Source organism: Tardiphaga sp. 285_C5_N1_2 (genome assembly GCF_052076065.1).
GTDB classification, from domain to species: domain Bacteria; phylum Pseudomonadota; class Alphaproteobacteria; order Rhizobiales; family Xanthobacteraceae; genus Tardiphaga; species Tardiphaga robiniae.
In genome coordinates, this window is sequence record NZ_CP197241.1 from 5,742,394 (window position 1) to 5,799,552 (window position 57,159).

52 protein-coding genes (2 of these 52 cut by a window edge) are annotated in these 57,159 nt (G+C 63.2%); 24 read left to right on the forward strand and 28 right to left on the reverse strand.

The genetic code is table 11. From position 1 onward, the window contains the following. From AB7951_RS27150 to trmD, 4 genes are all read right to left on the reverse strand, one after another. On the reverse strand, positions 1-614 hold the 5' portion of the coding sequence (locus AB7951_RS27150; protein ID WP_441256095.1) for a DNA glycosylase AlkZ-like family protein. The gene continues 556 nt to the left of window position 1, outside the view; 614 of the gene's 1,170 nt are visible here — the first part of the coding sequence; it begins with the start codon at positions 612-614; its stop codon lies beyond the left edge, outside the window. Between the two features lie 88 nt (positions 615-702). Next, complete coding sequence (leuC, locus tag AB7951_RS27155) at positions 703-2,118, reverse strand: 3-isopropylmalate dehydratase large subunit (protein ID WP_093757912.1); 1,416 nt, start codon at positions 2,116-2,118, stop codon at positions 703-705. Between the two features lie 354 nt (positions 2,119-2,472). After that, on the reverse strand, positions 2,473-2,871 hold the full coding sequence (rplS, locus tag AB7951_RS27160) for a 50S ribosomal protein L19 (protein WP_089266471.1): 399 nt from the start codon (positions 2,869-2,871) through the stop codon (positions 2,473-2,475). Between the two features lie 122 nt (positions 2,872-2,993). Further along, positions 2,994-3,752 carry a tRNA (guanosine(37)-N1)-methyltransferase TrmD gene (gene trmD / locus AB7951_RS27165; RefSeq protein WP_120287764.1) on the reverse strand — a complete coding sequence of 253 codons (759 nt, stop codon included), beginning with the start codon at positions 3,750-3,752 and terminating at the stop codon, positions 2,994-2,996. A 171-nt stretch (positions 3,753-3,923) separates the two neighbouring features. Between trmD and AB7951_RS27170 the strand changes: the two genes are divergently transcribed. Next, positions 3,924-4,181, forward strand: coding sequence for a hypothetical protein (locus AB7951_RS27170; protein WP_120287763.1), 258 nt, complete (start codon positions 3,924-3,926; stop codon positions 4,179-4,181). A 3-nt stretch (positions 4,182-4,184) separates the two neighbouring features. On the opposite strand, the gene rimM is transcribed toward AB7951_RS27170, so the two are convergent. The 4 genes from rimM to AB7951_RS27190 form a co-directional block, all read right to left on the reverse strand. Continuing rightward, positions 4,185-4,709 carry a ribosome maturation factor RimM gene (gene rimM, locus AB7951_RS27175; RefSeq protein ID WP_120287762.1) on the reverse strand — a complete coding sequence of 175 codons (525 nt, stop codon included), beginning with the start codon at positions 4,707-4,709 and terminating at the stop codon, positions 4,185-4,187. 6 nt (positions 4,710-4,715) lie between these two features. Then, positions 4,716-5,048, reverse strand: a complete 333-nt coding sequence (rpsP, locus tag AB7951_RS27180; RefSeq protein WP_089266465.1) for a 30S ribosomal protein S16 — start codon at positions 5,046-5,048, stop codon at positions 4,716-4,718. A gap of 49 nt (positions 5,049-5,097) precedes the next feature. Further along, entirely contained in the window at positions 5,098-6,615 is a 1,518-nt protein-coding gene (gene ffh / locus AB7951_RS27185; RefSeq protein ID WP_120287761.1) for a signal recognition particle protein, read from the reverse strand. Positions 6,616-6,813: 198 nt separating this feature from the next. Beyond that, complete coding sequence (locus AB7951_RS27190; protein ID WP_089266461.1) at positions 6,814-7,224, reverse strand: winged helix-turn-helix transcriptional regulator; 411 nt, start codon at positions 7,222-7,224, stop codon at positions 6,814-6,816. A gap of 105 nt (positions 7,225-7,329) precedes the next feature. On the opposite strand from AB7951_RS27190, the gene AB7951_RS27195 reads away from it, so the two are divergent. Together AB7951_RS27195 and AB7951_RS27200 are read left to right on the forward strand one after the other, a co-directional pair. Then, the gene (locus tag AB7951_RS27195; protein ID WP_093757908.1) at positions 7,330-7,938 is read left to right on the forward strand and encodes an NAD(P)-dependent oxidoreductase; all 609 of its coding nucleotides are present in this window, start codon (positions 7,330-7,332) and stop codon (positions 7,936-7,938) included. Positions 7,939-8,047: 109 nt separating this feature from the next. Further along, on the forward strand, positions 8,048-9,112 hold the full coding sequence (locus AB7951_RS27200) for an MBL fold metallo-hydrolase (RefSeq protein WP_199711990.1): 1,065 nt from the start codon (positions 8,048-8,050) through the stop codon (positions 9,110-9,112). Positions 9,113-9,279: 167 nt separating this feature from the next. Here AB7951_RS27200 and AB7951_RS27205 read toward each other — a convergent pair whose 3' ends face one another. Then, positions 9,280-9,993, reverse strand: a complete 714-nt coding sequence (locus AB7951_RS27205) for an SIMPL domain-containing protein (RefSeq protein WP_120287759.1) — start codon at positions 9,991-9,993, stop codon at positions 9,280-9,282. A 70-nt stretch (positions 9,994-10,063) separates the two neighbouring features. After that, the gene (locus AB7951_RS27210; protein ID WP_120287758.1) at positions 10,064-10,804 is read right to left on the reverse strand and encodes a GyrI-like domain-containing protein; all 741 of its coding nucleotides are present in this window, start codon (positions 10,802-10,804) and stop codon (positions 10,064-10,066) included. A 194-nt stretch (positions 10,805-10,998) separates the two neighbouring features. Between AB7951_RS27210 and dapF the strand changes: the two genes are divergently transcribed. Both dapF and AB7951_RS27220 read left to right on the forward strand, forming a co-directional pair. Further along, entirely contained in the window at positions 10,999-11,871 is an 873-nt protein-coding gene (dapF, locus tag AB7951_RS27215; protein WP_439062050.1) for a diaminopimelate epimerase, read from the forward strand. A 151-nt stretch (positions 11,872-12,022) separates the two neighbouring features. Next, positions 12,023-12,715 (forward strand): hypothetical protein, encoded by a 693-nt coding sequence (locus AB7951_RS27220; RefSeq protein WP_120287756.1) that lies wholly within the window; start codon positions 12,023-12,025, stop codon positions 12,713-12,715. Positions 12,716-12,759: 44 nt separating this feature from the next. On the opposite strand, the gene AB7951_RS27225 is transcribed toward AB7951_RS27220, so the two are convergent. Then, positions 12,760-13,395 (reverse strand): RluA family pseudouridine synthase, encoded by a 636-nt coding sequence (locus tag AB7951_RS27225; protein ID WP_439062696.1) that lies wholly within the window; start codon positions 13,393-13,395, stop codon positions 12,760-12,762. Between the two features lie 163 nt (positions 13,396-13,558). On the opposite strand from AB7951_RS27225, the gene ftsY reads away from it, so the two are divergent. After that, on the forward strand, positions 13,559-14,503 hold the full coding sequence (gene ftsY / locus AB7951_RS27230) for a signal recognition particle-docking protein FtsY (protein ID WP_120287755.1): 945 nt from the start codon (positions 13,559-13,561) through the stop codon (positions 14,501-14,503). Positions 14,504-14,516: 13 nt separating this feature from the next. Then, positions 14,517-15,116, forward strand: a complete 600-nt coding sequence (locus AB7951_RS27235; protein ID WP_120288098.1) for a septation protein A — start codon at positions 14,517-14,519, stop codon at positions 15,114-15,116. Between the two features lie 180 nt (positions 15,117-15,296). On the opposite strand, the gene AB7951_RS27240 is transcribed toward AB7951_RS27235, so the two are convergent. The 9 genes from AB7951_RS27240 to rimP all read right to left on the reverse strand — a co-directional run bounded on the left by AB7951_RS27240 (position 15,297) and on the right by rimP (position 26,783). After that, entirely contained in the window at positions 15,297-16,052 is a 756-nt protein-coding gene (locus AB7951_RS27240) for a superoxide dismutase (RefSeq protein WP_120287754.1), read from the reverse strand. A gap of 260 nt (positions 16,053-16,312) precedes the next feature. Then, positions 16,313-18,460 (reverse strand): polyribonucleotide nucleotidyltransferase, encoded by a 2,148-nt coding sequence (pnp, locus tag AB7951_RS27245; RefSeq protein ID WP_089266441.1) that lies wholly within the window; start codon positions 18,458-18,460, stop codon positions 16,313-16,315. Between the two features lie 323 nt (positions 18,461-18,783). Then, positions 18,784-19,053, reverse strand: coding sequence for a 30S ribosomal protein S15 (gene rpsO / locus AB7951_RS27250; RefSeq protein WP_068734145.1), 270 nt, complete (start codon positions 19,051-19,053; stop codon positions 18,784-18,786). Between the two features lie 2 nt (positions 19,054-19,055). Beyond that, the gene (gene truB, locus AB7951_RS27255) at positions 19,056-20,216 is read right to left on the reverse strand and encodes a tRNA pseudouridine(55) synthase TruB (protein WP_093757901.1); all 1,161 of its coding nucleotides are present in this window, start codon (positions 20,214-20,216) and stop codon (positions 19,056-19,058) included. Beyond that, the gene (rbfA, locus tag AB7951_RS27260; RefSeq protein ID WP_068734171.1) at positions 20,213-20,629 is read right to left on the reverse strand and encodes a 30S ribosome-binding factor RbfA; all 417 of its coding nucleotides are present in this window, start codon (positions 20,627-20,629) and stop codon (positions 20,213-20,215) included. Before rbfA ends, truB begins: the two co-directional genes overlap by 4 nt. Positions 20,630-20,797: 168 nt before the next feature. Next, complete coding sequence (gene infB / locus AB7951_RS27265) at positions 20,798-23,581, reverse strand: translation initiation factor IF-2 (RefSeq protein WP_093757900.1); 2,784 nt, start codon at positions 23,579-23,581, stop codon at positions 20,798-20,800. A 9-nt stretch (positions 23,582-23,590) separates the two neighbouring features. After that, complete coding sequence (locus AB7951_RS27270) at positions 23,591-24,379, reverse strand: RNA-binding protein (protein WP_120288097.1); 789 nt, start codon at positions 24,377-24,379, stop codon at positions 23,591-23,593. Between the two features lie 16 nt (positions 24,380-24,395). Further along, positions 24,396-26,000 carry a transcription termination factor NusA gene (gene nusA, locus AB7951_RS27275; RefSeq protein WP_068734140.1) on the reverse strand — a complete coding sequence of 535 codons (1,605 nt, stop codon included), beginning with the start codon at positions 25,998-26,000 and terminating at the stop codon, positions 24,396-24,398. 3 nt (positions 26,001-26,003) lie between these two features. Continuing rightward, complete coding sequence (gene rimP, locus AB7951_RS27280; RefSeq protein WP_120287753.1) at positions 26,004-26,783, reverse strand: ribosome maturation factor RimP; 780 nt, start codon at positions 26,781-26,783, stop codon at positions 26,004-26,006. A 362-nt stretch (positions 26,784-27,145) separates the two neighbouring features. Here rimP and AB7951_RS27285 point away from each other — a divergent pair, with 362 nt between their 5' ends. Continuing rightward, positions 27,146-28,249 carry a DUF2336 domain-containing protein gene (locus AB7951_RS27285; RefSeq protein WP_089266433.1) on the forward strand — a complete coding sequence of 368 codons (1,104 nt, stop codon included), beginning with the start codon at positions 27,146-27,148 and terminating at the stop codon, positions 28,247-28,249. Here the strand turns inward: AB7951_RS27285 and AB7951_RS27290 are convergent. Then, a complete protein-coding gene (locus tag AB7951_RS27290; protein ID WP_120287752.1) occupies positions 28,226-29,179 on the reverse strand; it encodes a LysR family transcriptional regulator in 954 nt (317 codons plus the stop codon). The two genes, AB7951_RS27285 and AB7951_RS27290, sit on opposite strands and share 24 nt — an antisense overlap. Before the next feature lie 118 nt (positions 29,180-29,297). On the opposite strand from AB7951_RS27290, the gene AB7951_RS27295 reads away from it, so the two are divergent. Beyond that, complete coding sequence (locus AB7951_RS27295) at positions 29,298-30,299, forward strand: aldo/keto reductase (protein ID WP_120287751.1); 1,002 nt, start codon at positions 29,298-29,300, stop codon at positions 30,297-30,299. A 58-nt stretch (positions 30,300-30,357) separates the two neighbouring features. On the opposite strand, the gene AB7951_RS27300 is transcribed toward AB7951_RS27295, so the two are convergent. Continuing rightward, entirely contained in the window at positions 30,358-31,158 is an 801-nt protein-coding gene (locus AB7951_RS27300) for a molybdopterin-synthase adenylyltransferase MoeB (RefSeq protein WP_441256096.1), read from the reverse strand. 234 nt (positions 31,159-31,392) lie between these two features. On the opposite strand from AB7951_RS27300, the gene AB7951_RS27305 reads away from it, so the two are divergent. From AB7951_RS27305 to AB7951_RS27315, 3 genes are read left to right on the forward strand one after another with little or no spacing between them, the layout of a single operon-like run. After that, positions 31,393-32,754, forward strand: coding sequence for a serine protease (locus tag AB7951_RS27305; protein ID WP_120287749.1), 1,362 nt, complete (start codon positions 31,393-31,395; stop codon positions 32,752-32,754). Positions 32,755-32,814: 60 nt separating this feature from the next. Then, entirely contained in the window at positions 32,815-33,054 is a 240-nt protein-coding gene (locus AB7951_RS27310) for an AbrB/MazE/SpoVT family DNA-binding domain-containing protein (protein WP_120287748.1), read from the forward strand. 14 nt (positions 33,055-33,068) lie between these two features. Further along, positions 33,069-33,458: a type II toxin-antitoxin system VapC family toxin gene (locus AB7951_RS27315; RefSeq protein WP_120287747.1), complete on the forward strand. Its 390-nt coding sequence runs from the start codon at positions 33,069-33,071 to the stop codon at positions 33,456-33,458. Positions 33,459-33,478: 20 nt separating this feature from the next. Here the strand turns inward: AB7951_RS27315 and AB7951_RS27320 are convergent, their stop codons facing one another. Together AB7951_RS27320 and AB7951_RS27325 are read right to left on the reverse strand one after the other, a co-directional pair. After that, complete coding sequence (locus AB7951_RS27320) at positions 33,479-34,156, reverse strand: PilZ domain-containing protein (RefSeq protein WP_120287746.1); 678 nt, start codon at positions 34,154-34,156, stop codon at positions 33,479-33,481. 165 nt (positions 34,157-34,321) lie between these two features. Then, positions 34,322-35,119 (reverse strand): class I SAM-dependent methyltransferase, encoded by a 798-nt coding sequence (locus AB7951_RS27325; RefSeq protein WP_120287745.1) that lies wholly within the window; start codon positions 35,117-35,119, stop codon positions 34,322-34,324. 181 nt (positions 35,120-35,300) lie between these two features. Between AB7951_RS27325 and rutA the strand changes: the two genes are divergently transcribed. Then, positions 35,301-36,401, forward strand: coding sequence for a pyrimidine utilization protein A (gene rutA, locus AB7951_RS27330; RefSeq protein ID WP_120287744.1), 1,101 nt, complete (start codon positions 35,301-35,303; stop codon positions 36,399-36,401). A gap of 66 nt (positions 36,402-36,467) precedes the next feature. Here the strand turns inward: rutA and mutM are convergent, their stop codons facing one another. Then, on the reverse strand, positions 36,468-37,349 hold the full coding sequence (gene mutM, locus AB7951_RS27335) for a bifunctional DNA-formamidopyrimidine glycosylase/DNA-(apurinic or apyrimidinic site) lyase (protein WP_120287743.1): 882 nt from the start codon (positions 37,347-37,349) through the stop codon (positions 36,468-36,470). 94 nt (positions 37,350-37,443) lie between these two features. Between mutM and ubiE the strand changes: the two genes are divergently transcribed. From ubiE to trxA, 11 genes are all read left to right on the forward strand, one after another. Further along, the gene (gene ubiE, locus AB7951_RS27340; RefSeq protein ID WP_120288096.1) at positions 37,444-38,205 is read left to right on the forward strand and encodes a bifunctional demethylmenaquinone methyltransferase/2-methoxy-6-polyprenyl-1,4-benzoquinol methylase UbiE; all 762 of its coding nucleotides are present in this window, start codon (positions 37,444-37,446) and stop codon (positions 38,203-38,205) included. Further along, entirely contained in the window at positions 38,202-39,770 is a 1,569-nt protein-coding gene (gene ubiB / locus AB7951_RS27345; RefSeq protein ID WP_120287742.1) for a 2-polyprenylphenol 6-hydroxylase, read from the forward strand. Before ubiE ends, ubiB begins: the two co-directional genes overlap by 4 nt. A gap of 61 nt (positions 39,771-39,831) precedes the next feature. After that, entirely contained in the window at positions 39,832-41,277 is a 1,446-nt protein-coding gene (coaBC, locus tag AB7951_RS27350) for a bifunctional phosphopantothenoylcysteine decarboxylase/phosphopantothenate--cysteine ligase CoaBC (RefSeq protein ID WP_120287741.1), read from the forward strand. Continuing rightward, on the forward strand, positions 41,274-41,738 hold the full coding sequence (gene dut, locus AB7951_RS27355) for a dUTP diphosphatase (protein ID WP_120287740.1): 465 nt from the start codon (positions 41,274-41,276) through the stop codon (positions 41,736-41,738). The genes coaBC and dut overlap by 4 nt, the downstream gene beginning before the upstream one ends. Positions 41,739-41,910: 172 nt before the next feature. Next, on the forward strand, positions 41,911-44,433 hold the full coding sequence (locus tag AB7951_RS27360; RefSeq protein WP_120288095.1) for a PAS domain-containing sensor histidine kinase: 2,523 nt from the start codon (positions 41,911-41,913) through the stop codon (positions 44,431-44,433). Between the two features lie 11 nt (positions 44,434-44,444). Continuing rightward, positions 44,445-45,968 (forward strand): tRNA (adenosine(37)-N6)-threonylcarbamoyltransferase complex ATPase subunit type 1 TsaE, encoded by a 1,524-nt coding sequence (tsaE, locus tag AB7951_RS27365; RefSeq protein WP_120288094.1) that lies wholly within the window; start codon positions 44,445-44,447, stop codon positions 45,966-45,968. 92 nt (positions 45,969-46,060) lie between these two features. Further along, complete coding sequence (locus tag AB7951_RS27370; protein WP_068734110.1) at positions 46,061-46,378, forward strand: PilZ domain-containing protein; 318 nt, start codon at positions 46,061-46,063, stop codon at positions 46,376-46,378. A gap of 159 nt (positions 46,379-46,537) precedes the next feature. Continuing rightward, on the forward strand, positions 46,538-47,260 hold the full coding sequence (locus tag AB7951_RS27375; RefSeq protein WP_120288093.1) for a nucleotidyltransferase family protein: 723 nt from the start codon (positions 46,538-46,540) through the stop codon (positions 47,258-47,260). 68 nt (positions 47,261-47,328) lie between these two features. After that, a complete protein-coding gene (addB, locus tag AB7951_RS27380; RefSeq protein WP_120287739.1) occupies positions 47,329-50,520 on the forward strand; it encodes a double-strand break repair protein AddB in 3,192 nt (1,063 codons plus the stop codon). After that, positions 50,517-54,011: a double-strand break repair helicase AddA gene (gene addA / locus AB7951_RS27385; RefSeq protein WP_120287738.1), complete on the forward strand. Its 3,495-nt coding sequence runs from the start codon at positions 50,517-50,519 to the stop codon at positions 54,009-54,011. The genes addB and addA overlap by 4 nt, the downstream gene beginning before the upstream one ends. Positions 54,012-54,112: 101 nt before the next feature. Beyond that, on the forward strand, positions 54,113-54,433 hold the full coding sequence (gene trxA / locus AB7951_RS27390; RefSeq protein WP_068734104.1) for a thioredoxin: 321 nt from the start codon (positions 54,113-54,115) through the stop codon (positions 54,431-54,433). Between the two features lie 234 nt (positions 54,434-54,667). Here the strand turns inward: trxA and AB7951_RS27395 are convergent, their stop codons facing one another. The 3 genes in view from AB7951_RS27395 to accD are tightly spaced (at most 34 nt apart) and all read right to left on the reverse strand, a layout consistent with a single transcriptional unit that may run on beyond the window. After that, on the reverse strand, positions 54,668-55,408 hold the full coding sequence (locus tag AB7951_RS27395) for a metallophosphoesterase family protein (RefSeq protein WP_120287737.1): 741 nt from the start codon (positions 55,406-55,408) through the stop codon (positions 54,668-54,670). Positions 55,409-55,442: 34 nt separating this feature from the next. Further along, on the reverse strand, positions 55,443-56,774 hold the full coding sequence (locus AB7951_RS27400; RefSeq protein WP_120287736.1) for a bifunctional folylpolyglutamate synthase/dihydrofolate synthase: 1,332 nt from the start codon (positions 56,772-56,774) through the stop codon (positions 55,443-55,445). Continuing rightward, positions 56,771-57,159 carry the 3' portion of an acetyl-CoA carboxylase, carboxyltransferase subunit beta gene (accD, locus tag AB7951_RS27405; RefSeq protein WP_093757882.1) on the reverse strand. 541 nt of this gene lie beyond the right edge of the window, so 389 of the gene's 930 nt are visible here — the last part of the coding sequence; the start codon falls outside the window, past its right edge; it ends in the stop codon at positions 56,771-56,773. The genes AB7951_RS27400 and accD overlap by 4 nt, the downstream gene beginning before the upstream one ends.

The following is a 57,159-nucleotide window of genomic DNA, read 5'->3' on the forward strand; positions in this document are numbered from 1 at the left end:
GCCGCTTTTGGCAGCGTCTCCCAACCGAAATGCCGCAGCAGAAGATCATAGGTCTTCAGCATGCCCCGCCGTTCGGAGATCGTGAGATGCCCCTCATAAAACGCGAGCTGCAGCGCCCGCTTTGACGGCTTGCGGCTGGCCCATTCGTGATCCTTCTCGCGCAGCACATCGTCATCGATATCGCGAATCGACAACGGGCCGGCCTTGGCCAACCGCATGACCTTGCGCTTGTCCGCCGGTGTCACCGAAGCGAACCAGCTATGGCCCTCACGGCGATAATATTTCATGTCCGGCACGAAGAAGCCGATGTCGTCGGTCGGCACATAGGCCAGCGCATGGGTCCAGTATTCGAACACGCTCTTGTCGTGCGTCTGCGCCTGCCTGAGGTCGGCTCGCTTGTAGTTGGGGATCCGCGAGAACAGGATGTGATGATGGCTGCGCTCGATCACATTGATGGTGTCGATCTGCACATAGCCGAGATGCTGGACCGCGGCCTTCACGGCCTCTGCGCCATCACCGAACGGCGCCCGCGTATCGAGCCGCTGCGCGCGCAACCAGATGCGGCGGGCCGTCGTATTGGTCAGTGCGATCGGTTTGACGGGTGCGCGAGGCATGCGTGACAAATTGCGAAGCTCATAGAAAGACGACCTGCATCAGCAGGCCGTCGATCTTACCGAGGATGCGTCGCCCCGTGCAGCTAAATTAGTGCCACTCGCGGATATCGACGAAGTGCCCCGCGATCGCAGCCGCAGCCGCCATCGCCGGCGACACCAGATGGGTGCGGCCCTTGTGGCCCTGACGGCCCTCGAAGTTGCGGTTCGAGGTGGCAGCGCAGCGTTCTTCCGGCGCCAGCTTGTCGGGATTCATCGCCAGGCACATGGAGCAACCCGGCTCACGCCATTCGAAACCGGCCTTCAGGAAGATCTTGTCGAGGCCTTCAGCTTCCGCCTGCTCCTTCACCAGACCCGAGCCCGGCACGATCATCGCCGAGACATGGCCGTTGACGGTCTTGCCGTCGACAACCTTGGCCGCGGCGCGCAGATCCTCGATACGACCATTGGTGCAGGAACCGATGAAGACGCGGTCGAGCTTGATATCAGTGATCTTGGTACCCGCGGTCAAACCCATATAGGCCAGCGCACGCTCCTTGGAGAGGCGCTTGGCCTCATCGGCGATGTCAGCGGGATTCGGCACCTTGCCGGAGATCGAGATAACGTCTTCGGGCGACGTGCCCCAGGTGACGATCGGCGGCAGCTTCGCCGCATCGAGACGGATCTCGTGATCGAAATGCGCGCCTTCGTCGGAGCGCAGCGTTTCCCAGTAGCGCACGGCCTGTTCCCACATCTCGCCTTTCGGCGACATCGGGCGACCTTTCAGGAATTCATAGGCCTTCTCGTCAGGTGCGATCAGGCCGGCACGGGCGCCGCCTTCGATCGACATGTTGCAGACCGTCATGCGGCCTTCCATCGACAGCGCACGGATCGCCTCGCCGGCATATTCCAGCACATAGCCGGTGCCGCCGGCGGTGCCGATCTCGCCGATGATGGCCAGGATGATGTCCTTGCCGGTGACGCCGTCGGGCAGTTTGCCGTCGACGGTAGCGCGCATGTTCTTCGCCTTCTTCTGGATCAGCGTCTGCGTCGCCAGCACGTGCTCGACTTCCGACGTGCCAATGCCATGCGCCAGCGCGCCGAATGCGCCGTGCGTCGAGGTGTGGCTGTCGCCGCAAACGATCGTCGTGCCCGGCAGCGTAAAACCCTGCTCGGGACCGATGACGTGGACGATGCCCTGGCGCTTGTCGAACTCGTTGTAATATTCGATGCCGAATTCGCGCACGTTCTCGGCCAAAGTCGCGATCTGCTCGGTGCTTTCCGGATCGGGATTGGGCTTGGTGCGATCGGTGGTCGGCACGTTGTGATCGACGACCGCGAGCGTCTTCTCCGGCGCATGCACACGGCGGCCGGCAGCACGCAGGCCTTCGAAGGCCTGCGGGCTCGTCACTTCGTGCACCAGATGGCGATCGATATAGAGCAGGCAGGTGCCGTCGGCGGCTTCCTCGACCAGATGGTCGTTCCAGATCTTGTCGTACAGGGTGGTCGGCTTTGCAGAGTCAGTCATGAGATCAGGCCTCGAAAGAAAACGTGGGCCAGTTGCGTGCTGCTAAATGATTCGCCGCATCGGCGGCGCAAAGCGCACAACTGAGAAACGGGAAAAGAAACGCGTGAGATTGCTCACGCGCTTCTAAGCGCGCCCACGATCGACGTGGTGAAGCGACCGAAGAAGCGACCGGGCAGCCGACTATGATCGTCGATGACGATGCGCAAAGCGTGCTGGTGCAGGTCTAGAAACATTCCACTCATATAGCACTCGGCGATCACGACGCCAATGCGACGGAGGTATGCAGTCTTCACGTAACAAAAAAGCGCGGCTTGCGCCGCGCTTTTCGTCTCGCACATTCGATGATGCGGAAAATTACTTGGCTGCAGCCACAGCCGCGACCTTGGCCGGACGCTCGGTCTTCTTCTCGACGATGCGGGCCGACTTGCCGCGCAGATCGCGCAGGTAATACAGCTTGGCGCGACGCACCTTGCCGCGACGCACAACCTTGATCGAGTCGATCATCGGGGAGAGCAGCGGGAACACGCGCTCGACACCTTCGCCGTACGAAATCTTGCGAACAGTGAAGCTCTCATTGATGCCGCCGCCATTGCGGCCGATGCAGACGCCTTCATAGGCCTGCACGCGGGAGCGCTCGCCTTCGACAACCTTCACGTTGACGATGAGGGTGTCGCCGGGACCGAATTCCGGGATCGACTTGGTGGCGGAAAGGCGGTCGAACTGCTCTTTTTCAAGCGTCTGAATCAGGTTCATCGAAAATCTCCATCGGCGGCGCGCCCAGACGTTGCGCGGGCTGCGCACGAAACTCTTACCCTGCCAGTGCACGGATTTGGCGCTGCTATACGGGAAAGCGAAGCCGTTGTCACCCGTCTCTGTCACTCGCCCGTCGTGATTTTTGGCGGTTTTCGCTTTCTGCCCGATTCCGGGGCTTTCGGGCGAGCCGCCCATAAATCGGGCCGCCGCGCCGCGGTAAGCGCCTCCGCCTCGGCCAGTCGCCATTTGGCAACTTTGGCGTGGTCGCCCGAAATCAGGACATCCGGGATGGGGCTGCCCTCGAAAACCTGCGGGCGGGTATATTGCGGGTATTCCAGTAGCCCGTCGGAGAAACTCTCGTCGGTCCCCGAAGCCAGTTTGCCCATGACCCCCGGCAAAAGCCGTACACAGGCATCAATCAGCGTCATGGCGGCAATTTCGCCGCCGGACAGCACATAGTCGCCGATAGAGACTTCCTCGAGCCCTCGGGCGTCGATGACGCGCTGATCGATGCCTTCAAAGCGGCCACAGACGATCAGCGGCCCCGGCCCGGCCGCCAGCTCCGCCACCCGCGCCTGGGTCAATGGCCGACCGCGCGGGCTCATCACCAGCCTGGGGCGATCCTGCGCATCCGCCGCATCAATCGCCGCCCCCAGCACGTCAGCCCGCAGCACCATGCCCGGTCCGCCGCCGGCAGGCGTGTCATCGACGCTGCGATGCTTGTCGGTGGCCGAGGCGCGGATGTCCCGTGCCTCCAGCGCCCACAGGCCGGAAGCCAGCGCCTTGCCGGCAAGGCTGATGCCGAGCGGGCCCGGAAACATCTCGGGAAACAGCGTCAGCACCGTCGCGCGCCATGGCGCGGATGAAGGATCGGAAGTCATGGCCTTCCATCGCGCGTCCGGCGCGAGGCGTCAAACCCCGCGATCGCCGCGTCAGGCCGCCGACATCTGCTCGCTGGTGTCACCGGCATCGAAGGCGGCGCGAGCGGCCTTGATCTCCGCGAAGCTGCGCTCAGCCCAGTCGATCAGGCCGGCCAGCGGCCCGAGGGCCGATTGTCCCAGCGGCGACAGCCGATATTCGACCGAAAGCAGAGCGACAAAACAGTCCCATACGTTCGTCTGCCGGAAGCCGAATTCAAGGCCATCATGCTCAATGCGGGCCTTCCGGAAGAACTCGCGGATCTGATCGCGACGTCAAACACGGCGGCAGCCGACGGCGCGCTGTTCGATGACAGCCATACGCTGAGCAGGCTGATCGGGCGGAGGACGACGCCGTTCGCAACAACGATAGCGGAGGCGTTGAAAGCGTAAACCCTACGCCGCGGCGGGATCGTCGCCGATGATCTCACCGGGCAATTCGATCACGACCTTGCCGGCCTTGATATCGACCGTTGGCACCACCGCATTGGTGAACGGCAACAGCAGGGTCGCGCCTTCCAGCGGCGCGATCTCGATGATATCGCCGGCGCCGAAATTATGGATACCGACGACACGGCCGATCGCATCGCCCGCGGCATTGACCGCAGCGAGGCCGATCAGGTCGGCGTGGTAATATTCATCGTCTTCGGTGTCGGGCAGCGCGTCGCGCGCCACATAGAGCTCGACGCCATTGAGACGCTCGGCGTCTTCGCGGGTGGCGACGCCTTTCAGCGTCGCGACCAGATGACCCTTGGCCTCGCGCACATCATCGACCTCGAAACTCCGCTTGCCGTCCTTGGTGGCAAGCGGACCGTAGTCGCACACGGCGAATGGATCTTCGGTGAAGGTCCACAGCCGGACCTGACCGCGCACACCATGCGGCGCGCCGATGCGCGCGACGCAGATGTGCGCGGTTGGCATTCCGCCTTACTTCTTAGCGGCGGCTTCAGCGTTGGCCTTGCGCTCCTTGCGCGGCACGGCCTTCTCGGGATTGTTGCGCGCTTCGCGCTTCTGAACGCCAGCGGCGTCGAGGAAGCGAGCCACGCGATCCGACGGCTGTGCGCCCTTGGCGATCCAGGCCTTGGTCTTGTCGAGGTCGAGCTTCAGGCGCAGCTCATTGTCCTTGGCGAGCAGCGGATTGAAGTAGCCAAGACGCTCGATGAAGCGGCCATCGCGCGGAAAACGCGAGTCGGCGACGACGACGTGATAGACGGGGCGCTTCTTGGTGCCTGCACGAGCGAGGCGGATGACGACGGACATGGGATTCTCCTAAGTATGTTCGATTTGAATGTGAGTTGAATGGGTCGCGTTATTTCTTTTTCCCGAGACCGGGAAAGCCGCCGAGTCCCGGCAGCGTCGGTTTGCCCAGGCCCGACAGGCCCGGGAAATCTTTCGGCAATGACGGCATGCCCTGCGGCAGACCGCCCGGCATCTTCTCGGCCATCGCCTTCATCTGTTCGGGTGACGGCATGCCGCCGCCACCGAAGCCCATGGCTTGCGCGATGCCGGCCATCGGGCCGCGCTTGCCGGAGCCCATGGCCTTCATCATGTCGGCCATGTTCCGGTGCATCTTCAGCACCTTGTTGACTTCCTCAACCTTGAGACCGGCGCCGGCAGCGATGCGCTTTTTACGGCTGGCCTTGAGGAGGTCGGGATTCTTGCGCTCCTGACGCGTCATTGAATCAATAACCGCGATCTGGCGCTTCACCACGCGGTCATCGAGACCGGCGGAGGCGATCTGGTTCTTCATCTTGGCGATGCCAGGCATCATGCCCATCAGGCCGGAGAGACCGCCCATATTGGTCATCTGGATCAGCTGCTCACGCATGTCGGTGAGATCGAACTGACCCTTGCGCATGCGCTCGGCGGTGCGCGCAGCTTTCTCGGCGTCGATATTCGCAGCGGCGCGCTCGACCAGCGAGACGACGTCGCCCATGCCGAGAATGCGGCCGGCGATGCGGCTCGGATGGAAGTCTTCCAGTGCATCGGTCTTTTCACCGGTGCCGATCAGTTTGATCGGCTTGCCGGTGACGGCACGCATCGAGAGTGCAGCACCGCCGCGGCCATCGCCGTCCACACGGGTCAGCGCGATACCGGTGAGGCCGACGCGTTCGTTGAAGGAGCGTGCAAGATTGACGGCGTCCTGACCGGTCAGCGCGTCCGCGACCAGCAGCACTTCGTGCGGGTTAGCAATCGCTTTGATCTCGATCGCTTCCGACATCATTTCTTCGTCGAGCGTCGTGCGGCCGGCGGTGTCGAGCAGAACCACGTCGTAGCCGCCGAGCTTCGCAGCGGACAGCGCGCGCTTGGCGATCTCAGCGGGCTTCTGGCCTTCGACGATCGGCAGCGTCTGGATGTCGAGATCGTGGCCGAGCACCGCGAGCTGTTCCATGGCGGCCGGACGATAGACGTCGAGCGAGGCCATCAGCACCTTGCGCTTGTCGCGCTGGGTGAGACGGCGGGCGAGCTTTGCAGTGGTGGTGGTTTTACCGGAACCCTGCAGACCGACCATCATGATGGCGACGGGTGGCACGGCTTGCAGATCGATGCCGCCTTCACCGTCGGCGCCGAGCGTGGCGACCAGCTCGTCATGGACGATCTTGACGACCATCTGGCCGGGGGTGACCGACTTGACGACGGTGGCGCCGATGGCCTGTTCACGGACACGATCAATGAAGCTGCGGACCACGTCGAGCGAGACGTCGGCCTCGAGCAGCGCCCGGCGGACTTCGCGCATGGCGGCATCGACATCAGCCTCCGACAGCGCACCGCGCCCGGTGAGCCGATCGAGAATTCCGCCAAGCCGTTCCGACAGACTGTCGAACATCGATTGTCGCTTCCGCTCGTGCCATCCCCATGATGGCAAATAACCAAACACTTTTGCGCCCGAGGGCGCATCGCGCTGTCGGGCGTTGACCTCCGGTCTCCAGGACCGGTCGGCGGGTCGAAAAGAGAACTTTTCGAGAAGTGGCGGGATTTACAGTGCTGGAGCCCGATAAGTCAAGGTTGCAGGGCGATCGCCTGGTCAGGCGGCCGCGCTCCGGGTTCCGCCGGCATCATAGTGCTGCTGTGCCTCAAGCACCTGGCCCATATGGTTTTCAGCCCAGACCCGCAGCGCATCGACGGTATCCGACAGGGTTCGTCCGAGCGGAGTGATCGCATATTCGACCGTGACCGGCACGGTGGGGATCGCCTTGCGGCTCACCAGGCCATCGCGCTCCAGACTTTTCAGGGTCTGCGACAGCATTTTCTGCGAGATTCCCTCGATCTGCCGCCGCAGCTGGTTGAAGCGAACGGGGCCGTCCGTGAGCAGGCCCAGCACCAGAACCGCCCATTTATCGGCGATCCGGTCCAGAACCAGCCGAGTTGGGCAGCTGCTCGCATAGACGTTGCCGGCTTTCCAGCGCTGGGCGGCGCTTTCGATATCGGTCTGCATGGCGGCGGTCTCCTCGGAGTAACCAGCTAACGTAAAAGTGCCTTCTTCACAGCTACTGCTGAAATGAATAGCAAGTTTCTATTGGTTACCACATGGAGATATCAAATGAAAATCGCCCTGATCGGCGCCACCGGCCGCGCCGGCTCGCAAATTGTCGCTGAACTGTCCCGCCGCGGTCATACCGTCACCGCCATCGCCCGCAACCCGGAGAAAGCCCCTGTTCTGGCCGGGGTGACGCCACTGAAGGCCGACGCCAACGATGTTGCCGGTCTCACTGCCGCCCTGAAGGGCCACGACGTCGCCGTCAGCGCGATCCACTTCCTCGTCAGCGACCCGCACAAGCTGATCGCGGCCGTGAAGGCGGCGGGCGTTCCGCGCTATTTGGTGGTCGGCGGCGCCGGCAGCCTCGAAGTCGCTCCCGGCCTGAAGCTGATCGAGACCCCGGGATTTCCGGCGGAATACCGGGCCGAGGCCGCGGTGGGCGGCCTGTTCCTCGACATCCTGCGCCACGACAAGGAGCTCAACTGGACCTTCCTGTCGCCCTCGGCCCTGTTCATCCCGGGCGAGCGCACCGGGACATTCCGGCTTGGCGGCGATCAACTGCTCGCCAACGACAAGGGCAGCAGCATTTCCTTTGAGGATTATGCCATCGCCATGGCCGACGAGATCGAGACGCCTGCGCATACGCGCAAGCGGTTCACCGTCGGCTACTGAGCGAACAAAGGATCGGCGCGGGTTGCGGAATCCACTGACAAATTCCATCTGATGCGGGCTGCGCCTCGTTGGGCGCAGCCCGTCGTCCCACCGGATTTGATCCAGCTCCATGATTCTCACCCGCCGCCGCCTTCTGACGTCGCTGGGCGGTCTCGCCGCAGCCGCTGGGCTGTCGGCCTTCTGGGCTTCCCGCATGACCAATTATGACGGCCCCGTCTCCGATCACTTCGACGGCAAGATCTTCTTTGATCCCGACGGCGTGCCGCCCAAGTCACTCGGCGAAGTACTGCGGTGGCAGTTCGGTGGCGGCCGTACCCGCGAGGTCTGGCCGGACTGGGTCGAGAATGAATTTGCCGATACGCCGCCGGCCAAGATCGAGGGCACGGGCGTTCGTTTTAGTTACGTGGGTCACGCGAGCTGGCTGATCCAGACCGCGGGAATCAACATCCTGTTCGATCCGGTGTGGTCCGACCGTGTCTCGCCATTCTCGTTCGCCGGCCCGAAGCGCCACAGCGCACCCGGCATCGCGTTCGACAAGCTCCCCAAGATCGATGTCGTGCTGGTGTCGCACGGTCACTACGACCATCTCGATCTTCCGACCCTGTCGAAGCTATCAGCGAAATTTGCGCCGCGCGTGATTACGCCGCTTGGCAATGACGTCACGATGAAGAGCGCCGATAGCACTATCAAGGCCGAGGCCTATGACTGGACAGATCGCGTCGAGCTTGGCAACGGCCTCGCCGTGACGCTGGTGCCGACGCGGCACTGGACCGCGCGCGGTCTGTTCGATCGCAACAAGTCGCTGTGGGCGAGCTTCGTGCTGGAGACGCCGGCGGGCAAGATCTACATCGTCGGTGATTCCGGTTATGGCGACGGCCTGCACTTCCGCCGCGTGCGCGAAGCCCATGGTGCTATCAGGCTCGCGATCCTGCCGATCGGCGCCTATGAGCCACGCTGGTTCATGAAGGACCAGCACATGAACCCGGAAGACGCCGTGAAAGCCTTTGGCGACTGCGGCGCGCAGCAGGCGCTGGCCAGCCATCACAGCACATTCCAGCTCACCGATGAGGCGATTGACGGACCGGTGAAAGGATTGGCTGCCGCATGCAGCGCGGCGGAATTGCCCAGTGAGAAGTTTATGGCGCTTAAGCCGGGACAGGTGGTGGAGATTTAAGGAGAGCACGAACTCTCAGTCGTCATGCCCGACCAGCGCGAAGCGAGCTTCGCTAGATGTGCCGGGCATCCAGGTCTTTAGCGAAGACTGAAGACTAAGGCATGGATGGCCGGGACATCTGGCGAAGCCGCGCTTCGCGCTTTGCCCGGCCATGACCGAGTTTGTAGTTACTGCGCCGGCTTGATTTCCCAGCTCACGCTGACATTCACGCGCAGCACTTCCTCGCCTTGCGCCACCGGAGCCGATGCCACATCGGCGCCCATCTTGCGCAACATCATTGGCGCTGGCGCGCTGCCGGAGTCCTCGGAAATGCTGATCGGCGCGCCGAGCTTGACGCCGGCAGCCTTGGCGTAAATTTCCGCCTTGCGCCGCGCATCCGCGATCGCGTCGCTGCGCGCATCGTCGAGCAATTGCGACGCCTTGGTCACCATGAAATTGATGCCGCCGACCTCATTGGCACCCGACGACACCAGCGCGTCGATCGTGCCGGCCACCTTGGTCACGTCGCGCACCCGGATGGTGACGCGGTTGCTGGCGCGATAGCCCGAGATGACATTGGGGCCAGGATTGGGATTGGGACGGGTCTGCTGCGCATACTGCGGAAACAGCGACAGCCGCGATGTCTGCATGTCCTTCTCGGCAATGCCGGCGCTCTTCAGGGCCGCAAGCACCTTGGCCATCGCGGCATTGTTGGCCTCTGCCGCCTCGCGTGCGGTCTTGGCATCAGTCGTGACACCGCCATCGACGACAGCGAGATCTGGCGGCACCGACACGGTGCCTTCGCCGGAGACGGAAATCGTCGGCGGGGGATTGACCTGCGCGAGCGCAGGAGTGGCGATGAGCGCAATGCCGACAACGGCCAGAGTCAGATGATTTTTCATGCCCAATCTCTCGCGACCGTCCAAGGCTTTCTTGTGACCAGAGATTCGTTATCGCCGGCCGTCGCTTCTACTACTTCAGCGGCACATAGACATTAATGACCAGCTTGTCTTCCGCCGTCTTCAAGGGATCGGTCATGTATTCCTCGATGAAGGTGTCTTTCGCCTCTAGCTTCTTGTCATCGAGGTGATTGGTGATCGCCTCATAGGTGTTGTCCATATTGTCGTAGGAGCCGCGATGGACGAACTTCAGCGCCTTGCCATCCGGCGACAGGCCCATCTTCATCGCCTTCGGCAGATTTTTCACCTCCTGATCGACCGGGATTTCCGCGAGGAAGGTGAAGCCGGTGTCGTCGGTGGTTGTATAGACGATCATCGGATTGCCGGATGATTTGACGCCCTGTTTGTCGAGCACGGTCGTGATCTGCTTGAACGCATCCATCAGCGTATCGAAGGCTGAGTCCCAATTCGCCTTGCCGACGAACGTCACCATCTGCTTCGGCGACAGCGTGATTTCCTCACCGAACGGATCGGCAACCTGGACCTGAGGCGCGGGGGGCGTTGCGGGGGCCTGCGCTGCAGCAGGCGGCGTTGCCGGCGCGGCAGGGGCCGGCGTCTCCGGTGTGGCGGGAGTGGGAGTGGGAGGAGCCGTTGCCGCCGGAGCTGGTGTCGCCGGCGCGGGCGGGGTGGCCGGAGTGCTTACCGCTGGCGGCGTGGCAGGCGGAGATTGCGCCCAGGCCGCGGCGTTCAGCGTCAGCGCGGCTGCCGGGATCAGCGCCGCAGTGGCGAGGCGGGACAGGCGAGAACGGGTCATTCGAAGGGTCTCCAGTGACATCCTGCGCGCAGCGTCCGGCAACATGCGCGATACGGCATCATGGTAACACGCAGCCGCGGCTTTCGTCCCCTCCCCAAATTGCGCAGGGCCATTCAAAACAGCCGACACAGAATCGCCGCACTGGCCAATCTGCCCGGCCTCGCCATATAAGGCTGACATCAACGGGACCGAGCATGAGCGCACTGGCCAACCATTCCTTCGCCAAGATGAACGGCATCGGCAACGAGATCGTCGTGATCGACCTGCGCGATACGGCATCCGGTATCACGCCTGCCGACGCCCGGGCCGTGGCCACCCCCGAAGGGGTGCCCTATGACCAGTTGATGGTGCTGCAGAAGCCCCGGCTGGCCGGCACTGACGCGTTCGTCTCGATCTACAACAATGACGGCTCCGAGGCGGGTGCTTGCGGCAACGGCATGCGTTGCGTGGCGCGGCAGGCCTTTGCCGGCGGTGATAAGACGGCACTCACATTCGAGACCAAGGCCGGCCTGATCAATTGCTGGCAAGGCCCGACGCCGGATCTCTACACGGTGGACATGGGCACGCCGAAGTTCGGCTGGCAGGACATTCCGCTGGCCGAGGAATTCCGTGACACCCGCGGCATCGAGTTGCAGATCGGCCCGATCGACGCGCCCATCCTGCACACCCCGTCAGTGGTCTCGATGGGCAACCCGCATGCGATCTTCTGGGTCGACGACATCCAGGCCTATGATCTCGAAAAGTTCGGACCGCTGCTGGAAAACCACCCGATCTTCCCGGACCGCGCCAATATCACGCTGGCCCATATCGTCGATCGCGATCACATCGTGATGCGCACCTGGGAGCGCGGCGCCGGCCTCACCAAGGCTTGTGGCTCCGCGGCTTGCGCAACCGCTGTTGCCGCCGCTCGCCTGCGTCGGACCAATCGCACTGTGCATATGACGCTGCCCGGCGGCGAACTCACCATCGAATGGCGCGAGAGCGACGACCACGTGCTGATGACGGGGCCGGCCGCGTTTGAATATGAGGGCACGTTCGATCCGAAGCTGTTCGCTTCGGTCGCCTGAAACAAGCTTCGCGTCCCAGGGCAATCGATCTGTTCGTGAGCTACGCATCCATCGCCCACATTGTTTTAGACAGACGCCCCTTTCATTCAACCCATGGTTGCGATATATTGATCCTACGCGCCATCGCAACGGTGCGCGATGGAGGTGGGGCATGCCGTCAGTCGTCCGCATCAATTTCGCAGACCACAGAAATGGCGAGCCCGGTGCGACGGCTGCATCGGCCATTGCGGGTGGCCTGCCGGTTTACGAACTGAAATTTTTCAATAACAGCGCTTCAACACAGACATTCGTCTGCTTTCAATCCAGCCAGAACCCACCTTCCGGGCTTGTCCCTGCCTGGTTCGTCATGCGGGTCGGCCCGAGGACGGAGCTGATCTTTTCCTGGCAGCCGAGCTATGATTTCGTCTGGATGGAGAGCGGCAAGCTCGCGCCGGGTATTACATTCGCCGCGGTAGAGGTCCTGCCGGCGACACTGCCAGCCAGCAGCCTCGTCACATTGACCTATGGCAGCGAGGCCTTTGGCTTCATCGACCAGCGGCAGGGGCAAAACGACTCCCTGATGATCACATGCGACGGAACGATCCCGATGGACACGGCAAACGTCGGCATTGGCATGGCCGGATCAGCGACCGAGGTGATGCAGGCCGCGCCGAACATGACATTTACGTTCACGTCGACGGCGAGATACTGGATGACGCTCGCTGATGTCGTGCAGGGCGAAATCTTCGATCCGTCCAAACTGGCGGTCGTCGTGCCATTGGTTTTCGAACCGAACATGTGTGCACTCACCGTCACGTTAAACCCCGATGGCACGGTGACAGTTCAGAACGGCGCTGCCGCGTGAGCGTGGCCTGTTATAGCGCGGGTGCTGCGCGCTATCCCGACGCGTTACTCCCCGTTCCAGCCGCACGCCCTGAGCCGCTCATGGAGATGCGGCGGGGCCGGTGCGACGACACGAATCGGGTCCTTGTTGCGCGAAATCGGGATCACGATCTCCCGCGCATGCAGATGCAGCGTTGGCTCGCCAAACCTTGGCCCATTGCCGTAGATATTGTCGCCGACGATCGGGAAGCCTGATGACGCCGAGTGCACGCGGAGCTGATGCGTGCGACCCGTCACCGGCTCGAGCGCCAGCCAGCTCATGCCGCCGCCGCGGCCGAGCACGGTGAAATTCGAGACGGCCTTGAGCCCCTCGGGATCCGGCTTCATCCACCAGCCCCGATCGGCATTGAGCCGCCCGAGCGGCATGTCGATCACGCCCGACTCCTCGGCGGGCCCGCCCTCGACCACCGCCCAATAGGTCTTGCGGATGCGGCTGTGCTTGAACAGCAGGCCCAGCGACGCTGTCGCCTTGCGGTGCCGGCCGAGCACCAGGCAGCCCGACGTATCCCTGTCCAGCCGATGCGCCAGAACCGGCGCACGCGGCAGGCCATAGCGCAGGAATTCGAACGAAGTTTCCAGATTGGCGCCGCCCTTGGGGCCGCGATGCACCGGCAGGCCGGCGGGTTTGTCGATTACCAGCATCAGGCCGTCACGGTGCAGCACCCGCGCCAGAATCTCGGTCTCGGTCAGCTCCACCGCATCGGTGCGGGGTTCCAGCCGGGGCTCGGCCTCCAAGCTTACGTCTTCGTCACTTTCACTGGTCATACTTTGAATCATGGCGCGAAACGGCTAACACACCCCCGACATGAGCGACACTCCCGAAACGCCAAAACTGAGCTGGTGGCGACGGCTCTCCGGCGGGTTGAAGCGCACCTCGAGCGCCCTTGGCACCGCGGTCGCCGACCTCGTGACCAAGCGCAAGCTCGACCGCGCCATGCTCGAGGACATCGAGGACGTGCTGCTGCGCGCCGATCTGGGTACCGAAGTGGCGGCGCGGATTTCCGCCGCCGTCGGCCATGGCCGCTATGACAAGGCGATCTCCGCCGACGAGGTCAAAACCGTTGTGGCCACCGAAGTCGAAAAAGTGCTCTCGGCGGTCGCCAAGCCATTGGTGATCGATACTTCGCACAAGCCGTTCGTGATCCTCGTGGTCGGCGTCAACGGTTCCGGCAAGACCACCACCATCGGCAAACTGGCGTCCGCCTTCTCCGCCGAAGGCCGCAAGGTGATGCTCGCCGCCGGCGATACGTTTCGCGCGGCAGCCATCGAGCAGCTCAAGGTCTGGGGCGAGCGCAACAAGGTGCCGGTCATCGCCGGTGCGCAGGGTTCGGATTCCGCGAGCCTCGCCTTCACCGCCGTCACCGCGGCCCGCGACGACAATCGCGACGTGCTGCTAATCGACACCGCCGGTCGGCTGCAGAACAAGACCGAACTGATGGTCGAGCTTGAGAAGGTCGTACGCGTGATCAAGAAGGTCGATGCCACAGCGCCGCATGCGGTACTGCTGGTCCTCGACGCCACAGTGGGACAAAACGCGCTGTCGCAAGTCGAGGCGTTTCATCGTACGGCTGGCGTCACCGGCCTTGTGATGACCAAGCTCGACGGCACCGCGCGCGGCGGCATCCTCGTGGCACTGTCGGAAAAGTACAAACTGCCGGTGCATTTCATCGGCGTTGGCGAAGGCATCGACGATCTCGCGCCATTCACCGCCAGGGATTTCGCGCAGGCGATTGCAGGAATTGAAAGCTGATATGACTGACGTGATCGACAAGAAGCAGCCGCACCCGCTATTCAAGCTCGCCACCGAGCTCGGTCCGCTGATCGTGTTCTTCGTCGCCAATGCCAAGTTCAACCTGTTCGTCGCCACCGGCGCCTTCATGGTGGCCATCGTTGCGGCGATGATCGCGTCCTATGTCGTGGTCAGGCATGTGCCGATCATGGCGCTTGTCACCGCCGTCATCGTGCTGGTGTTCGGCACGCTGACGCTGGTGCTGCATGACGAGACCTTCATCAAGGTCAAGCCGACCATCATCTATGGCCTGTTCGCAGCGATCCTCGGCGGCGGCCTGTTGTTCGGCCGATCCTTCATCGCCATCATGTTCGACCAGATGTTCAATCTCACACACGAAGGCTGGCGCGCGCTGACGAAGCGCTGGGCGCTGTTCTTCTTCGCCATGGCGCTTCTGAACGAAGCGATCTGGCGCACCCAGAGCACGGATTTCTGGGTGGCCTTCAAGGCGTTCGGCGTCATCCCGCTGACCATGGTCTTCGCGGTGGCGCAGATGCCGCTGATCAAGCGCTACGGCATCGAGCCGGCTACGCTCGCGGAGAGCGCGGCGGACGAAGGCGATCTGAGGAAGTGACAGCGTAGCTGTCATCCCGGGGCGAACGCGCCTTCGCGCGAGCGAACCTCAGCCACTCCACTTGGAGTGGCGGGGGATCTCGATGTGTTTCAGCTATGTCTAGATTCCGGGCTCGCGTGTGCGAAGTGCGCCCGCGCCCTCAGGCAAACCAATTGGTTTGCCGGGGAATGACGGAATCTCTTACACCGCCAGCGTGCCGGCCTTTGCCGCCGCATAGCGCTCGCCGACCTTGGTCCAGTTGACCGTATTCCACCACGCCTTGAGATAATCAGCGCGACGGTTCTGGTAGGTCAGATAATAAGCGTGCTCCCAGACGTCGTTGCCCATCAGCGCGCGCTTGCCGTCCATGATCGGATTGTCCTGATTCGGACGCGTCTCGATCGACAGCTTGCCGTCCTTGTCGACGATCACGAACACCCAGCCAGAACCGAACTGACGGCCGCCGGCGGCGTTGAAATCGGTCTGGAATTTCTCGAGGCCGCCGAGGTCGCGATCGATCGCCGCGAGCACATCGCCTTCCGGCTTGCCGCCATTCGGGCCCATGATCTGCCAGAACATGGTGTGGTTGGCATGGCCGCCGAGATTGTTGCGCACGCCGGTGCGGATCGCGTCAGGCACGCTGTTGAGATTGCCGAGCACCTCGACCAGCGGCTTCTCGCCGATCACCGGGGTGTCCTTGGCGAAATTGTTCATGTTGGCGACATAGGTGGCGTGATGCCTGTCGTGATGGATCTCCATCGTCTTGGCATCGATATGCGGTTCAAAGGCCGTGACCGGATAGGTCAGCGGCGGCAGGATGAATGGCGCATTGCCGGCAGCAGGGGTGGCCGGCGCAGCCGCCTGGGCGAAAGCCAGACGGGGCGCGACGGCCGCGGCAGCGATGCCGGTCGCAGCGAGCATGAGATGGCGTCGGGACATCGATGCAGAGGTCGTCATGGGGCTTCTCCCTGAGAAATTTGCGGGGTCGTCGGACAGATACGCAACGCATCACTGCCAGTTTCATATGCGGGCATTGTGACGCAGCGGGACATAGCACATCACGTGTCGGAGAGACGTGTTCCTCTTTTCCCTCCCCCAAGCGTAACAAAGCCATGCGCCGTGGGGAGCATATTTCGGGGTCCTCGCGAAACATCGCCACAAACAAAAAGGGCGGCCCTTCGGCCGCCCTTTCGCAACTCATCTCGCGTGAGCGAAAATTACTCCGCTGCAGTCGCGCCTTCGGCGGCCTTCTGCTTGGCTTCGAGATCTTCGCCGGTCTCCTGATCGACAGCCTTCATCGACAAACGCGTCTTGCCGCGATCGTCGAAGCCGAGCAGCTTGACCTTGACCTTGTCGCCTTCCTTGACGACGTCGGAGGTCTTCTGCACGCGACCGCCGGCGAGCTGGCTGATGTGAACCAGACCATCCTTGGCGCCGAAGAAGTTCACGAACGCACCGAACTCCATGACCTTGACCACGGTGCCTTCATAGATCGCGTTGAGCTCCGGATCGGACGCGATCGACTTGATCCACTTGATCGCAGCCTTGATCGACTCACCATCGGATGAGGCCACCTTCACGGTGCCGTCGTCTTCGATGTTGACCTTGGCGCCGGTCTTTTCGACGATCTCGCGGATCACCTTGCCGCCGGTGCCGATCACTTCACGGATCTTGTCGGTAGCGATCTTGAAGGTCTCGATGCGCGGTGCGTATTCGCCGAGCTCGGCACGGGCGTTGTTGAGCGCCTTCGACATCTCACCGAGAATGTGAATGCGGCCTTCCTTGGCCTGGCCCAGAGCGACCTTCATGATCTCTTCGGTAATACCGGCGATCTTGATGTCCATCTGCAGCGAGGTGATGCCGGTATCGGTACCAGCCACCTTGAAGTCCATGTCGCCGAGGTGATCTTCATCACCCAGGATGTCCGACAGAACCGCGTAGCGCGCGCCTTCGAGGATCAGGCCCATGGCGATACCCGCCGTCGGGCGCTTCATCGGAACGCCCGCATCCATCAGCGCCAGCGAAGCACCGCAGACCGATGCCATCGACGACGAACCGTTGGACTCGGTGATTTCCGACACCACGCGCACGGTGTACGGGAATTCGTGGTGACCCGGCAGAACCGGATGGATCGCGCGCCAGGCGAGCTTGCCGTGACCGATTTCGCGACGCTTGGTGCCGCCCATACGACCGGTCTCGCCAACCGAGTAGGGAGGGAAGTTGTAGTGCAGCAGGAACGTCTCTTTGTACGTTCCTGACAGCGAGTCGATGTACTGCTCGTCTTCACCGGTGCCGAGCGTGGTCACGACCAGCGCCTGGGTTTCACCGCGGGTGAACAGCGCCGAACCGTGGGCGCGCGGCAGCACGCCGACTTCGGCGACGATCGGACGAACCGTGGTCAGGTCGCGGCCATCGATACGCTTCTTGGTGTCGAGGATGTTCCAGCGAACGATCTTCGATTCCAGTTCCTTGAACACGCCGGCGATGCGGAGCTTGTCGTATTTCGGCTCCTGACCTTCCGGGAAGTAGTGCGCCATCGCCTTCGCCTTGACGGCGCCGACGGCAGCGTAGCGGTCCTGCTTCACAGGGATCGCGTAAGCAGCGCGCAGCTCGGTTTCGACGAGACCGAGCATTTCCTTCTCGATTTCGCTGTCATCGATGGTCTTGACCTCGCGCGGCTCCTTTGCGGCCTTCTCGGCGAGCTCGATGATCGCCTTGATGACCGGCTGGAAGTGGCGGTGACCGAACATCACGGCGCCGAGCATCACGTCTTCGTTGAGCTCCTTGGCTTCCGATTCCACCATCAGCACGGCATCGCCGGTGCCGGCGACGACGAGGTCGAGATTGGTGTCGGCCATTTCGTCGAGGGTCGGGTTGAGCACGTATTCATCATTGATGAAGCCGACGCGGGCCGCACCGATCGGGCCCTGGAACGGGGCGCCGGAAATCGTCAGCGCAGCCGAGGTGGCGACCAGCGCGAGAATGTCCGGATCGTTCTCCATGTCGTGCGACAGCACGGTGACGACGATCTGGGTTTCATTGCGCCAGCCATCGACGAACAGCGGGCGGATCGGGCGATCGATCAGGCGGGAGACCAGCGTCTCCTTCTCGGTCGGACGACCTTCGCGCTTGAAGTAGCCGCCGGGAATGCGGCCGGCTGCATAGGTCTTCTCGATGTAGTCGACGGTCAGCGGCAGGAAGTCGATGCCATCCTTGGCAGTCTTCGCGGCGACGACGGTGGCGATAACGACGGTCTCGCCATAGGTGGCGATGACGGCGCCGTCAGCCTGACGGGCAACCTTGCCGGTTTCCAGCTTGAGCGGACGACCGCCCCAATCGATCTCGACGGAGTGAACATTAAACATCTTAGGTTTCTTTCATGGGTTCACGGAGGACGTGACGGCCAAAAACACTGAAGTCCAAAACACAAAAGCCATGCGCAAGACGGCAAGAAGCTGTTCGCGATGTCGCGAAATCAGCGTCCGGCGATCCTGCCATGGCTCTGGTATTCTGAATGGCGTCCATCCTTCCGATGGTCGCGGGGATCTTTGGAGGATCGCGCCGCGCGACGGGCACCTTGCCCGTCATCGTCCAGTTGCCGGATTGCTTCTGAACGTTATCGCGAAAGCCGCACATGGCTTCCGCTACAAAAAACGCGCGCAAAGGGTTTTTGCGCGCGTGATTTCGCTTAGCGGCGAATGTTGTGCTTCTCGAGCAGCGCCTTGTAGCGCGCCTCGTCCTTGCGCTTGATGTAGTCAAGCAGCGAACGACGCGTGGAGACGAGCTTCAAAAGACCACGGCGGGAATGGTTGTCCTTGGTGTGGGTCTTGAAGTGTCCGGTCAGGTTGGCAATGCGCTCGGAGAGGATCGCAACCTGGACTTCCGGCGAACCAGTGTCGCCGGTCTTGTTGGCATTGGTCTTGATGACTTCCGCTTTGCGTTCTGCGGTAATCGACATCGTCAGTTACTTTCTTTGCGGGCCGAACTGGCGGTCAGTCCGGTCAGGTTAAACACGCGCTTGGGGATGAGTTCGCCGTTGCCAACTTCAGCGAGGGCCAATAATCGCCCTGCCACCGTGACATAAACTGTGCCGCTACAATCGGGCGCATCCCGTCCGCGCAACAAAACGGCCTGGCCCCGATGGAGCCTTGCCGCATCCGCCCGTGTGACGGCCAGTGCCGGGATGTCGTCCAGCGCGGTCTCAACGGGCAGTAGCGCGTCGGCGAGGCTACCCTCGCCAGACGCGGCTCTATCGCACAAAGCCTCCAACTGTTCCAGCGGAATCATGTCGGCTTCGGCGAAAGGTCCGACCAGGGTACGCCGGAGCGCACTGATATGGCCGTAGCAGCCGAGTAAACGGCCGATATCGCGGGCCAGCGCACGCACGTAAGTGCCCTTGCCGCACTCGGCTTCGAACACGGCATGATCGCTATCTGGCTGTTCTGTCAGGACTAATTCGTGAATCACAACCGGTCGGGGAACCAGCGGCACCACCTCGCCGTCGCGGGCGAGATCATAGGCGCGCTCGCCCTGAATCTTGATCGCCGAGTATTGCGGCGGGGTCTGTTCGATATTGCCGGTAAATTGCGGCAGCAGCGCCCTGATCTGGTCGGCCGTTGGCCTATTCGGGCTGGTGAAGGTCGCACGGCCCTCGGTGTCGTCGGTATCGCGTTCCTCACCCCAGGCGACCGTGAAGCGATAGCGCTTGCGGCCGTCCATCACGAACGGAACCGTCTTGGTGGCTTCGCCGAGCGCGATCGGCAGACCGCCGGACGCCAACGGATCGAGGGTACCGGCATGGCCGGCGCGCTTGGCCTGGAACAGGCGCTTGGCGATCGCGACCGCCTGGGTCGAGGTCATGCCGATCGGCTTGTCGAGGATCACCCAGCCATGGACGTCGCGCTTGTCGCGCCGGACCTGGCCCTGCTGACGCTGCTTGCCGCCCTGATGGCGGGGATCGTTATTGCCGCGATGGCCCTGATGCTGACGCTGGTCATTGCCGCCGCGGTCACCTTGCTGACCGTGGTCGCCGTGCTGCACGGCCGGAGAGAGGGTGGGCTCGCCATTGCCCGCTTCATCGAGGCGTGAATCGAGGGCGGCGGCTGGGGTCGTCACAGTCATTCGTTTTCGTCCGAGTCTGGTTTGAGGTCGCGCGCAACGGCAGGCGTGCGCAAAAGTTTGTCGATGCGTTCGGCTTCGTCGAAGCGCTCATCGATGCGGAAGCGGAGATCGGGGGCGTATTTGAGGTTCACGCGATACGCGACCTCGGTTCGCAGGAAGCTCTTGTTCGCCGCAAGCGCCTTCAGCACCGGTTCGGTGTTCTGGCCGCCGAGCGGCATCACATAGACGGTGGCGAGCTTGAGATCGGGCGACATCTTCACCTCGGGCACGGTGATGATGGTGGTCTGCAGAACGGGATCGTGGACCCCACCTTGGGACAGGATATCGGCAATCGCGTGGCGCATCAGCTCGCCAACGCGCAATTGACGCTGCGAGCCGCCCGGCGCGGCAGATTTTTGGTGATGCTTGGGCATCGGTTTCCCTACGAAAACAAAATTCGTCATGGCCCGGTTTGTCCCGGCCATCCACGACTGCTCTTTTGAAATTCAAAAACGTGGATGCCCGGCCATCTAGCGAAGCTAGCTTCGCGCAGGCCGGGCATGACGTCTCGTTTAAATCCGGTCTCTCTGTAAGATTTGGACTTACAGGGAGCGCTGGATGGTCTCTACGCGGTAACACTCGATCACGTCGCCGGCGCGCATGTCGCCGTAGTTCTCGAACGCCATGCCGCATTCCTGGCCTGACGCCACTTCCTTCACTTCGTCCTTGAAGCGCTTCAGTGTCGACAGCTTGCCTTCGTGCACCACGACGTTGTCGCGGATCAGGCGCACATTCGCGCCGCGCTCCACGGTTCCGTCGGTGACGCGGCAACCCGCAACCTTGCCGACCTTCGAGATGTTGAACACTTCGAGGATCTGCGCATTGCCCAGCATGGTTTCGCGCAGTGTGGGCGCGAGCAGACCGGACATGGCTTTCTTCACGTCATCCACGAGGTCGTAGATGATGTTGTAGTAGCGGATTTCGATGCCGTTGCGCTTGGCAGCAGCGGCGGCTTCCTTGTTGGCACGAACCGAGAAGCCGATGATGGCGGCGTTGAAGCCTTCCGCCAGCGTGACGTCCGATTCTGAAATGCCGCCGACGCCCGCATGCAGGATGCGCGCAGCGACTTCATCGGTACCGAGCTTCTCAAGCGAGCCGAGAATCGCTTCAAGCGAACCCTGCACGTCGGCCTTGATGATCAGCGGGAAGTCCTTGCGACCCGAGGTCTTCAGCTGGCTCATCATCTGCTCGAGCGAGCCGCGCATGCCATTGGTGGAGGCCGCGGACTTCTCACGCTTCTGATGCGCACGGTAGCCGGTGATTTCACGGGCTCGGGCTTCGTTCTCGACCACGGCCATACGATCGCCAGCTTCCGGCGGACCGTTGAAACCGAGCACTTCGACCGGCACCGACGGACCTGCCGCGGTCAGTGTCTCGCCCTGATCGGAGATCAGCGCGCGGACACGGCCCATTTCGGCACCGGCCACGATGATGTCGCCGACCTTCAGGGTGCCGCGCTGAACCAGCACGGTCGCCACCGGACCACGACCACGATCGAGCTTGGCTTCGATCACGGTACCTTCCGCCGGACGCTCCGAATTGGTCTTCAGGTCGAGAATATCGGCCTGCAGTGCGATCATTTCCAGGAGCTTGTCGAGGTTGGTCTTGTTCTTCGCCGACACTTCGACGTCGACCACATCGCCGCCGAAGGATTCGACCTGCACGTCATGCTGCAGCAGTTCGGTGCGCACGCGCTCCGCCTTGGCGTCGGGCTTGTCGATCTTGTTGATCGCCACGATCATCGGCACGCCGGCTGCCTTGGCGTGGTTGATGGCTTCGATGGTCTGCGGCATGACGCCGTCATCGGCCGCCACCACAAGGATGACGATATCCGTGACCTTGGCGCCGCGGGCACGCATCGCGGTGAACGCAGCGTGGCCTGGCGTATCGATGAAGGTGATCTTCTTGCCGCTCTCGGGCGACGTGACCTGATAAGCGCCGATATGCTGCGTGATGCCGCCGGCTTCGCCGGACACCACATTGGCATGACGCAACGCATCGAGCAGCGAGGTCTTGCCGTGGTCGACGTGGCCCATGACGGTCACGACCGGCGAACGCGGCTCGGTATCGGTGGAATCGTCGACCTTGTCGAACAGACCTTCTTCAACGTCCGATTCGGCAACGCGCTTGACGGTGTGGCCCATTTCCTCGGCCACCAGCTGCGCGGTGTCGGCGTCGATGACGTCGTTGATCTTGTGGATCGCGCCCTGCTTCATGAGCAGACGGATAACGTCCACGGCGCGCTCGGCCATACGGTTGGCGAGTTCCTGAATCGTGATCGCTTCCGGGATCGTGACTTCACGAACCAGCTTTTCCTTCGGCTCGTTCGACTGATGACCCTTCAGACGCTGGGTGCGGCGACGGAACGAGGCGATCGAACGCTCGCGCACGTCGCCGGCCGACAGCGCGGTGACGACGGTGAGACGGCCGCGCTCCTTCTGCGGACCGGGCTTGGCAGTGGGCTTCGGCGCGATCACGGGGCGCGCGGCGCCGCCGGGACCACGGCGAATGACGCGTGGACCTTCATCCTCGTCGGTGCCGTCGGCAGCAACGCCGGGCGCACGCGCAGGCGTAGTTGAGGGGGCGCCAGGACGGGCCGTCGTCGTGGCCGGCTTGGCAGCCTTCGCATCGGCTTCAGCCTGACGGCGCTTGGCCTCGACTTCGGCGCGGCGCTTGGTTTCTTCTTCCTGGCGGTGACGCTCTTCCTCGGCCTTGCGACGGGCTTCGGCAGCTTCACGCTCTTCCTGTTCCTTGAATTCCTTGGTGTTGCGGCGAGCTGCCTCGATCTCGGCGAGGCGACGCTCTTCCTGCTCGCGCACGCGGGCATCGGCCAGCGCGCTGGCGCGGGCATTGCGCTCTTCTTCGGTCAGGGTGCGGAGCACAACGCCCGAACCCGAACGGGCCGGAGGCTGCGGGCGCTGCGGCGCGCGCGACGGCGGCGCTGCGGGAGGCGGAGCAGAGCTGCGTCCTGCCGGAGAAGGGGCAGCGGTGCGGGAAGCCGGTGCGGCCGGTGCAGGCGCAGCGGCGCGCGCAACCGGCGCCGCGGGCGCAGCAGTTGCAGCGGGAGCAGCCGGCGCAGCAGCAACGGGAGCTGGTGCAGCAGTCTCGACAGGTGCGGGAGCAGCAGTTGCTGGCGCGGCGACAGGCGCAGCCGCGGGCGCATCGCCGGGCATGCGGCGCTTGCCGCGCTTCTCGACCACCACCTGCTTGGTGCGGCCATGGCTGAAGCTCTGGCGCACAGTGCCCTGCTCGACGCGCGGCTTGAGCGTCAAGGTCTTGCTGGGAACGCTCAGAGTCTTGTCACCAGGCGTTTTCGTATCAACCATTCAGCAGTCCTAATCTTGTTGCGTTGTGCGCGGTCGCACAGTCGTCGAAGTTTCGATCAGCGAGATCGTTGGCGTCAGCGGCTCCGTCTCCGGCGCAGCAGTTGTCAGCGAAGCTTTGGCGCTTGCGTTGATGTCGTCGTCAGCCAGCCGGTATTGGACCAGAGTCTGGCTGCGCGACAGGAACGTTTTGCCCGCCGGGCCCGTAAGCACGGCAGCATGTATCACATTTGACCGCCCCAATGCCAAATCCAATTCATCGGAGCTTAAAACCGTAATGATCGGCAGTTTCGGCGCGTCGTCGCCGGATTCCGCGTCAAATTCCACGCGTTGCCGGGCAACGCTGTCCAGTTTACGGATTCCGTCGGGGGCGCCGTTGGAGGCGTGGAGAAGAACACCGACCGTTCCGCGGCGCAGGGCGTCTTCGACCTTGGTGAAGCCGGAAACCACCTGACCGGCCTTGGCAGTTATGGCCAGCGCCTCGATGACGCCACGCACCATGAGCTTGTCGGTGTCGTCGGCCAGGGTCGGCGACGCCTTGACCGCTTTCTTGAAGCCCTTGGCAAAAAGATTGCGCTTCGCCGCCTCGGTCACCGCCTTGCGGGAGGCCGTGACCCAGAGGCCGCGGCCGGGAAGCTTGCGCTTCAGATCCGGGATCGCCTCGCCCGTGGGCGCGACGACGAACCGGATCAGTTCATCGATCGGGCGCACGCTCCGCGTAACCACGCACATCCGCATCGTCCCGGGCTTGGTGCTCCGGGGGCCGTTGTCCAGATCTGCTTGGTCAGCAATGGCGAGCATGCGCGTGGCATTGTCCTTACGCTTCTTCGGTGGCGTCGAGCGGCGCACCCTTGTCGAGATCGGCCTGGGTGATCCAGCCGGCCACGACGCGGGCCTGCATGATCAGATGCTCGGCGTCTTCGCGCGAAATTTCGCTGGCATCGAGAATGCCCGGGTGCTTGGTCGGCTCGGAGCCTTCCTTGCGTTCGGTCCAGCCCACCAGATCGTCAGTGGCGCAGCCGGCAAGATCCTCGACGGTCTTGATGTCGTTTTCGCCGAACTTGACCATCATCTTGAGGGTCACGCCCGGAACGTCCTTCAAAGCGTCTTCCACACCCAGTTCCTTACGTTTGCCTTCGAGTTCAGCTTCGAGCTGCTCAAGGTATTCACGTGCACGGCTCTGCAATTCGGCCGCTGTTTCGTCGTCGAAGCCCTCGATGCCCGACAGTTCCTTGGCATCGACCATCGAAAGTTCTTCCACCGAGGTGAAACCTTCCGACGCGAGCAGCTGACCGACGACTTCGTCGACGTTCAGCGCTTCCATGAAGACGCGCGTGGAATTTTCGAAATCGGCCTGGCGACGTTCGGATTCTTCCTGCTCGGTCAGGATGTCGATATCCCAGCCGGTCAGCTGCGAAGCCAGGCGCACATTCTGGCCGCGACGACCGATCGCAAGGGATAGCTGGTTATTCGTGTCGGGAACGACAACCTCGATGCGCTCACGATCTTCATCGATCACGACTTTCGAGACTTCCGCCGGCGCCAGCGCGTTCACCACGAAAGTGGCGATATCCGGCGACCATGGAATGATGTCGATCTTCTCGCCCTGCAGCTCGTTGACCACGGCCTGCACGCGGGAACCACGCATACCGACGCAAGCGCCGACCGGATCCACCGACGAGTCGCGCGAGATCACGCCGATCTTTGCACGCGAACCGGGATCGCGGGCCACGGCCTTGATCTCGACGATACCGTCATAGATTTCAGGCACTTCCTGCGCGAACAGCTTGGCCATGAACTGCGGATGGGTGCGCGACAGGAAGATCTGCGGACCGCGTGTTTCGCGGCGCACATCAAACACATAGGCGCGAACGCGGTCGCCGTTGCGGAACACTTCGCGCGGCAGCATCTCGTCGCGGCGCACGATGGCTTCGCTGCGGCCGAGATCGACGATCACCGAACCGTATTCGACGCGCTTGACGATGCCGTTGACGATCTCGCCGATGCGATCCTTGAATTCCTGGTACTGCCGGTCACGCTCGGCTTCGCGCACCTTCTGCACGATGACCTGCTTGGCGGACTGCGCGGCGATACGGCCGTATTCCAGCGGCGGCAGCGTGTCGGCGATGGTGTCGCCGATCTGCGCACCCGGATTGGCGCGCTGCGCGTCAAACAGCGAGGTCTGGAAAGACGAATTCTCGACGTCCTCGACCACCAGCATGTGGCGGGTCAGAGAGAGCTGGCCGGTCTTGGGATGAATCTCGGCATGCACATCGGTCTCGGAACCGTAACGCGCGCGGGCCGCTTTCGCGATCGCCTCTTCCATCGCCTGGATGACGATGTTGCGGTCGATCGATTTTTCGCGCGCGACGGCGTCGGCGATCTGCAGCAGTTCGAGTTTATTGGCGCTGACAGCGGCCATAGCTCATTCTCCTTCGATGGGATCGATTTCGCCTCGGCGCGCACGGTCGGCGGCCAGACGATGTTCTTTGGTATTCTTCGGCAAAGGCTTCTTGGCAGCTTTCGCGACCTTGAGTTTCGGCTTCGGCGCAAAGCTCTTTTTCGGATCGCTGCGCTTGGCATGCGGTGCCGGCGGCGGCGCGAGACCGAGCTCCCGCTTGAGATCAAGCTCGGCGTGCTTACCGCGGCGCATGGACTCGGCGATCAGCTCGTCGGTCAGCACCAGACTGGCATTGGAGATATCTTCCAGCGGCAACCGCGTGATGGGGTCCTCGCCGTCGCGGGCGCCTTCCCGATCGATCAGGACCACGTCGCCTTCGATAGCGCCGAGCAGGCCACGGAAGCGTTTGCGGCCGCCGACGGCGACAGCCATCTCGATCTTAACCAGATAGCCATGATAGCGCTCGAAATCGGAGCGTCGGACCAGCGGACGATCGATGCCGGGCGAGGAAATTTCGAGGCGATAGGCGCGCTGGATCGGATCGGCGACGTCCATCACCGGCGACAGCGCGTGTGAGATCGCCTCGCAGTCCTCGACCAGCATGGTGCCATCCGGCCGCTCCGCCATGATCTGCACGGTGCAGCCGAGCTCGCCGGAAATTTTGATCCGCACCAGGCGGTAACCGAGGTTTTCGAGCACGGGCGTGGCGACTGCCGATACCCGCGCCGCAGCACCCGGCTCGATCACCAAGCGCGGCTCGGAAAGCAGCTCGGTATCAACGGTTTCTGGGTTTTGGTCGGTCATGTCCAGGATCGAAGTATTCCGGTTGGAGGACGTCTGAATGCGCGTGCAGCCTGCAGAAGTGTATCGCGTCGGGCTTTCGGCCCTTTTGGACCCGGGCGAGCCCCGCCGGATTATCGGCCAAGGTCCGTTCAGGTAATAAAAAAGAGCGGGTCCCGAGGGGCCCACTCTCAAACGCGATCGTATGAGAACCTAATAAGTTGTGGGCGATATAGCCCTTTTCCGGAGCCCCGGCAAGGCCGCAGTGGCTGCCCCGCAATATTTCTGCAACCCGCGGTAGCCCAATCCTGCGGACTAACCGTTCCTTCATCAACCCCATCTAGGGTGCCCCAGCCTTTCCGTATGGTGGTGTTGAGTATTTTTTGATGGCTGAGGCGAAATCGCTCATTCCCGGGCTGGAGAACATCGTCAGAGATGGCGATCCTAAGCGGCGCGGCGAAGCGGTGCGTAAGATTTCCGAGCTTTTCCTAAGGGGCGCATCCCGTTTTCAACCGGCACATGTCGATCTGTTCGACGGCGTTCTGACGAGTCTGGTTCCACAAACCGAGGTCGAAGCACGCACAGAGCTGGCCGAACGGCTGTCCGATCTCGTCAACGCACCGCCGCAACTGGTGGCCTTGCTCGTCCGCGATGACGAGATCCTGATCGCCGGGCCGCTGTTGCGCCGCTCACCCTTGATCGACGAACCGACACTGGTCGACATCGCCAAGGCCCAGGGCCAGTCGCATCTGCTGGCGATCTCCGATCGCTCGACGCTGACCCCGCGCATTACCGACGTGATCGTCCGCCGCGGCGACCGCGACGTGATCCGCCGCGTGGCCGGCAACGCCGGTGCGGCTTTCTCGCAGCTCGGCTATACCGGCCTCATTCGCCGCGCCAGCGATGATGGCGCCCTCGCCGTCACGGTCGGGCAGCGCGACGATCTCGCGCCGGAACAACTCAAACACCTGTTGGCACAGTCGGTCGAGGTGGTTCGCCGTCGGCTGTTCGACGCCGCCGCCCCCCAACTGCGCAACGCGATCAACCGCGCGATGCAGGACATCACCGGTACGCCGACGCATCTGGCCGTCACCCGCGACTTCGCCACCGCGCAGCGTGCCATTCGCAAGCTCCACCAGGCCGACGAGCTGGACGAAGGCGCTTTGTTGCGCTTTGCCCGCGCCCATCAATATGAGGAAACCGCCGCCGCCCTCGCCGCTCTGTCGGGCGTGCGGATCGGGACCATCGACCAGCTCCTCAAAGGCGACCGCGACGATCCGATGCTGATACTCGGCAAATCGATCGGGATTTCCTGGGCCACTGTCCGCGCCCTGATGACGCTGCGTCTCGGCCCCGGCCGTTCGCCTGCCGCCGCCGATGTCGAGGAAGCCCGACAGAATTTCGAGCGCCTGGTGCCCGCCACGGCACAGCGTGTGCTGACCTTCTGGCAGACCCGCGAGACCGCCTCAGCGATTCCCCTGCCGCTCTGATCCACTGGGGTTCTCCGGGGCCGCAGCCCGCCGCTCCCGTTTGCGCCACTCCGCCACAAAACTCACGAACGCCGCCAAAGCCGGCGGCGGCTGCCGACGGCTTGGATAATACAGGAACGGCCCCGGGAATGGCGGCAGCCAGTCCTCCAGCACGCTGACCAGCCTCCCGGTCGCGAGGTCGTCCCGCACATAGCCCTCAAACACCGCGTAAAAGCCAAGTCCGTCCCGGGCCGCTTCCAGCCCGAGCCGGGAATAACTCGCCAGCAGCGGCCCCCGCGGCGGGATCCTGACCACCTGGCCGTCCTTTTCGAACTCCCATTCCGGGATAGAACCGTTGTCGAAACGCGTTCTGATGCAGCAATGCTGCAGCAATTGCTGCGGTGCAATAGGTCGTCCATGCTGCGCAATATATTGCGAAGAAGCCACCATCACGAAGCGTTGCGGTGGCCCCAGCGAGACCGCGATCATGTCCTGCGCCAGATCCTCGCCATAGCGAATGCCGGCGTCGAAACCCTTGGCGACGATGTCGATCAATGACGTCTCGGCAACGATCTCAAGCTCAATCTGCGGATATTGCTGCAGAAATGGCGTGACCATCGGCGCCACCACGATATCGATGGCTGGTGCTGGACCGTTGATCCTGAGGCGGCCAGAGGGCACATCACCGAAATCGCGAACTTGCTGCAGCGCAGCATGGACATCGCCCATAGCCGGAGCGATTTTGCGTTGCAGCAATTCTCCAGCCTCGGTAAGCGCAACACTGCGCGTTGTGCGATGCAGCAAACGAACGCCAAGCCGCTCTTCCATGTCGCGCAACCGCTGGCTCAGGCTGGACACCGACACATGGGTCTCCACCGCCGCCCGCCGGAAATTCCGGGTCCGTGCAACTGCCAGAAAGGCCGCCAGATCGCGCAGATCGAGATCGCTCATTGTTCGACAGAGTGAACAAGCCTTTCGGGATTGTCCAGCTTATCGGATCAATGGAGCGGGCTCATATCGGGGCGGCAGCGGCAAAGGATCGGTCCGGCCGCATTCTGGGAGAACCACAGTGAAACACCTTCAACTCGGAAAGACTGGCCCCACAGTGGGCGCGCTCGGCCTCGGCTGCATGGGCATGTCGGATGTCTACGGCCCGGCCGACCGAGGTGAAAGCATCGCCACCATCCACGCCGCGCTGGAGGCCGGCGTTACCCTGATCGACACCGGCGACTTCTACGCTATGGGCCATAACGAGCTGCTGATTGCCGAGGCCCTGCGTGGCCGCAACCACGATAACCTGCAGCTTTCGGTCAAATTCGGCGGTATGCGCGATCCCGCCGGTGCCTTCATGGGCTTCGACAACCGCCCGATAGCGATCAAGAATTTCGTGGCCTATTCGCTGGTGCGGCTCGGCGTCGAGGTCATCGACATCTACCGCCCCGCGCGGCTCGACCCCAATGTGCCCATCGAGGACACCGTTGGCGCCATCGCCGACCTGATCAAGGCCGGCTATGTCAAACATATCGGCCTCTCCGAAGTCGGCTCCGAGACCATCCGCCGTGCCCACAAGGTGCATCCCATCACCGACCTGCAGATCGAATATTCGCTGATCTCGCGGGGCATAGAGGACGACATCCTGCCGACGTGCCGGGAGCTCGGCATCGGCATCACGGCCTACGGCGTGCTGTCGCGCGGCCTGATCGGTGGCCACTTCACCAAGAACGGGATGAACGCGAGGGACTATCGCAGCCACAGCCCACGCTTCAGCGCTGCGAATATCGATCGGAATCTGGCGCTGGTCGACAAAATCCGCGCTGTCGCCGACGACATCGGCGCTTCGGTCGCACAGGTCGCCATCGCCTGGGTCGCCGCACAGGGCCAGGACATCCTGCCCGTGGTCGGCGCCCGGCGACGGGATCGGCTCACTGAAGCGCTGGGATCGCTGGAGGTGAAACTCACGCCCGCGCATCTCAGGGCTTTGGCAGAGGCGATCCCGGCCGATGCGGCAGCCGGCGGCCGTTATCCAGACGAGCATCTCGCGCATATGGACAGTGAAAAGAAGCGGGCGTGAGACGACACAGGCCAATGGCATCCCTCCCCCCTTTGCGGGGAGGGATTAAGAAAGCGCCTCACAAATATGCGCTCAAATCCCTGATGCTCGGCGCATCCCCGTTGAGCGGATTCGCCGGATCGCGCCCGTAACGCAGCGTCTCGAAGCGCATGTTGCGGGCGTCGATCATCAGCAGACGCCCGACCAGCCCTTCACCAAAGCCCACGATCTCGCGGATCGCTTCCAGCGCCATCATCGAGCCAACCATACCGGCCAGCGCACCCATGACGCCGGCTTCCTGGCAGCTCGGCACCGTGCCCGGCGGCGGCGCTTCGGGAAACAGACAGCGATAGGTCGGGTTCAATACACCCGAGGCGTTGGCCTCATGGGCACGGATCGTGGTCAGCGACGCATCGAAAGTGCCGAGCGCAGCGGAGATCAGAGGTTTCTTCGCGAGATAGCAGGCATCCGACAGCAGATAGCGCGTGGTGAAATTGTCGGAACCATCGAGCACGATGTCGTAGCCCGACAACAGCGCCATCGCATTCGCTGCATTGAGCCTGACGGCATGGCCGATAAATCTGACATGCGGATTGAGCGCATGGATCTTTGCAGCGGCGCTGTCGGTCTTCAACGCGCCGATATCCGGCGTTGCGTGAATGACCTGCCGCTGCAGGTTTGACAGCGACACAGTGTCGTCATCGACCACACCGAGCGTGCCGATGCCCGCGGCCGCCAGATACATCAGCGCCGGTGCGCCAAGCCCGCCGGCGCCGATCACAAGCACTTTCGCGCCCTGCAGCGCGGTCTGGCCGGGACCGCCGACCTCGCGCAACACGATGTGACGCGCATAGCGCTCGAGTTCATCGGCATTCAGCATCGCAATAGTCGCTCCAAACTCCGACCCTCATGGTGAGGAGCGCGCTTCTTGCGCGCGTCTCGAACCATGAGATGAACAGCTCATCCTTCGAGACGGCGCTGAAGAAGCGCCTCCTCAGGATGAGGCCACAGATCAGGTCCCGCATTGTCGTGAACCCTTCCCGCGCTGTCACCGACCCACGAGATGTGCTTAATTCCACCGAAATCAATCACCAGCTTCAAGACCGGACATGTCATGAGATCGATGCTTTCAGCAACATTGATGATCGTGGCAGCCTCTGCGGCTCACGCACAGGTGCAGGCGACGCCTCCCGCGGTGCAGGGCATCAAGCCGAAGCCGGTCACCACCACACCGATCCGTCCGGCGCTGCAGACCCCTGCCGACACCGCCAATGCCATGGCGCAGGCCGAGCGGCTCGGCATTCAATCGGATCTGGCATGGACCGGGCAGTATAACGGCGCCATCACCGGCGAGGTCTCGGATCGCATGGTCAATGCGATCAAGACGTTCCAGAAGGACAACGGCGCCAAACAAACCGGCGTGCTGAACCCGCAGGAGCGCGATCTGCTGCGCGCGGCAGCGAGGAAACTTCAGGACAATGTCGGCTGGAAAATGGTCACCGACATGGTGACCGGCGCACGGCTTGGCATTCCCGGCAAGCTGGTGCCGCAGCAGGCCTCCGACGCGAACGGCAGCAAATGGTCGTCCTCCACCGGCACGGTCCAGATCACGCTGGCGCGCCGCAAGGAGGACACGCCCTCCACCGCGAAACTCGCCGAGGCCGAGCGCAAGGAGCCCGGTCGCAAGATCGACTATCAGGTCGTCAAGCCGGATTTCTTCGTGCTGTCCGGGTTGCAGAACCAAAAGAAGTTCTACATCCGCGGCCAGTTCAAGGACTCCGAGGTCCGCATCCTCTCGATCTTCTACGATCAGGCCACCGAAGGCACCATGGAGCCGGTGGTGATCGCGATGTCGTCTGCCTTCAACGCATTCCCCGCAGGGGCGCAGGCGATGGGTCCGCCGCCGCGCAAGAAGGTCGAATATGCCAGCGGAATCGTCGTGAGCGATGACGGCGCCATCGTCACCGATCGCCAGGCAGTCGATGGCTGCATGTCCATCGTCGTGGCCGGTTACGGCAATGCCGACAAAGTCGCCGAAGATAAAGTGCGCGATCTCGCATTGCTGCGCATCTATGGCGCGCGCGAGCTGAAGCCGCTGTCGCTTGGCGCTGGCGCAGCGAAGCCCAATCTCGATCTCGTAGGGATCGCCGATCCGCAAAACCAGGGCGGCGGCGCAGCCGTCACCAGCGTGAAGGCAACCACCACACCGATCGGCACCGGAAGCGAACTGGCGCTGTCACCCGCACCGGGGCTCGGCTTTTCCGGCGCGGCCGCCATCGACAGCGACGGCAAATTCGCGGGCCTCGCGCAATTGAAGCCGCTGCTCGTAGCCGGCCCGCCGAATGCAGCGCCACAGGCGGCTCTGGTGCCCGCGGAACTCGTGCTGAATTTCGTGAAAGCGAATGGCGTGAGCGCGAACAGCAGCTCGACCGATGCCAAGGCCGCGATGGTGCGCGTGATCTGCGTGCGGAAGTAGTTTTCGCTGGAAATTAGCTCTCTTTTGGCCTATGCTTAAGCATATGCCACGGAGGTGCCGATGACCGACTCCCGTCACGTCAGGCTGTTTCGTAACGGTCGCAATCAGGCGGTCCGCATTCCCGTTGAATTCGAGTTACCGGGCGACGAAGCTGTCATGCACCGCGACGGCGACAGGCTCGTAATCGAGCCCGTACGCAAGCGCGGCCTGCTGGCATTGCTTGATACGATGGTGCCATTCACAGAAGAATTTCCGGACGTCGATGCAGGCCTGCGCCCGCTACGGGACATCAAGCTGTGAGCACACCACGCTACATGCTTGATACAAACGTCGTCTCGGATCTGATCCGAAATCCGGCGGGTCGTGTAGCCAAGAGAATTCGTAAACTCGGCGCCGAGGGATTTTGCGTCAGCATCATTACGTCCGCCGAATTGCGGTTCGGATGCGCCAAACGTAATTCACCGCGGCTCACGCAACTCGTAGAGCAGGTGCTGAATGAGCTCGATATCCTGCCGCTGGAAAGTCCGGCCGACACCGAATACGCCCGCATTCGCCACGACCTCGAAAAGAAGGGCGTCCCCATCGGCCCGAATGACCTGCTGATCGCGGCTCACGCTTGCGCCGTCGATGCCACGCTGGTGACTGCGAATGCGAAAGAATTCAAACGGGTGAGCGGTCTGAAAGTCGAGAACTGGCTGTCATAGGCAACCGCCTGTCCGATGCTCTAATCCACTTCCTCGTACATCGCATCCATCTGCGCCGCGAACGGCGTTGCGCGCGGCGGCGGCGCGGCAGGGGCGCGGATGATCCGGCGTTCGAGCTGTTCGCGGTTCTGCTGCTCGACGAATTTCACTGCGAAACCGCCCTGGAGATGGCGCACCACGCGGCCGACGCAGGCGCCGACGGCGAGCGGCGTTCCGACCTCTGGCTGCACGTCGGCCGAGATCGCGGCGCCGGACACGGACATGTCGATGACGAAGCAGTTCTTCATACTGCCGTCGGCGAAGGTCAGCATGGAATGCGGGCTCGCAGGAATGAGGCGCGCCTGCTTGCGCTCTTCCCGCACCGTGGGGTCTTTCTGGAATTTCTCCAGCCAGGTCAACTTGTCTGACAGCTTCTGCCGCATCGGCGGCGTCATGTTGAGTTCGAGCAGGAAGCTGCCGGAGATGGTGTCGCTGATGCGGCCTTCGAGCTGACCGAAGTCGCCGAAATAAGGCGTGATGCGATCGCCGATACGACCCACCACCGGCACATCGACAATCATCCGGAACGGCGAGACGCGGCTGGTCCGGCAGGCAAAGCTGCGCGGATTGCCTGCGGAATCCAGCCAGTTCGACAGCGTATATTGCCCGCTGACAACGACGTTGACGGCGCGCTGCTTGAGGAATTTTTCGACGGACACAGGTTCATCCTCTACGGTACATTTCCACCACCATAGAAAACCCAACCACGCCAGCATTTGCGCCCGCCTTGGTTATTGCGTTACTTATATACCCCTTCAAGTTGAGGAAATATTACCGGCAGATCCCGGCGATTGGCGCTATCGAGCGGCGGAGGATGCTCTGCCTCAGCCGGGCACCCGCCCCTTGATGGCATTGGCGCGGGCACTGCAGGTGATACGACCGGTTGCATCCTCCGAAAGTCCCGTCCGGACGCGCGATTTGAGCTGCACAATCTCCTCCGGCGTCATCGCCGTCAGAGCTGCCTTCACCGATGGCCCTGCAGACGAGGCCGACCAGAAGTCGTCGAAATCGGTGAAGGCACGGGTGACATCGATCACGCGGGTTTCGACGTCCACTAGGCCGGCGGAGGTCCACAGCGACTGCATCACGTCGAGGCGCGATGCGTCCACGCTCGGCGGAAGCGACGGCATCTGGCCCATCTTCAGCAATTCACCCAGGATCGGCTGCAGCGGAAAGCCGCCGCCATCCATATCCCAGGCATAGGCGGCCACCGTGCCGCCGGGTGACACGACACGCACCATCTCCGCAACGCCCTTCGACGGCTCCGGCACGAAGAAGATCACCAGCGCCATCACGGCGACATCGAAGGACTTGTCGGAAAACGGCAGTGCCATTGCGTCGCCCAGATGAAACGCCGCCATCGCAGCACCCGGCCGCGTCCGCGCATAGGCAAGCTGCGGCTCCGAGGGATCGATACCGTCGATCACCGACGGCGCATGGCGCTCGGCGATCAGCTGCGTGAAGGCGCCGTTGCCGCAGCCGACATCGACCCAGGCAAGACCCGGCTTTGGCGCCACCCAGTCCAGAAAGACCTCGCCGGCGCTGCGGCTCCAGACGCCCATCATCCGCTCATAGGACGCGCCGTCATTGAAGCGGATGGAGGGAGACGATGCGTCGGTCATAGGGAGTCCTCAATACGTGTTGGCAGCAGATCATGGCCGGAAATGCCGGGCGCGCAACCACGTTGCCTTCACGGTGGGATCGGCGCGATGCGCACGCATCGGCACAGTTGTTGCTTGGTTTATCGCAAGCAGAACAGTTCGCGACGTCCCGAGGCGTCACCCTGTTACAGAGGAGAGCGAGATGAAGGTCGGCGTATTCATTCCAATCGGGAACAATGGCTGGTTGCTCTCTGAAAATGCCCCGCAATACATGCCGACTTTCGACCTCAACAAGGAGGTGACGCTAAAAGCCGAACATTACGGACTCGATTTTGTGCTCTCGATGATCAAATTGCGTGGCTTCGGCGGGAAAACCGAATTCTGGGATCACAATCTGGAATCCTTCACCTTGATGGCCGGGTTGGCCGCAGTGACCAAGCGAATAAAACTGTTCGCCACGGCAGCGACGCTCGTGATGCCTCCCGCGATTGCCGCGCGCATGGCTGTGACCATCGATTCGATTTCACATGGCCGCTTCGGCCTCAATCTCATCACCGGCTGGCAACGTCCCGAATATTCGCAGATGGGGCTTTGGCCGGGCGATCAATATTTCGCACGCCGTTACGAATATCTTTCGGAATATGTCGAGATCCTCCGCGAGCTTTGGCAGACCGGTGCCTCGGATCGCAAAGGCGAATTCTTCCAGATGGAAGACTGCCGCGTTAGCCCGCGGCCGCAAGCCGATATGAAGATCATTTGCGCCGGCCAGAGCGGCGCCGGAATGGCCTTCTCCGCAAAATACGCCGACTACAATTTCTGCTTCGGCAAAGGCATCAACACCCCGACCGATTTCGCACCCGCCGCCGAACGGCTGGCCGAGGCTACGCATGACACCGGCCGACACGTGACGACCTATGTGCTGTTCATGGTGATCGCGGCCGAGACCGATGAAGCCGCGTTCGCAAAGTGGGAGCACTACAAAGCCGGCGTGGATCACGAAGCGGTCGCCTGGCTGGGCGTACAGGGTGCCGTCGACACCAAGTCAGGCAAGGACACCAACATCCGCCAGATGGCGGACCCTACATCAGCGGTCAACATCAACATGGGGACCTTCGTCGGCTCTTTCGCCAATGTCGCCCGCATGCTCGACGACGTCGCCACCGTGCCGGGGACCGAGGGCGTATTGCTCACCTTCGACGATTTCGTCCAGGGCGTTGAAGACTTCGGACAACACATTCAGCCGCTGATGACATCGCGTAAGGGAGTTGCGGAGGCGGCGGCAGAGGCATTGAAAGACATGTGACTGTCGATATCAATGTGACTGTCGATATCAAGAAGAGTCGCCGACAAGGTCAGCCCCGACTCGGTGTCACCTCTGACACTTCGGGCACCAGAAGGTCGACCGTCCGTTCTGCACGAAGCGCTTCACGATGCCTGAACAGCCATCGGTTTGGCACGGCTCGCCTTCGCGGTCATAGACCTGAAACGAGTGCTGGAAGTAACCGAGCTCGCCATCGGTCTGGCGGTGGTCGCGCAGCGACGAGCCGCCGGCCTTGATGGCCTGATTCAGCACCTCGTGGATTGCCGTGACCAGTCGTCTGGAATGATCGGTCGGCTCGCCCTTCTTGGTCGCCAGTGTCGCGGCCAGCCGCCGCGGCGACAGATGCGAGCGAAACAGCGCTTCGCAGACATAGATGTTGCCGAGGCCCGCGACGACGCGCTGATCGAGCAGCGCGGCCTTGAGGCTGGTCTTCTTGCCGGCGGTGGCGCCGGCCAGCATGGCTGCATCGAATTCGTTGCCCAGCGGCTCGGGGCCGATGTCCTTCAGGAACGGCTCGTTCTCGATCTCGCTGCGCGCAAAGATCTTCATGAAGCCGAAACGGCGGGGATCGTTGTAGATCACCGACGGGCCCGACGACATGTGAAAGACGACGTGATCGTGTGCCCGCTCGTCGCTGCGCGGATGATGGAAGGCACCCGGCATCACGTTATTTTCATCAGACACAACCCGGAACGAGCCGGACATGCCGAGATGCATCAGCAGTACGTCGCCGGAATCCAGATCCGCCAGCAGATATTTGGCGCGGCGGCCAAGGCTGGCGACGGTCCGGCCCTGCAACCTGTCGGCAAAATCCGGCTGAAACGGAAACCGCAGGTCTTTTCGCCTGAGATCCAGACGGGTGATCTTCGACCCTTCCATGGCCGGCTGCAGGCCCCGGCGGACGGTCTCGACTTCGGGTAATTCAGGCATGATTCACGTCATTCACCTTGAGAGGCTGACGTGATAGCCCCATTGCCGCAGGCGCGCTATGGTCCGCCGCGATGAGGCTTTTGAGATGAAAACGATGGATCAGCCGGGCGAAACCACCCATTTCGGCTTCAGGGACGTCCCCGTAGGCGACAAGCAGACGCTGGTGAACGATGTGTTCCACAGCGTGGCCCGGCGCTACGACCTGATGAACGATCTGATGTCCGGCGGCATGCATCGCGTCTGGAAGGACGTGATGATCAACGCGCTCAACCCGCCGCGCTCGGACGCGCCGTTTGCCCTGCTCGATGTCGCCGGCGGCACCGGCGACATTTCCTTCCGCGCCGCCAAGGCGTCGGGCCTCGGCTTCTCGGCGACGGTCTGCGACATCAACACCGGCATGCTCGATGTCGGCCGCGAGCGCGCCATTACCCACCATCTCGAACATCAGGTCTCCTTCGTCGAGGGCAATGCAGAAGAGTTGCCATTCGCCGACAAGAGCTATGACGCCTATACGATCGCCTTCGGCATCCGCAACGTGCCGCGCATCGACCGCGCGCTCGCTGAGGCCTATCGCGTGCTGAAGCCGGGCAGCCGTTTTCTCTGTCTCGAATTCTCGACCGTCGACGTCCCCGGTCTCGACAAGATCTATGACCTGTTCTCGTTCAAGGTCATCCCGCCGCTCGGCAAGGCGGTCACCGGCGACTCTGAGTCGTATCAGTATCTCGTCGAATCGATCCGCAAGTTTCCGAAGCCGCCAATTTTCGCCGACATGATCCGCGAGGCCGGCTTCTCCCGCGTGAAGTACGAACTCCTCTCGGGCGGCATCGTCGCGCTGCATTCGGGCTGGCGTTTGTGATCTCGGCACTCAATCATATGGCGCGGCTGGCCCGCGCCGGTTTCGTGTTTGCGCGCGAAGGCGTGTTCGGCGTCGTCGATCCCTCGCTGGTGCCGCCGCCGGGACAGCTCGCGCTACGCATGGCGCGGCTCATTGAGCGGCCCGGCGCGAAATCGGGCGCGCGGCTGTCGCGCGCGCTGACCCGGCTGGGACCTGCCTATCTGAAGCTCGGCCAGTTTCTCGCGACGCGGCCCGACGTGGTCGGCGTCGCCATGGCGCGCGATCTCGAAAGCCTGCAGGACCGGCTGCCGCCGTTCTCCCTGACCGAAGCCGAAGGTGTCGTCGCCGCTTCGCTGGAACGCCCTGTGGCGCAGCTCTATGCGAGCTTCAGTCCGCCGGTCGCCGCGGCCTCGATCGCACAGGTGCATCGCGCCGAGATAGACAAGGATGGTGTCCGCAAGACCTACGCCGTGAAAGTGCTGCGCCCGAATGTCGCCGCGCAATTCCGCCGCGACCTCGGCGATTTCGCTTACGTCGCCCACAAGGCCGAAGAGCATTTTTCCGAAGCGCGGCGCCTTCGCCTGATCGAGATCATCACCACCATGTCGCGCTCGGTGGCGATGGAGATGGATCTTCGGCTCGAAGCCGCAGCACTCTCCGAGATGGCGGAGAACACCCGCAACGATTCGGATTTCCGCGTGCCGGAAGTGGACTGGGATCGTACCTCGCACAATGTGCTGACGATGGAGTGGATCGACGGTATCGCACTGAACGATCACAAGGGCCTGGAAGAATCCGACGTCGATCTGCCGGACCTTGGCCGCAAGGTGATCCAGAGCTTCCTGCGCCACGCGCTGCGTGACGGCTTCTTTCATGCCGACATGCACCCCGGCAATCTGTTCCTCGATCCTGACGGCCGCCTCGTCGCCGTCGACTTCGGCATCATGGGCCGGCTCGGTCTGAAGGAGCGCCGCTTCCTCGCGGAGATTCTGCTGGGCTTCATCACCCGCAACTATCGCCGCGTCGCCGAAGTCCACTTCGAGGCCGGCTATGTGCCCGGTCACCATTCAGTAGAAAATTTCGCGCAGGCGATCCGTGCCATCGGCGAGCCGATTCACAATCGCACGGCCGAAGAAATCTCGATGGCCAAGCTGCTGACGCTGCTGCTCGAGGTCACCGGCCTCTTTGATATGCGCACGCGGCCGGAATTGATCCTGCTGCAGAAGACCATGGTCGTGGTCGAAGGCGTCGCGCGAAGCTTCGATCCCAAGCTCGACATCTGGAAGGTCGCCGATCCCGTTGTCCGCGAATGGATCGAGCGCAATCTCGGCCCATTGGGCAAGATTCAGGGTGCGCTCGCCGGCGCCGGCGAACTCGGCAAGGTCGCCGGCAGTCTGCCGGCCCTGGCAACACGGGCGCTGACGGTGCTGGAACAGTTGGAGACCATGACCCGCGACGGCGTCAGGCTCGATGACGCGACCATTGCCGCCATCGCGCGGGCACGGGCCAAGCAGCTCCGCTGGCGCACGGTTGGCGTCTGGGTGATCGCCCTGTCGTTTCTGGGACTGCTGCTCTCGATTCGCTAAGACTGATTGCAGTGCTGGCATTTTATGCTAGCATTGCCATCAAAATAGCGCGAGACGCCTCATGGCCAGCCTGACGATCCGCAAGCTCGACGACGCCATTCGCGACGAATTGCGACTGCGTGCTGCCCGCAACGGACGGTCGGTCGAGGACGAGGTGCGGGTCATTTTGCGTGAGGCCTCGCAAGACGGCCTCACGACTGACGCAAGATTTCCGCAAGACGCGCCAAACCCGGAAAACCCACCCAAGCCCTTGAAAAACATCGGCGATCAGCTCCGCGTCACGCTGATCATCGGCGGCGGAATCGCAGCCTATAAAGCGCTCGATCTGATCCGCCGCTTGAAGGAACGCGGCATCCATGTCCGCGTGGTGCTGACCCGGGCCGCGCAGCAATTCGTCACCCCGCTGGCCGCCAGCGCGCTGTCCAACGAGCGCGCCTACACGGACCTGTTCGATCCGCAGAGCGAATTCGATGCCGGGCATATTCGCCTTGCGCGTGAATGCGATCTCATTGTTGTGGCGCCTGCGACGGCGGACCTGATGGCGAAGATGGCCAACGGCCACGCTGATGATCTGGCGTCCGCTGTTCTGCTCGCATCCGACAAACCGATCCTGATTGCGCCGGCGATGAATCCACTGATGTGGAATAACGCCGCGACGCGCCGCAACGTCGCGCAATTGCAGCGTGACGGCATCAGGATGATCGGGCCGAATGCCGGCGAGATGGCCGAACGCAACGAAGCCGGCGTCGGTCGCATGGCCGAGCCGACCGAGATTGCGATTGCGGCTCACACCTTCCTGCGGCCGCCGCGCGCGCAACCGCTGGCGGGCAAGCGCGTGCTGATCACTGCAGGCCCGACGCATGAGCCGATCGATCCGGTGCGTTACATCGCCAATCGCTCGTCCGGCAAGCAGGGCTATGCGATCGCCGCGGCGGCACGGGACGCGGGCGCCGAGGTCATTCTCGTCTCGGGCCCGGTCGATCTCGACGAGGTGCCGGGCGTGTCGATGACGCATGTCGAATCCGCGCGTGAGATGCTCGCCGCGGTTCAGGCAGCACTGCCCGTGGACATCGCGATCTTCGCGGCGGCCGTGGCCGACTGGCGCGTCATCAATGAAGGCGCCCAGAAGCTGAAGAAGACCGCCGGTGCTGCGATGGCGCCGCTGCAGCTCACGGAAAATCCCGACATCCTCGCGACGATCTCGAAACTCCCCGAACATCGTCCACCCCTCGTGATCGGTTTCGCCGCCGAGACCGAACACCTGATCGACAACGCCAAAGCCAAGATCGCGCGCAAAGGCTGCGACTGGATCGTCGCCAATGACGTCTCGCCCGCGACCGGCATCATGGGCGGCGACGATAATACCGTGCATCTGCTGACGCGCAGCACGGACAGCGCGGATATCGCCGTTGATTCGTGGGCGCCGATGAGCAAGGAACAGGTCGCGACGACCTTGGTCGCACGAATCGCCGACACCGTGACGCAATCCACGAAAGACCAATCATGAGCGCTGCCATCCCCGTTCAGGTCGACGTCCAGCAGCTCCCGCATGGCGCTGGCCTGGCGCTACCGGCCTATCAGACCGCGCATGCTGCCGGCCTCGATCTGCTCGCCGCGGTCCCCGAAGACCAACCGATGATTCTCGCCCGCGGCAAATATGCGCTGGTGCCGACCGCGCTGACCATCGCGCTGCCGCCGGGCTATGAGGCGCAGGTGCGCCCGCGCTCCGGCCTTGCCGCCAAGCACGGCATCACCGTGCTGAATTCACCAGGCACCATCGACGCCGATTACCGCGGCGAGATTGGCGTGCTGCTGATCAATCACGGCCCCGCGGATTTCACGATCAAACGCGGCGAGCGAATCGCCCAGATGGTGATCGCGCCGGTCACGCATGCGGAACTCGTGGTGGTCGCGGCGCTCAGCGAAACCGAACGCGGCAGCGGCGGCTTCGGATCCACCGGCCGCTAGCGCGTATTTCGTCACATCGTGCAGCATTTGAATCAAATCCGCCTGCATTTTTTAACCGGGGACTCTGCGTTCACGGTCTGGACTCTTACCCGGCGACTCCCGAAGCGGATATTGTCGAACGATTCGCGATCGGGAGGGGCTGGTCGGGAAGACGTGCGGTTTGGGGCGAATGATGTCAGGCGTGATCGCGGCGATGCGTCGGACCTTGCTGTCGTGCACTTCTATGGTGCGCGACGGGCTTGTCGGCATCAGTGCGTCTGCACTTCTGGCCACCTCCTCGGCGTCGGCCGCTGACGAACCCTTCATTACCCAGACGCTCGCCAATCTGCTCGATCTCGATCGCCAGGAAATCGCCGCGCTGACGACCGCCACAGCGGTGCTCGGCTTCTCCGTCGTTTCCGCCATCCTGTTGATGCACAATCGTATTCGCTCGGCCAAGACCGAGGCGAAGCTGCGCGCGGAGCTGCATACGCTGCAGGTCGAATCCGACCGCTTTCGCGCCTTGCTGTTCACTGAGCCGCAGGTTCTGATCGCCTGGGCCGCAGGCGAAACCCGTCCCGATATCTCCGGCGACACCGCATTGATGATGTCGCAGGACCCGCAGCAGCATCAGCCGCAGCGCATTCTCGCGTTCGGAACATGGCTGCCGCCGGAACCCGCGCTGCGGATGGATCATGCCGTCGACGCACTGCTCGATGCCGGCGAAGGTTTCCTGCTCAATCTGACGACCTCCAGTGGCCGCGCCATCGAGGCGATGGGCCGCGCCATCGGCGGTCAGGCCATTGTCCGGATTCGCGAATTGAGCGGTTTACGCCGCGAGCTCGCCGAAGTCTCGCTGCGTCACAAGGAACTGGCCGAGGAAGCCGAGATTCTCCGCGGCTTCGCCAATGCCGCGCCATGGCCGATCTGGGCCAAGCATGCCGATGGCCGATTGAGCTTCGTCAATGCCGCCTATGCGCGTGCGACTGAAGCGGCTGATACGGGCGATGCGGTCGGTCGCAATCTGGAACTGCTGGACAGCGACGACCGCAGCAGTCTGGCGCGTGCGCTGAACGACAACCAGCCATTTGCCGCGCGCGTGCCGATCGTGATTTCCGGCGAACGCCGCATCTTCGACGTCCACGCCGCCAAGGTCGCCAGCGGCAGTGCCGGCATGGCGATCGACGCCAGCGAAGCTGCCGCGCTATCAGCCGCTTTGGTGCGGATGGCCGAGGCGCATCGCCGCACGCTCGACCAGCTGTCGTCGGGCGTCGCCGTATTCGACGGCCAGCGCCGCCTCGCCTTCTACAACGACTCCTATCGCCGGCTGTGGGATCTCGACCGCACCTTCCTCGATGGCAATCCCGACGATTCCAGTGTGCTCGACCGTCTCCGTGCTGCGCGAAAACTGCCGGAGCAGCCCGACTTCCGCGCCTGGAAGGCCAAGCTGCACGAGGCCTATCGTGCCGTCGAAGCCCATAAAGACGTCTGGTATCTGCCGGATGGTCGCGCGCTCTCGATCGTCACCACGCCGAATCCCGAGGGCGGCGTCACCTATCTGTTCGACGATGTCACCGAGAGCCTCGAACTGGCACGGCGCTTCGATGGCCTGATCCGTGTTCAGCGCGAAACGCTCGACAATCTTGCCGAGGCCGTCGCGGTGTTTGGCAGCAACGGCCGCGCGCAACTGTTCAATCCAGCTTTCGCCAAGATGTGGAAGCTGTCGGACGAAGCGCTGGAGCAGCGTCCGCATATCGAAATGGTCGAAACCTGGTGCCGGCCATTGTTCGACGACACTCCGACATGGCAGGCGATCCGCAGCGCGATTACCGGGATCGACAATCGCAAGTCTGTTCCGCTCAAGCTCGAGCGCAAGGACGGCAGTGTGCTGGCCTGCATGACCATGCCGCTGCCTGATGGCGCGACCATGCTCACCTTCCAGGACATTTCGGACGCCGAGAATGTCGAGCGCGCGCTGCGCGAGCGCAACGAGGCGCTCGAGACCGCCGACCAGATGAAGGTCGATTTCGTCCACCACGTCTCCTACGAGCTGCGCTCGCCGCTGACCACCATCATCGGCTTCGCGCATCTGCTCAGCGATCCCGTGACCGGCCCGCTGATGCCGAAGCAGGCCGAATATCTCGATTACATCACCACCTCGACCGGCGCGCTGCTGGCGATCATCAATAATATTCTGGATCTCGCCACCATCGATGCCGGCGCGATGACGCTGAATCTCGGCCCGATCGATATCCGCAAGACCATCTCGGCGGCGGCCGAAGGCATTCAGGATCGCCTGGTGCGCGACCGCATCGCGCTGCAGATCGACGTCGACCCCGCCATCGGCAGCTTTACCGGCGACGAAAGCCGCGTTGTGCAGGTGCTGTACAATTTGCTCGCCAATGCCGTCGGCTTCTCGCCGCATGATGCTGCAATCACGCTGACCGCGCGACGATCCGAACACACCATCACCTTCACCGTCACCGATCGCGGCCCCGGCATTCCGCCCGAGGTGAAGGACAAGGTGTTCGACTGGTTCGAAAGCCACGCCAATGGCTCGCGTCATCGCGGCGCAGGACTCGGCCTGTCGCTGGTGCGCTCCTTCGTCGAATTGCATGGCGGCAAGGTCCGCGTCGATTCCGCAGTCGGCAAGGGCACCACCGTCAGCTGCGACTTCCCCATCGACCAGACCGCGCATCGCAACGCCGCCGAATGACCGACCCCATCATAAACGAGCCCTGCACATTTTCGCTGGCGCTCGCAAATGAGACCGCCACTGCGCAATTGATGGCCGACCTCGCTCTGCTGATCGGCCCCGGCGATGTCATCACCCTCTCGGGCGATCTCGGCGCCGGCAAGACGGCCGCGGCACGCGCGATGATCCGCTATCTCGCCAGCGATTCTGAACTCGAAGTGCCGAGCCCGACCTTCACGCTGGCGCAGAACTATGACCTGCCGTCGTTTCCTCTCATCCATGCCGATCTCTATCGTATCAACGACGCGAGCGAACTCGAGGAGATCGGCCTATCGCCGTTGCCGGACGACGTGGTCGCGCTGATCGAATGGCCGGAGCGCGCCGATGGTACCCTGCCGCCGGATCGTATCGATATTGCGCTCAGCCACCGTCCGGCACTGGGCTCCGTGGCGCGTGCCGCGGAGATCACCGGTCACGGCAAGGCCGCATCGGTCGTTCTGCGCCTGAAAGCACTGCGTGAATTTCTCGAAGAAGCGCGCTATCTTGACGCCACGCGCCAGCGCATGGCCGGCGATGCGTCGACGCGCTCCTATGCGCGACTGATCCGCGGTGATGACGTCTTCATCCTGATGAATGCGCCGAAGCGGCCGGATGGTGCGCCGGTCTATGACGGCAAGTCCTACAGCGCAGCGGTGCATCTGGCGGAGGACGTCAGACCGTTCGTCGCCATTGCGAACGGTTTGCGCGCGCAGGGGATCTCCGCGCCGGCGATTCATCACGCCGATCTCGATGCGGGTTTCCTGATCACCGAAGATTTCGGCACGGTGCCGGTGACCGAAGGCGAGCCACCTGCGCCGATCGTCGAGCGCTATCAGGCCGCAACCGATATGCTCGCAATGCTGCACGGCAAGACGCTGCCGGAGACGCTGCCGCTGTTGCCGCATGTCGATTACGCCATTCCCGTCTTCGACACGAATGCATTGCTGGTCGAGATCGGCCTGATGCCGGAATGGTATCTGCCGGACCGCGACGCGCCGCTCGCAGATGACGCACGCACTGAATTTGTCACGATGTGGCGCGAGCTGCTGGCGAAACCCGCTGCGGCGCCAAAGACCTGGGTACTGCGCGACTTCCATTCGCCGAATATCATCTGGCTCGGTGATCGCGAGGGCATCAATAAGGTCGGCGTAATCGATTTCCAGGACACGGTGCTCGGCCCCGCCGCCTATGATCTCGTCTCGCTGCTGCAGGACGCGCGTATCGACGTGCCTGAGCAGTTGGAGCTGACCATGCTGACGCGCTACATCAAGGCGCGGCGCGCAGCCGATCCTGCTTTCGATGCCGCGGCCTTTGCCGAGCTCTATGCAATCATGTCGGCACAGCGAAACACGCGACTGCTTGGTACATTTGCACGGCTCAACCGCCGCGACGGCAAGCCGCATTATCTCAAGCACCAGCCACGGATCTGGACCTATCTCAACCGCTCGCTGGCGCATCCGACGCTGACGCCGTTCCAGCAGTGGTATGCGGCGCATGTACCACCGCCGCGGGCCTAACACTTCCTTAACTACTTATTAGTCGCACACACTCTATCCTGCGCTTGAGCCCTGCACGTGCGGGGCTTGGCGTACTGGACAAGGGACGTGCCATGACGGAGCGGCGTGCCGGAGATCGGGTCGTTTTCGAGCGCGGCTTTCCTGCGCACATGATGGGCATCGACGGCACCTGGCGTCGCTCCTGCATCATGGAGGATATTTCCGAGACCGGCGCCAAGCTAACCGTCGATGGTTCTGTCGAAGGATTGAACCTGAAAGAATTCTTCCTCCTGCTCTCGTCAACCGGACTTGCCTATCGCCGCTGCGAACTCGGCTGGGTCAATGGCGACCAGATTGGTGTGAACTTTCTCAAACCCAACGACAAAAAGAAAAAGACGAAACGTTCCGAGACGCAGGAGGCAGAAACGTGACTGTGCAGGCGGGTGTAATTGTCGCATCCGCGTCATCTCGGCCCATTATGGCTCGATAGGTTCATGCATGCGACACGCCGCCGTGCTACCATCATTTCAGCTCAAAACTTCAAGAACGCTTTCATCAAGGCCCATCATTCTACCAAGGCCAATGTCGCTATGTCCGTAAAACCCACCAAAGCAATGGTTCTCGCCGCCGGTCTCGGCCTGCGCATGCGACCGCTCACCGACAACTTGCCGAAGCCGCTGGTCCCTGTCGCAGGACAGCCGCTGCTGGATCACGTGCTCGACAAGCTCGCCGCTGCTGGCGTGACCGAAGCCGTCGTCAATGTGCATTACCTGCCCGACCAGATCATCGATCATGTCGCGACGCGCACCGAACCGAAGATCACCATTTCCGATGAGCGCGATCAGGTGCTCGGCACTGGCGGCGCCGTGGTGAAGGCGCTGCCGCTGCTCGGCTCCGAGCCGTTCTATCATCTCAATGCCGACACGATGTGGATTGACGGCGTGCAGCCGAATCTCGCGCGTCTTGCGGAGGCCTTCGATCCCGCACGTATGGACATCCTGCTGCTGATGGCGCCGACCGCCAACAGCATCGGCTATGCCGGCTGCGGCGACTACGCGATGCTCACCGATGGTGCGCTGCGTCGCCGCAAGGAGAATCAGGTGGTGCCGTTCGTCTATGCCGGTGTCGCGATCCTGTCACCGGCGCTGTTCAAGGATGCGCCATCCGGTGAATTTTCGCTGACCAAACTGTTCGATAAGGCCAACGAGCAGGAGCGCCTGTTCGGACTGCGCATGGAAGGCGTCTGGATGCATGTCGGCACGCCCGACGCCGTGCGCGCCGCGGAAGACGCGTTCCTCGCCAGCGTCGCCTGAGTTTCCTGCGACTCCCGTCGCCTTTCCAGCCATGCCATGATGCACCCTGATCACGAATCAGGGTGTTCATGCGCGTCTTCAACATTCCATCCTCTGCGCCGTTCCTGCGCACGCTGATCACCGCGCTTGTCGACGGTGATCTCGTCGAGGGATTTTCCGCGCGCGGCGCGCCGGAGAAACTGGCTGAAGTCACCCTGTATCTGCCGACACGCCGCGCCGGACGCATGGCGCAGGAGATATTCCTCGACGTCCTCGGCACTCATGCCGTGCTGCTGCCGCGTATCGTTCCGCTCGGAGATGTCGACGAGGAAGAACTGGCCTTCGCGCAGGCAGCATCGCCTGAGGCGCTCGAAAGGCTCGATGCACCTCCCGCGCTCGACGGATTGCAGCGCCGGCTTCTGCTGGCGCAACTGATTGCCGCATGGGCGAAGCAACTTGCACCGGGCGATCCCACGCAGACACCGCTCGTGGTCGGTGGCCCTGCCTCCACGCTCGCTCTGGCCGACGATCTGGCGCGGCTGATGGACGACATGGCGACGCGCAAGGTCGACTGGAGCGCGCTGGACGGGCTGGTGCCTGATGCGCTCGATCAGTATTGGCAACTCACGCTGCAGTTTCTGAGCATCGCCAGGAACGTATGGCCAGACATCCTCGCCGCACACAATGCGATTGAGCCTGCGGTGCGCCGCGATCTGCTGATCGATGCTGAAGCTTCGCGCCTGAAGGCCCACAAAGGCGGCCCCATCATCGCCGCCGGTTCAACCGGCTCGATGCCGACCACGGCAAAATTTCTGCGCGAAGTCGCACAACTGCCTGATGGCGCCGTCGTCCTCCCCGGCCTCGATACCGACCTCGACGACATCGCATGGAATCTCATCGGCGGCACCAGGGATGCATTCGGCCGAACCGAATCCTCGGCATCGAACCATCCGCAATTCGCGCTGCATGCGCTGCTGGAACGGTTCGGCATCACACGCCGTGATGTTCTGACGCTCGGCACGCCGTCGCCGCAGGGCCGCGAATTGCTGGCCTCTGAGGCGATGCGGCCATCCAATGCCACGGCGCAGTGGCATACGCGTCTCGCTCAGCCGGCCGTCGAACAGAAAATTGCGGCCGGCATGCAGAACCTTGCTGTGATCGCCGCCGCGAATCCGGAAATGGAAGCACTGGCCATCGCGATCGCCATGCGCGAAGCCCATGAACTCAAGAAATCCGCCGCACTGGTGACGCCCGACCGCGCACTGGCGCGCCGGGTGATGGCCGCGCTGGGCCGCTGGAATCTCGTCTTCGACGATTCCGGCGGCGATGCGCTGACTGAGACCTCGGCCGGCATCTTCGCGCGCCTCATCGCCGAGGCGGCAGCGGAGCAGCTCGAACCGGCGACATTGCTGGCGCTGCTGAAACATCCGCTGTTTCGTTTGGGCACGGCGCCGAACGCCTGGAAAGACGCGATCGAGACGCTTGAACTCGCGCTGCTGCGCGGCACGCGGCCGACACCCGGCACCGCCGGACTGGCGCAGGACTTCACGCGCTTCCGCGACGAGCTCGGCAAGCTGCGCCGCCGCGAAGCGTCGATGCTGCATGGCGCGGAGCCGCGCGCGAAACTGAACGACGACCGCCTCGACCGCGCCGAGGAACTGATCGCCGGATTGCGCACCGCGCTGGCGCCGCTGGAAGGCATCCACCCCATCAGGCCGATCGATTTCGCTGAAGTTGCCTTGCGGCATCGTGAGGCGATCAAGCTGCTGTCGCGCGACGACAGGGGCAACGATGTCTCGCTTGTGGGGCGCGAAGGAACAGCGCTCACCAAGGCGTTCGGCGATCTCGTCGTCATGGAGACTGTCGCGACCGAGAGCGGCGACGAGGAGCGGCTGCGCCCCAGCGGGCTGATGATGCAGCTCCGCGATTATCCCGATGTGTTTCAGACCGCCTTCGCTGACCGCATCGTGCGCCGGCCCGAAGTCGCCAATGCCAGCTTGCGCATCTACGGCCAGCTCGAAGCGCGGCTGACGCAATCGGACCGCGTGATCCTCGGCGGCCTCGTCGAAGGCATCTGGCCGCCCTCGCCGCGCATCGATCCCTGGCTGAGCCGCCCGATGCGGCATCAGCTCGGGCTCGATCTTCCGGAACGCCGTATCGGCCTCACCGCGCATGACTTCGTGCAGTTGCTCGGCACCGAAGACGTCATCCTGAGTCACGCCGCGAAAGTCGGCGGTGCGCCGGCCGTCGCGTCGCGCTTCCTGCACCGGCTCGAAGCCGTCGCCGGCGAAACCCGCTGGGAGGCCGCGCTGGCTGCGGGCGAGCACTATGTTCGCTATGCCGAAGAGCTCGATAAACCCGACACCGTCACGCCGATCGCCCAGCCGGAGCCGCGGCCGCCGCGCGCGGCGCGCCCGCTCAGGCTCTCGGTTACCGCCATCGAGGACTGGCTGCGCGACCCCTATACGATCTACGCCAAATATATTCTGGGCCTGGCGCCGCTCGATCCCATCGACATGCCGCTCTCGGCAGCCGACCGGGGATCGGCGATTCACGCGTCGCTCGGCGATTTCACGATGGAGTACAGCAAGACACTGCCGGACGATCCCGCGCGCGAGCTGCGCAGAATCGGCGATCGACATTTTGCGCCCCTGATGGCGCGACCTGAGGCGCGCGCATTGTGGTGGCCGCGTTTCCTGCGCATCGCTTCGTGGTTTGGCGCCTGGGAAATCGACCGCCGCATCAATGTCGCCAGCATCGACGCGGAAGTGCGCGGCGAGATCAAGATCCCGCTCGATCACGGCCGCGTCTTCCATCTCTCGGCGCGTGCCGACCGTATCGAACATCGCAGCGACCGCACTTTCGCCCTGCTCGACTACAAGACTGGCCAGCCGCCCACGGGCAAGCAGGTGCGCATGGGCCTGTCACCGCAGCTCACGCTGGAAGCCGCGATCCTGCGCGAGGGCGGATTTGCCGGCATTGCCGCGGGATCGTCCGTCAGCGAACTGGTCTATGTCCGGCTCAGCGGCAACAATCCGCCCGGCGAAGAGCGGCTGCTTGAACTGAAGATCGAGCGCAAGGACGAGCCGCAACTGCCCGACGATGCCGCGATCGAAGCGCGCGCCAAGCTGGAAGCGCTGATCCGCAGCTTCGAGGACGAAGCCACCGCCTATACGTCGCTCAGCCTGTCCATGTGGTCGAACCGCTATGGCAGTTATGACGATCTGGCGCGGATCAAGGAATGGTCGGCCAATGGCGGCGCTGGCGGGGGCGAGTCATGAGCGGCCCGCGCAATATCCCGCCCGCAGCGAGTGCAAAGCAGCAGCTCGCATCGGATCCCGCTTCGTCGGTGTTCGTTTCAGCGAATGCCGGTTCCGGGAAGACCTATGTGCTGGTCAACCGCGTGATCCGACTGCTGCTCGATGGCGTGCCGCCCGAGAAGATTCTCTGCGTCACCTTCACCAAAGCCGCGGCGGCCAATATGGCAGAGCGCGTGTTCGCGCGGCTCGGTCACTGGGTCACACTGGATGACACCGCACTTGATGCCGAAATCAGAAATGCCGGCGTTCCCGCGTCGAACAGCAGACTGCGCTCGCGCGCGCGCGAATTGTTCGCCAGCGCGCTGGAGACGCCTGGCGGCCTGAAAGTCCAGACGATCCACGCGCTGTGCACGCGGCTGCTGCAGCAATTTCCGTTCGAGGCCAATGTGCCGGCGCGGTTCAGCGTGCTCGACGACCGCGACCAGAACGAGATGATGGAGCGCGCCAGCCTGCAGGTGCTGCTGCACGCCGCTGCGGCGCCCAACAGTGCCGAGGGCCGCGCGCTGACGACCGCCATGACCTCGGCGGCAGACGTCACGTTCCGCGATGTCGTGCGCGAGGCGAGTCTGTCACGGGACCAGTTCCTGGCCTGGATCGAGCGTGCCGGCTCGACCGACGCCGCGATGGCGCAACTCTCAGCCACGCTGGGCGTGACGCCCGGCGATACCAAAGAGAGCGTCGAACTGGAGATTATCGACGGACCGCATCTGCCGCGCGAGCGCTGGATACCGGCCGCCGAAATCTTCGAGACCGGTAGCAAGACCGACAACGATCAAGCAGCGCGGCTGCGCGAGGCATTGACGCTGTCGGGCGCCGAACAGGTCGAGAAATATCTCGAACTGTTCCTGACCAAAGACCAGTCGCTCCGCAAATCGCTTGCGACCAAGAAGATCGCCGACAGCCGGCCGGATCTGCTGGCGGCCCTGCAGCGCGAAGGCGACCGTGTCATCCCGCTGCTGGAACGCCGCCGCGCTGTCGCCATGCGCGAGCGCACCCAGTCGCTGCTGGTGATCGCCAGCCAGGTCGCGGAGAATTATCGCCGCGAGAAAAACGAACGCGGCCTTTTGGATTACGACGACCTGATCGCGCGCACGCTGGAGATGCTCGATCGGGTGTCGTCGAGCTGGGTGCATTTCAAGCTCGATCGCGGCGTCGATCACGTGCTGATCGACGAGGCGCAGGATACCTCGCCGCGGCAATGGGACATCATCACCCATCTGATCTCGGAATTCACCTCCGGCGAAGGTGCGCGCGACGGGCTCAAGCGCACGATCTTCGCCGTCGGCGACGAGAAGCAATCGATCTTCTCGTTCCAGGGCGCAGCACCGCGCGAATTCGATCTGCGGCGCAAGGCGCTCCAAAGCCGCTTCAAGGACGCCGGGATGAAATTCGATCCCATCGCGTTCAGCCATTCTTTCCGGTCGGGCTCAGCCATTCTGCGATCGGTCGACCACGTGTTTCGCGAGGAAGCGATCTTCCGCAGTATCCACGCCGTCGAGAACGGCTATCCGATTCATGAAACGCTGGACGATGCCGGTCCCAGCCTGATCGATCTGTGGGAGCTGGAGCAGCCTGACGACCGGCCAAGCATCGAAGGCTGGCAGGCGCCGTTCGACAAGCGCTCCGAGACCAGCCCTGAAGTGAAACTCGCCCGCCGCGTGCAGACCGAGATCAAAGACTTGATCGCGGCGAAGACGGAGACCGGGCCCATCGGCAAGCGTCGCGCGCTGCGCTATGGCGACATGCTGGTGCTGGTGCGCCGCCGCGGCAAGGCCTTCGACGCCATCATCCAGGCGCTGAAACATGCCGGCATTCCCGTCGCCGGCGCCGACCGGCTGAAGCTCACCGAACATATCGCCATCATCGACCTGATGAACCTGGCCGACGCGCTACTGCTGCCGCAGGACGACCTGGCATTGGCGACCGTATTGAAGAGCCCGCTATTCGGCCTCGATGACGATGACCTGTTCAAGCTGGCCTATGAGCGCACGGGATCGCTGCGCGACGCACTCGGCGAAAAGGCGGTGAGCGATCCCAAGCTCGGCGGCGCTTTCAAGCGGCTCATCGCTTGCGAGAAGCGCTTTGCCAGCGAGACGCCTTTTGCGTTCTATGCGTGGCTGCTCGGCGGTGATCACGGCCGCGCGCGCATCCTGCGTCGGCTCGGCCATGAGGCCAATGACGCGCTCGACGAATTTCTCGAACTCGCGCTGGGCTATGAGCGCAAGGCGCCGGCCTCGCTGCAGGGCTTCGTCGCCTGGCTGCGCGCCGCCGACACGGAAGTGAAGCGCGACATGGAGATCACCCGCGACGAAGTTCGCGTGATGACCGTGCATGGCGCCAAAGGCCTGGAAGCACCGGTCGTATTCCTGGTCGATACCACATCGTCGCCGGCGGATTCGCAGCGACTCAATTTGATCCATCTCCCGCAGGGCAACGCCGCACCGAACAGCCCGGGCGTCGTGGTCTGGGCCGGCAAGAAGTCGGACGATCCGCCAGCAGTCGCGGCGGCGCGCGCCGACATGATCCGCGATACCGAGGACGAATATCGCCGGCTGCTTTATGTGGCGATGACGCGCGCGGCCGATCGCCTGATCGTTGGCGGCTGCATGCCCGGCAACCGCAACGAGGTGCGGCCGCTGTCCTGGTACGACCTGATCCAGAAGGGCCTGGAGAATTCCGGGCTGCAGATGCAGAGCGTGCCGCCGCCGGACGGCGTGGTGAAACGCTATACGCGCGTGGAAGACGTGACACCGGCGCCTGGCGCGATAGCGTCTGTCGCAGCAGGTGCGCCCATCGTGCTGCCATCCTGGATGCGCGACAAGGTCGGCGACCAGCCGCGCCGCGAAAGCCTGCTGCGGCCATCGGATGCCGACGACGATGACGACGGGCGCGGCCAGCGTACCGGTGAATCTGAGCGGCTGCGCCAACTGGCCTTACAGCGCGGCAACCTTGTGCACCGGCTGCTGCAATCGCTGCCCGACATCGCCGCCGAAAAGCGTCGCGAGACCGCGCTGAATTTCCTCGCTCGCAACGCCAATGACTGGACCGATCTCGACCGCGTGGCGCTGGCCACGCAGGTGCTGTCGCTGATTGGCGATCCGCGCCTCGCGGAACTGTTTGCCCCCGGCAGTCGCGCCGAGGTGGCGGTGGCCGGACGACTGACGCGGAAGGACGGGTCGCCCGTGCTGGTGTCGGGCCAGATCGACCGGCTGGTCCTGACCAAAACGGAGATCCGGATCGTCGATTACAAGACCAACCACAACCCGCCGCGCAAGCTGATCGAGGCGCCCAAGGCCTATATCCGGCAGCTGGCGCTGTATCGCGGCGTGCTCGCCAAGTTATACCCAGACCGGCCGATCCGGGCTGCCCTGCTCTGGACGGAAACGCTTGAAATGATGGAGATTTCCGGTGCTGCGCTGGACGCGGAGCTGGCCGCCATCATCTCGGCGTGACCAACCTTGACCCGGCAAGGGGGCGTTCATAGGTTGGATGCATCATTCCAGCGCGCGAATCTTCTGGCGCGCCTTTCATTGAACAGGACGAGGATACGAACATGGCCGTTGGCAAGGTGACAGACGCCGATTTCGAAGCGGAAGTGCTCAAGGCGACCGGCCCGGTCGTGATCGATTTCTGGGCCGAGTGGTGCGGTCCCTGCCGCATGATCGCGCCGGCGCTCGACGAAATCTCCGCTGCCATGGGCGAAAAGGTCACCATCCTGAAGCTCAATGTCGACGAGAACCCGAAGACCGCATCGAAGTATGGCGTAATGTCGATCCCGACGCTGATGATCTTCAAGGGCGGCGAAATGGCCTCGCGCCAAGTCGGCGCCGCGCCGAAGGCGAAGCTGCAGCAGTGGATCAGCGCCGCGGTGTGATCGCGCGCTTCATCTCTGAGAATTCGACGGTCGGTGATCACCTCACCGGCCGTTTTTGTTTGGGTGATGGAACTGGGCCCTCTCAGCTGTCGTCCCCGCGAAGGCGGGGACCCATAGCCACGATCAGTGTGTTTGAAACGGCCGAGCCGTGACTACAGCATTTCAACTATGCTCTCGGCGTGTATGGATCCCCGCCTTCGCGGGGATGACAGTCGAGAGGGTGTACCGTCTCGTCTACCTGATCCACCCGGTCGCCAGCGCGCTCGCCCATTCCGCTCGCTGGTTCTGCAACGCCAGTTCGGCCATCGCGGCGTGATCATACGGCACCTGACGGAACGTCACCTGCCATCGCTCGCCCGCCTTCTCGATAATCGCGTAGCAGGCATCCGGCGTGCCGACTTCCAGCGTGTGCGGATAGGGCGTGACGTCGCGATAGCCGGGGCCGCCGACGCTGCCGGGATTGACGATCATGCGGCCGTCGCGAAGCCGCACCGATCGCGCGATGTGGGTGTGGGCGCAGAGAATCAGCGATTGCGTGATGCCCTTGGCCTTCTCCTCGATGGCTTCGATCGCGGCTATATGCACGATGCCTTCGGGAGTCACCGCTTCCATCCAGTAGGTGTTGTCGTCATCGGGCGTCGCGTGAACGAGATAGACCTCGCCCTGATAAATCGTGCTGAAGGGCAGCGCGCGCAGCCAGTCCATCTGCTCTGGTTCTAGCTGGCTGTGTGCCAGCCGATCGGACGGCCACATGTCGTCAAGCTTGTAGTCGGTGATGTAACGATCATGATTGCCGCGGACATTGGTGGCATTGAGGCCCATCATAATGTCCACCGCACGGCGCGCATCGAGCGCGCCGCTGGCCATATCACCAAGATTGACGATGTCGGTGATACCCTGGGTACGGATATCGGCGACAACCGCCTCAAGGGCAAAGTGATTGCCGTGAACATCGGCAATGGCAGCGAAGCGCATCGAACCTCCAGAGGTCATTATTTCGATGCACATTTTATGCAGGTAGCGTGCCGTTCTCCGCAAGCACATGGCCGGCCAGATAGAGCGAGCCCGCAATCAGAATCCGCGGCGGGACTTCGTAGGCCAGCTTCGTCAACGATTGCAGCGCATCGGCGACGCTCGGCGCCGTCTGGACGCGCATGCCGAGACTCCGCGCGGCATCGGCCAGCGCCTCCGGCGCCATGGCGCCGTCGCGGCCGGGGATTTTCACGGCGATGATATGGCGGGTCTGGCCGGCGAAATTCGCCAGAAAGCCCGTCGCATCCTTGTTGGCCATCATACCGGCGATCACCACCAGCGGCCGCGGCACGCGCTCTTCGAGATCGCCGAGCGCCGCCGCAATGACACGCCCGCCATCGGCATTGTGACCGCCGTCGAGCCAGACTTCGGAATCGGCGGGCGCCGCCGCCACGAGCCTGCCCGATGTCAGCCGCTGCATCCGCGCCGGCCATTCGGCACGCGCCACACCGGTTTCATAGGCGGCAGGATCGATCTTGAAGATATCCAGCGCGCGCAATGTCGCAATCGCCAGACCCGCATTGCCGAACTGATGGCGCCCGAACAGCCGCGGCGCAGCGATATCCATCAGCCCGCGATCGTCCTGATACACCAGACGGCCACGCTCAATATTGACGTGCCATTCCTGCCCGGCGCTCACAAGTGGCGCGTGCATCCTGCGCGCCTGCTGTTCGATCACTTCGGTTGCATCAGGCGCTTGCTCGGCCGTGATGACCGCCACACGGCGCTTGATGATGCCGGCTTTCTCGGCGGCGATCTTCGCGAGCGTATCGCCCAGAAAATCCGTGTGGTCGATGGTGATCGGTGTCAGCACGCAGGCGATGGGCGCTTCGATCACATTGGTCGCGTCGAGCCGCCCGCCGAGACCGACTTCGAGCAGCACGACGTCGGCGGGATGCTTCGCGAACAGATCGAACGCGACCGCGGTCTCGGCCTCGAACAACGTGATCGGTGCGCCGGCATTGACCGTCTCGACATGGGCGAAAGCCGCGCGCAATGCGTCGTCGCTCACCAATGTGCCGGCAAGCCGGATGCTCTCATTCATGCGGACGAGATGCGGCGAGGTATAGACGTGGACGCGCAGGCCTGCGGCCTCACAGATCGCGCGTAGATAGGCGATGGTCGAGCCCTTGCCGTTGGTGCCGGCAACATGGATCACCGGGGGCAGCTTGCGCTCGGGATTGCCGAGCTGCGCCATCAGCCACTGCATGCGGTCCAGCGACAGATCGATGGCGTTCGGATGCAGCTTCGAGAGCCGCGCCAGAATCTCGCCGAGGTCGGGCGACGATGGCGGCGCGGAGGTGCTCACGCGTGCGCGGCCGGCACCGCGTCCGGAGCCACGACGATCTCGGCCGGAATGCTCTCCGCGCGCGGCGGGCTCGCAATGGCCGGAGACTTCGTCAGCAGACGACAGAGGCGCGCCAGCGTCGGCTTCAGATCGTGGCGATGCACGACCATGTCGATCATGCCGTGGTCACGCAGATATTCGGCACGCTGGAAACCTTCCGGCAGTTTCTCGCGAATGGTCTGTTCGATCACGCGCGCACCGGCAAAGCCGATCAGCGCGCCGGGCTCGGCGATCTGCACGTCGCCGAGCATCGCATAGGACGCGGTGACGCCGCCGGTGGTCGGGTTGGTGAGCACGACGATGTAAGGCAGCTTGGCCTCGCGCAGCATCTGCACGCCGACGGTGG

What these genes read in the sequence shown, in the direction of transcription:
- rpsP (WP_089266465.1), bottom strand. Translation starts at nt 5,048, where the DNA reads ATGTCCGTCGTCATCCGCCTCGCTCGTGCAGGCACCAAGAAGCGCCCC.
- addB (WP_120287739.1), top strand. Translation starts at nt 47,329, where the DNA reads ATGCGCGTCTTCAACATTCCATCCTCTGCGCCGTTCCTGCGCACGCTG.
- nusA (WP_068734140.1), bottom strand. Translation starts at nt 26,000, where the DNA reads ATGGCCGCTGTCAGCGCCAATAAACTCGAACTGCTGCAGATCGCCGAC.
- rutA (WP_120287744.1), top strand. Translation starts at nt 35,301, where the DNA reads ATGAAGGTCGGCGTATTCATTCCAATCGGGAACAATGGCTGGTTGCTC.
- AB7951_RS27305 (WP_120287749.1), top strand. Translation starts at nt 31,393, where the DNA reads ATGAGATCGATGCTTTCAGCAACATTGATGATCGTGGCAGCCTCTGCG.
- AB7951_RS27370 (WP_068734110.1), top strand. Translation starts at nt 46,061, where the DNA reads ATGACGGAGCGGCGTGCCGGAGATCGGGTCGTTTTCGAGCGCGGCTTT.
- AB7951_RS27200 (WP_199711990.1), top strand. Translation starts at nt 8,048, where the DNA reads ATGATTCTCACCCGCCGCCGCCTTCTGACGTCGCTGGGCGGTCTCGCC.
- truB (WP_093757901.1), bottom strand. Translation starts at nt 20,216, where the DNA reads ATGACTGTGACGACCCCAGCCGCCGCCCTCGATTCACGCCTCGATGAA.
- rimM (WP_120287762.1), bottom strand. Translation starts at nt 4,709, where the DNA reads ATGCCAACCGCGCACATCTGCGTCGCGCGCATCGGCGCGCCGCATGGT.
- AB7951_RS27190 (WP_089266461.1), bottom strand. Translation starts at nt 7,224, where the DNA reads ATGCAGACCGATATCGAAAGCGCCGCCCAGCGCTGGAAAGCCGGCAAC.
- AB7951_RS27210 (WP_120287758.1), bottom strand. Translation starts at nt 10,804, where the DNA reads ATGACCCGTTCTCGCCTGTCCCGCCTCGCCACTGCGGCGCTGATCCCG.
- rpsO (WP_068734145.1), bottom strand. Translation starts at nt 19,053, where the DNA reads ATGTCGATTACCGCAGAACGCAAAGCGGAAGTCATCAAGACCAATGCC.
- AB7951_RS27195 (WP_093757908.1), top strand. Translation starts at nt 7,330, where the DNA reads ATGAAAATCGCCCTGATCGGCGCCACCGGCCGCGCCGGCTCGCAAATT.
- rimP (WP_120287753.1), bottom strand. Translation starts at nt 26,783, where the DNA reads ATGACCGACCAAAACCCAGAAACCGTTGATACCGAGCTGCTTTCCGAG.
- AB7951_RS27270 (WP_120288097.1), bottom strand. Translation starts at nt 24,379, where the DNA reads ATGCTCGCCATTGCTGACCAAGCAGATCTGGACAACGGCCCCCGGAGC.
- AB7951_RS27325 (WP_120287745.1), bottom strand. Translation starts at nt 35,119, where the DNA reads ATGACCGACGCATCGTCTCCCTCCATCCGCTTCAATGACGGCGCGTCC.
- AB7951_RS27310 (WP_120287748.1), top strand. Translation starts at nt 32,815, where the DNA reads ATGACCGACTCCCGTCACGTCAGGCTGTTTCGTAACGGTCGCAATCAG.
- AB7951_RS27240 (WP_120287754.1), bottom strand. Translation starts at nt 16,052, where the DNA reads ATGACGACCTCTGCATCGATGTCCCGACGCCATCTCATGCTCGCTGCG.
- AB7951_RS27290 (WP_120287752.1), bottom strand. Translation starts at nt 29,179, where the DNA reads ATGAGCGATCTCGATCTGCGCGATCTGGCGGCCTTTCTGGCAGTTGCA.
- dapF (WP_439062050.1), top strand. Translation starts at nt 10,999, where the DNA reads ATGAGCGCACTGGCCAACCATTCCTTCGCCAAGATGAACGGCATCGGC.
- AB7951_RS27220 (WP_120287756.1), top strand. Translation starts at nt 12,023, where the DNA reads ATGCCGTCAGTCGTCCGCATCAATTTCGCAGACCACAGAAATGGCGAG.
- AB7951_RS27375 (WP_120288093.1), top strand. Translation starts at nt 46,538, where the DNA reads ATGTCCGTAAAACCCACCAAAGCAATGGTTCTCGCCGCCGGTCTCGGC.
- rplS (WP_089266471.1), bottom strand. Translation starts at nt 2,871, where the DNA reads ATGAACCTGATTCAGACGCTTGAAAAAGAGCAGTTCGACCGCCTTTCC.
- coaBC (WP_120287741.1), top strand. Translation starts at nt 39,832, where the DNA reads ATGGCCAGCCTGACGATCCGCAAGCTCGACGACGCCATTCGCGACGAA.
- AB7951_RS27300 (WP_441256096.1), bottom strand. Translation starts at nt 31,158, where the DNA reads ATGCTGAATGCCGATGAACTCGAGCGCTATGCGCGTCACATCGTGTTG.
- rbfA (WP_068734171.1), bottom strand. Translation starts at nt 20,629, where the DNA reads ATGCCCAAGCATCACCAAAAATCTGCCGCGCCGGGCGGCTCGCAGCGT.
- trxA (WP_068734104.1), top strand. Translation starts at nt 54,113, where the DNA reads ATGGCCGTTGGCAAGGTGACAGACGCCGATTTCGAAGCGGAAGTGCTC.
- infB (WP_093757900.1), bottom strand. Translation starts at nt 23,581, where the DNA reads ATGGTTGATACGAAAACGCCTGGTGACAAGACTCTGAGCGTTCCCAGC.
- AB7951_RS27205 (WP_120287759.1), bottom strand. Translation starts at nt 9,993, where the DNA reads ATGAAAAATCATCTGACTCTGGCCGTTGTCGGCATTGCGCTCATCGCC.
- AB7951_RS27285 (WP_089266433.1), top strand. Translation starts at nt 27,146, where the DNA reads ATGGCTGAGGCGAAATCGCTCATTCCCGGGCTGGAGAACATCGTCAGA.
- AB7951_RS27395 (WP_120287737.1), bottom strand. Translation starts at nt 55,408, where the DNA reads ATGCGCTTCGCTGCCATTGCCGATGTTCACGGCAATCACTTTGCCCTT.
- AB7951_RS27225 (WP_439062696.1), bottom strand. Translation starts at nt 13,395, where the DNA reads ATGCTGGTAATCGACAAACCCGCCGGCCTGCCGGTGCATCGCGGCCCC.
- ubiE (WP_120288096.1), top strand. Translation starts at nt 37,444, where the DNA reads ATGGATCAGCCGGGCGAAACCACCCATTTCGGCTTCAGGGACGTCCCC.
- trmD (WP_120287764.1), bottom strand. Translation starts at nt 3,752, where the DNA reads ATGACTTCCGATCCTTCATCCGCGCCATGGCGCGCGACGGTGCTGACG.
- AB7951_RS27315 (WP_120287747.1), top strand. Translation starts at nt 33,069, where the DNA reads ATGCTTGATACAAACGTCGTCTCGGATCTGATCCGAAATCCGGCGGGT.
- dut (WP_120287740.1), top strand. Translation starts at nt 41,274, where the DNA reads ATGAGCGCTGCCATCCCCGTTCAGGTCGACGTCCAGCAGCTCCCGCAT.
- addA (WP_120287738.1), top strand. Translation starts at nt 50,517, where the DNA reads ATGAGCGGCCCGCGCAATATCCCGCCCGCAGCGAGTGCAAAGCAGCAG.
- mutM (WP_120287743.1), bottom strand. Translation starts at nt 37,349, where the DNA reads ATGCCTGAATTACCCGAAGTCGAGACCGTCCGCCGGGGCCTGCAGCCG.
- leuC (WP_093757912.1), bottom strand. Translation starts at nt 2,118, where the DNA reads ATGACTGACTCTGCAAAGCCGACCACCCTGTACGACAAGATCTGGAAC.
- ftsY (WP_120287755.1), top strand. Translation starts at nt 13,559, where the DNA reads ATGAGCGACACTCCCGAAACGCCAAAACTGAGCTGGTGGCGACGGCTC.
- AB7951_RS27360 (WP_120288095.1), top strand. Translation starts at nt 41,911, where the DNA reads ATGTCAGGCGTGATCGCGGCGATGCGTCGGACCTTGCTGTCGTGCACT.
- pnp (WP_089266441.1), bottom strand. Translation starts at nt 18,460, where the DNA reads ATGTTTAATGTTCACTCCGTCGAGATCGATTGGGGCGGTCGTCCGCTC.
- ffh (WP_120287761.1), bottom strand. Translation starts at nt 6,615, where the DNA reads ATGTTCGACAGTCTGTCGGAACGGCTTGGCGGAATTCTCGATCGGCTC.